This window comes from Acidovorax sp. LjRoot38, from assembly GCF_964252975.1.
Classification (GTDB): domain Bacteria; phylum Pseudomonadota; class Gammaproteobacteria; order Burkholderiales; family Burkholderiaceae_C; genus Acidovorax; species Acidovorax facilis.
Genome location: NZ_CAXUPT020000007.1, coordinates 1 through 55,055, shown reverse-complemented (window position 1 = coordinate 55,055; position 55,055 = coordinate 1). Strand labels below are relative to the sequence as shown.

Below are 55,055 nucleotides of genomic sequence, written 5' to 3'. Positions count from 1 at the left end.
TTGAAGCCTTCAACCATTCCGAACCGCTGACGCTGGGTGTTGAGCTGGAGCTGCAGCTCGTCAACACCAACGACTACGACCTGGCCCCCTATGCCGAGGACATGCTGCGCCTCATGAAGAAAACCCCGCTGCCCGGCAGCGTGGTGCCCGAGATGACGAACAGCATGATCGAGATCTCCACCGGCATCTGCCACTCGGCCAGCGAAGTGCTGGGCCAGCTCACGCCCATCCGCGATGCGCTGGTCAAAAGCGCTGACAAGCTCAACATCGCCGTGGTGGGCGGCGGCACGCACCCCTTCCAGCAGTGGCACGAGCGGCGCATCTACGACAAGCCGCGTTTTCGTGAGCTGTCCGAGCTGTATGGCTACCTGTCCAAGCAGTTCACCATCTTCGGCCAGCACGTGCACATCGGCTGCCCCGACGCGAACGCCGCGCTGCTCATGCTGCACCGCATGTCGCGCTACATCCCGCACTTCATCGCACTGTCGGCATCGAGCCCCTATGTGCAGGGCCAGGATACGGCCTTCGACTCGGCACGCCTGAATTCGGTGTTTGCGTTTCCGCTGTCAGGCCGCGCCCCCATGGCGCTGACCTGGGATGACTTCACGGTTTACTTCGACAAGATGACGCGCACCGGCGTGGTCAAGAGCATGAAGGACTTCTACTGGGACATTCGCCCCAAGCCCGAGTTCGGCACCATCGAGATCCGCGTGTTCGACACGCCACTGACCATTGAGCGCGCTGCTGCACTCGCGGGCTACGTGCAGTCGCTGGGCGCATGGTTTCTGGCCGACCAGCCCTTCATGCCCGCCGAAGACGACTACCTTGTGTACACCTACAACCGCTTCCAGGCCTGCCGTTTTGGCATGGATGCGGTGTATGTAGACCCGGCTACGGGCGACCACATGCCGCTGCGCGAGCACATCCTCAAGACCATGGACAAGATCGCCGGACACGCCGCCGTGCAAGGCGCATCAAGCGCCATGCACATGCTGCGCACTGAGGCGGAGGCGGGCCAGAACGACGCGCGCTGGCTGCGCGAGCGCCAACGCGAAGAGCAATTGCTGGCCGAGGTCAGCCGCCAGGCAGCGCAGCGCTTTCGCGGCGCACCAGCCTGAGCGCGCCTCGCACCCGCACCTTCACGCCGCCAGCGCCAGCTTGCGCGCCTGCTGCGTGCGCCCGCCATAGCCCCAGTCGCTGGCGGGCAGCTCCCGCACCACCACGTAGCTGGCCGTGGCCAGCGCGCCGTCACCGGCCAGCTGGCGCTGCAGTTCAGCAAATGCGGCCTGGATGAAGGCGGCCTTCTCTTCCCGTGTGTTCGTACCCTCTGTGATGCTGATCTCCAGCAGTGCCGTGGGCTGCTCGATGGGCGCACCGCCGATGTGCCAACGCGCGGCGGGCAGGTCGTCGATGACCACCGCCGTCACCTCGCGGCGCTTGCCCAGCAGGTCCACGGTCAGGTCGGTCAGCGCGCTGGCCAGCTGCCGGTAGCGCTCGGGGTTTTGTAGCGGGGCGAGTTTCAGGACAAGGGTTGGCATGGTGTTTTCAGCTCCGGGGTGGAAAGATTCATGGGCGCAGCTTCAGTGCGCGCGAGGTGGAAAGCCCGGCGGACCATGCGCAGGAACCCACGCGCCACCCAGGTGTGGGCTTCGCGAATCGCGTCCTGCCGCAGCTGCAGCGCGTGGCGCTTGGCCTCGTCGCGCAGTCGCTGGTAGTCATCGGGGTGCAGGTGCTGTGGGTACATGCTCATTTCCTTTCAGGGTGAAGCCACTGTAGGCAGCACCGGGCACGGCGGAAACCGCCTGCGCTGCAAGGCCGTTTTGCACAGATTGCAAGGGGCCTGTGCGCGCATCGAGCGCGACGATTCGTGCAGAGGCTCCCCAGCCCCCCGCCGTTACCATTGCCCGATGCGCGATATCCGCTTTGAAGACATGCACCTGTTCGTGCGCGTGACCGATCTGGGCTCGCTCTCGGCGGTAGCGCGCGAGCGCGATGCGCCGGTGAGCCAGGTCTCGCGCACGCTGGCGCGCATCGAGAAAGCCTGCGGCGCACGGCTGCTGCACCGCACGACCCACGGCCTCACTCCCACACCCGAGGGGCTGACCTTTCTGGACTACTGCCGCCGCATCACCGGCACGCTCGACGAGCTGGAGGGCGAGTTCGCCCAGCAAAGTGGCCAGCCCAGCGGCTGGGTGCGAGTGGCGTCCAGCTCGGTGGTGGCCGAACACCTGCTGATCCCCAGCTTCGACAGCCTGCAGCACAAGCACCCGCAACTGCGTGTGGAACTGGTAGTGGACGACCGCATGGCCGACATGGCGCGCGATGGCATCGACATCGCCATCCGCACCGGCCCGCCGCTGACCGACACCGTGGTGGCGCGCCCGCTGGGCACGCTGGCACGCGCGCTGTACGCCAGACCCGGCTACCTGCAGACACACGGCGTGCCCCAGCGCCCCGAGGATCTGCGCCAGCACCGGCTCATCACTAACAGCGCGGTGGCGTTTCTGAACCACTGGCCTTTCCAGATCAATGGCGAACCGCAGGTGCTGGTGGCCGAGGGCCACTGGCGCTCGGGCAGCACGGCCATCACCGCGCGTTTGGCGCTCCAAGGCCTGGGCATTGCGCGCCTGGCCACCGTGGTGGCTGAGCCCCTGGTGCGCCAGGGCCTGCTGGCGCCGGTGCTGGCCGACTGCGTGGACCTGCAGCCCAGCCCCATCCATGCCATCACCCTCACCCGCAGGCACCGTCTGCCCAAGATCCAGGCCTGCATCGACCATTGGGCGCAGTGGTTTTCCACCGCAGAGCCAAGCGACTGAGCGGGTTCGCGCCGTTTTCTTCCTCCGATTCTTTAGGACCGCACCGTGGGTGAATTCGACCTGATTGCACGTTACTTCACGCGCCCCGCGCGCCCGGGCGGTGCCGTGGCCCTGGGAGTGGGCGACGACTGCGCGCTGCTCGCACCCACACCCGGCATGCAGCTGGCCATCTCCAGCGACATGCTGGTAGAGGGCCGCCACTTCTTTGCGGACGTGGACCCGGAAGCCCTGGGCCACAAGGCGCTGGCCGTGAACCTGTCGGACCTGGCGGCGTGCGGCGCGCGCCCGCTGGCGTTTACCCTGGCCTTGTCACTACCCCGGGTGGATGAGGCCTGGCTGGAAGGCTTCTCGCGCGGGATGTGGACGCTGGCCGATGCCCAGGGCTGCGAGCTGGTGGGGGGCGACACCACGCAGGGCCCGCTCAATATTTGCATCACCGTGTTTGGCGAGGTGCCCCCCGGCCAGGCCCTGCTGCGCAGCGGTGCGCGGCCCGGCGACGACATCTACGTGAGCGGCACCTTGGGCGACGCCCGCCTGGCGCTGGAGGCTCTGCTGGACCACACCCCCCTGCCCGCCGACGTGCTGGCCCGCGCGCGCCAGCGGCTGGAGCGCCCCACCCCGCGTGTGGCCCTGGGCCTGGCCCTGCGCGGCGTGGCCAGCAGCGCCATGGATGTGAGCGACGGGCTGCTGGGCGACCTGTCGCACATCCTCAAGGCCTCAGGCGTAGGGGCCCGGATCGACACGCACATCACTTCAAAACTGATAGCTGCCAGCGCTTATCCATCAAGCGCTAGCAGCCTATTTGATGCTGAATTGATTCGCCAATGCACGCTGGCAGGCGGCGATGACTACGAGTTGGCCTTCACCGCCCCGCCCGCGCAGCGTGACGCGGTGGCCGCCGCGTCGCAGGCAAGCAGCACGCCCGTCACCCGCATCGGCACGGTGCTGGCCACACCCGGCCTGCAATTGGTGGATGCACAGGGCCAACTGGTAGACAAGCGCTACGCCTCGTTTGACCATTTCCGGTAACGGGCAGCCGTGACTGGCAAAAATTTTTCGCAACCCATGAATCCTTTTGCGAAACCCGTGGCTCTTGGTGGTGGAGGCGCCCTGTGTTGGCACCTCCTTCAACCGACCAAGGAGCCAATTCCCATGCTGTACCGCAAGAACATCACCCGCCCCGAAAGCCTGCTGCGCGTTGTCGGGGGCGTCGCCCTCATCGCTGCGGGCCTGTGGTGGCTGGCTGCATCGCCCCTGGGACTTGCGCTGGCCGCCTCGGGCGTTGGCAGCATCCTGAGCGGCGCATTTGGCTACTGCCCCGCCTGCGCCATGGTGGGCCGCAAGCCTGTCGAATGACATGAAACAACACCCCCTGAGTCGCTTCGCGCCCTCACCCCCTGCTCTTCTCACGCTGCGCCTGGGCGGTGGACGCAGCCAGCGCGGCGGGGCGGCCCTTGCGCGGCTGCCCACGCAGGGGTCGCGCCGGTTTCACAGGCTGCGGGTGGCGCAATGCGCTGTGGAGAACTAAAACCATGAGCAACCCCACGACCGCACCCACACTCGCCCAGCTGCTTCCCGCCGCGCGCAGCGGCGACGCCGTGGCGATGGAGCAGCTGCTGCGCCTCACCCGCCCCGACATCCGCCGCTATGCGCTGCGCCACTGCGCCGCAACCACGGCCACCGACGACGTGGTGCAGGAGGCGCTCATCATCGTGTACCGCCGAGTGGGCGCGCTGCGCGAGGTGGCGGCGTTTGGTGGCTGGGTGGTGCGCATCGTGCAGCGCCTGTGCATGCGGCCGATGCTGGCGTGGCTCAAGGCCGAGCCGCTGGCGCAGGTGGAGGACAACCTCGCCTGGTCGCACCGCCCCGACCACGAGCTGCGCCACGACCTGGCCCTGGCCATCGACTCACTGCCGCCCCTGTACCGCGAGGCCCTCCTGCTGCGCGACTTCGAGGAGCTGACCATCGAGGAGATGGCGCAGCGGCTTGGGGTGACGCGCGAGGCCGCCAAAAGCCGACTGCACCGGGCAAGGGCCCTGGTGCGCGAGTACCTGGTGCCATCGGCGCCTGCGGCTCGCTGAGCCCCGCTGTGCACGCAATCGGACGGGTTGCGCAATAGTTCACGCAGCACGCTGCAGGCTTGTGCGTGGCCCGTGCAACAAGGTGCAACATCGCGCTCCATGGCTTATACCTACCTGTTCTTTCAGCCTGCACGGTTGCCGCTGTCCACCGACGAGCTCTCACCCGACACGGTGCTGGTGCTGCGCGACATCCATCACATCAAAACATCGCTCGCGCAGATGGTGCCGGGCCTGGAGTGGGCCCTGCCCACCTGGGGCCACGCCACGGTGCTGGGCCACGGGGTGGAATTCCATCTGCCCGACAACGTGTCCGATGGTCCACTCGCCATGCATTGCTCGCTGCGCACCGACTACACCGCGTGGGTGCAGGCGCTGTGCGACGCGCTGGGCTGGCTGGCCTTCGATGAACGGCCCATGTGCCTGCAGCCCCACGGCCCATCGTTTCCCGCCTGAGAGTCCGCCCTGCGGGGCAGGTGCCGAAGACCCCGGCTACTTCGCAATGATGGTCAGCAACGCTTCACGCGTGGACTGCGCGCCCGCATCGGCAAAGGCCATGCGGTTCTGGGCCGAAAGCTTGCCCCACGGGGCGATGCAAACCAGTTGGAGGCCTACCGCAGCACGCATGTGGGCGATGTGCATGACACCTCGCCCTACCCGGCCGACAACCCACCGGACATCGAGCCCTGTGTGAAGAGAGACAAGTCCCAGTTCATCGTCACCGCAGACTGGATACGGCGCATGGGCAGGCTGATTGCGTTCGTAGCGCCGGAGGCATGAGCACCTCACGGCCGACATTACGGACACCATTTGCTACATATTCAATAGCTGCCTGCGTTTACCTGTAAAGCGCTGAGTGGCAATTAGAACCATTTTCCCTGCCCACCCATAGCGCTGGGGTGAAAACCCCGCCTCAACGCATCTGGAACAGCTCCTGGTGAAAGCGCGCAGGCGAGCGCCCCAGCTGCTGCATGCCCAGGCGCACCGCCTCGGCAAAACCCTGCGGCCCACAGAACCACACACTCGCCGCCGGGCTGGTGCCCGCCAGCAGCGCTGTGGGTGTCACGGGCCCAGCGTCGTCGCTGTAGTGGATCTCCAGCGTCACGCTGGGCAAGCGCGCGCACAGCGCGGCCATGCGCTCGGCAAACACCGCCTCGCCTGCATGGCGCACGCAGTAGTGCAGGTGCACCCGGGGCGCCAGCGCGGGCGTGGACTGCATCGACTCGAGCCAGGCCATGAACGGCGTGGCGCCAATGCCTGCGGCCACCCACACCTGCTCGGTGGCGCTGTCGCTGCGAAAGTCAAAGCAGCCATACGGCCCCTCGATGCTCACCGTCTGGCCCGGCTGCACCTGCAGGGGCAGCTGCCCCGTGTGGTCGCCCAGCGCCTTGATGGCAAACCGCAGCACGCCGTTGCCCTGGTCAGCATTGAGCAGGGTGAAGGGGTGTGCCCCTTCGGCACGGCCAAAGGTGACAAACGCAAACTGACCGGCCGCATGCTTCCAGCGACTGGCGGGGCTGACCTGGCAGGTCACTTCCAGCACCCCAGCCCCTTGGGGCGACACGCTCACAACACGGGCCGCATGGCGGCGGCTGCGCCCGATGGCCCCGGCCAGCGAGCGCACGGCGCACAGCACCCCCACCAGCGTGCACAGGCCGACCAGCACACCCGCAGGCTGCTGCCACCAGGCAGGCGGCGTGAGCACCACGGCATGGAAGGCCAGCACCAGGTACACCACGGCCAGCAGCTTGTGCAGGTAGCGCCACACGTGGTACGGAAACCGCTGCCACAGCGTGATGACCAACATGGCCGCGAGGAACCACACGGCCCATTCCCCCATCTCCTCGGCCAGGTGGCGGAAGGTGTTGAGCCACCAATCCGCGCGCGGCGTGCGCACCGGGCGGCCTACCCAGTCAGCCAGCAGGCTGCGCGACAGCTGCAGCCCGTAGTGCAGCAACGCCAGCACAATCGCGCCGATACCCGCCCACTTGTGCAGGCGGTAGCTCTTGTCCAGGCCACCGAGCGGCTTTTCCAGCCACGCGGGCCGCACGGCCAGCACCATGATCAGCGACATCAGCGCCCAGGCTGCCACCCCGGTGAGCAGGATCAGCTGGTTACGCCACCACCAGACATCGCCCCACGCGGGCGGTGCAGGCTGGGGCACGATCAAAGCCAACATCCACACGCCCATGGCCACCGCCAGAGTGCCCCCCAAAACCTTCTTCCACATCACCAGCCCCACTAATTGTTGCAATGCAGCAACTGTAGAAACCCGCGATGAACGCCACCTGAACAGTGTGTGAAGCAGCGGCAAAGCGCGCCAGCTTGTGGCCGGAGGTTGATCTGCATCAGCCCTTTGCGCAGGTCCTGCCCTCCTCCGAATCAAGCCTGCACAAAACGCGCGAGCGGCCTGCGCGGCGTGGCAGGCACCTCGCCCTGCGGGTAACCCATGCGGCAGAACATCTGCACGGTGGGCTCCTGGGGTGTACGCGGCGCGGGCCGCCCCAGCACCAGCTGGTGCACGCGCTCGAAGTGCGGGGCCATCTCGGCAAACTCCTGCACCGCCTGGCTCATGGGGTGCATGCCCACACCCAGCGCCGTGGCCTGCAACTGCTGGCGCACATACAGGCGCCCGGTGTGGATCTGGTCGCTGCGGGTGTTGGGGCCGGTGATCCACACAAAACCCATGGCCGTGCGGCTGTGGCCTTCAAAGCGGCCCATGGCATTTTTGTACGCCGCGCTGCCTTCGGCGGGTGGTGCGGAGCGGTCGAACAGGCCCAGCGCCGACACCGCGCGCACAAAGGGCGAGTTGATCGAGATGCCATCGCGGTGCTGCAGGATCTCGGCCGGGCCCACGCGGGTGAGCTGGATGCTTTCCATCATGGTGCGCGGCGTGAGCAGCTCTACCCGGGCGGACTCCCAGCACAGCGTGCGCAGCGCGGGCAACTGGTCTGCACTGACGGTACCGCCAACGCTGAGCGGGGCTTGAGCCGGCGCGCTGCCCAGCAACCGGGCCAGCAACTCGGGCGCCACGGGGCGGGTGGTGTCGAAATCGGTCTTGGGCGTGTGGCGCAGCAGCACCTGGGCAAACAGCGGGTCGGGCTGGCCACCGGGTTTCAAGGTGATGCGCGCCACGGGGCGGTCGTCCCAGTCCTTAAGGGCCGCAGGCAGCTCGCCCTGCGGCCACAGCAGCACCTCGCTGGCCACGCCTTGCTGGGCCAGCGCCATCACCAGCAGCTCCAGGAAGGCGCCGTGGCCGATGAGTATCTGGCGCCCCCCCGGGTCGGTCTGTGGCAGCACCCGCGCGGGGTCGGTGCGCAGGGTGATGACACCGCTCTCGCGCAAGTCCACCAGCCAAGGCTGCAGGTTGTGCGAATTGGGCGCGGTGATGGCGTAGGCCACCGCCCGGCGGCGCACATCGGTCTCGCCCACGGGGCCCTGCCAGGCCTCGACCGCCTCGGCGGGATAGTGCGAGCCCACGGCGCCGCAGGCGACCAGCGTGCCGGTGGTGGCGGCGGCGATGGTGCCACCCCCTGCCAAACGAATGAAGTTGCGACGGTTCATGAGAAGACTCCGGTGGTTCAAAGGTGGTGCCGTCAGGCCAGCGCAGCGCGGGTCGAACGCAAGGCTACGAGCCCCAAATCTGCCAGCGCCTGGCGCACGGCCTGATCGAAGGGGGTGTGGGGCTCGTCGCCGATGAGCGCGCGCAGGCGGGTGTTGTCCAGACGGTGGGGCGTGCGCCACAGATAGCGCATGTCCGCCAGCGCAGCGAACGTGGGGGCCACCAGCCCCATCACGCGCAGCAGCGGCCACGGCAACTGCCCCACCCGCAGCGCGCCCGCATCGGGCAACCAGCCCTGCTCTGCCGCAATGGCCGTGAAGCTGTGCAGCCACTGCTGCGCCGTGACGTGGTGCCCAGCGAAATGCAGGCACTCGAAGGGGGCCAGCCGGTCCCGCTCTTGCGCCACGCGCACGAAGGTGCGGGCGAGGTCGGGCAGATAGGCCCAGGGCGTGGCTACGTCCAGCGGGCCGGGCCAGGTGATGCGGCCCCGGGGCAGGTCTTTGGCAATGGCCTGGTCCAGCCAGCTGCCGGTGCCACTGCCAAAGAAGTCCCCGGCGCGCAGCACCACGGCGCGCATGTCGCCCCCTTGCGTGGCAGCCTGCAGGCGCAGCTCCAGTTGCACCCGCATGCGGCCCTTGAAGCCCGTGGCGGCCTGGGGTGTGTCTTCGTGCAGCACGGGCGGCATGCCTTCGCCAAAGTTGTAGACGTTGCCCGGCAGCATCAGCGTGGCACGCAGCTGGCGGGTGACGGCAATGGCAGCTTCCATCAACGCGGGCGCCTCTTCGCGCCAGGCCTTGTGCGTGTAGGCGGGGTTGAGCGCATGCACCACCACCTGCGCGCCTTGCGCCTGGGCCGCCAGCGCGGCGGTGTCCTCCACCGCCACGGGCATCCACCATACACCGGCGATAGCGGGCAGCGCAGGCCCCCGCGCACCGGGCCGCACCTGGGCCAGCACTTGCCAGCCGGCCTGGGCAAAGGCCCGGGCCGCCGCCAGTCCCAGCCGGCCCCGGGCGCCCAGGATCAACACGGTGGCAGGGTTGTCCGTGCAGGGCGGAAAACGGGGGTGGGTGGTCATGTCAGGGCTCCATTCAAAAGGGATGTATCGATTGTGGAAACGCAGAGCCCGTTACACAATTGGCTAAGCATCCATAACAGCAATGCAAATTTGAATACCTCCAACCACCCTGCTGTCACCCCGTTGCAGGCACGCTATCGCCATGAATCAAACCTTTGACTGGAGCCTGGTGCAGTCCTTTCTGGCCGCGCTGGACCAGGGCAGCCTGCTGGGCGCAGCCCGGGTGCTCAACGCCAGCCAGCCCACCATTGGTCGCCACATTGCCGAGCTGGAATCGCAGCTGGGCGTGGTGCTGTTTGAGCGCACAGGGCGCGGCTTGTTACCCACCGCGACGGCGTTGCGGCTGGCCGAATCGGCCCGCGCCATGGAGATGGGCGCCCACCAGCTGGCACGCAGCGTGTCGGGCGCTGAGGAAGGCGTGAGCGGCACCGTGCGCATCACCGCCAGCCAGCCCGTGGCCTGCGTGCTGCTGCCACCCGTGCTGGCGCGCATGCGCCAGGCACTGCCCGAAGTGCAGGTCGAGCTGGTGGCCAGCAACCAGGTCACCAACCTGCTGCGCCGCGAGGCCGACATTGCGCTGCGCATGGTGCGCCCCGACCAGGCCAGCCTGGTGGCCAAACGCATCGGCGCGGTCACGCTGGGCGCCTATGCCCACCGCGACTACCTGCGCCGCAAAGGCACACCCCGGCAGCCGCCCGACCTGCTGCAGCACGAGCTGGTGGGCAACGACCGGCACGAGGACATCCTGCAAGGCTTTGCCGCCATGGGCTACCCGGTGGAGCGCCAGCACTTCGCGTTTCGCACCGACGACCTCATGGCGTATTGGGAAGCCGTGCGCGCAGGATTGGGCATCGGCTTTGTGGGCAACTACATGGCCCGCACCGACCCGAACGTGGTGGCGGTGCTGCCCCAGCTTCCGTTGCCCGAGCTGCCTATCTGGCTCACGGTGCACCGCGAGATCCGCACCAGCCGCAGGATTCGGGCGGTGTATGACTTTTTGGCGGCGGAAGTGCCTGGGGTGTTGTAGCCCCGTGCCTGCGCTGCACGCCTACCCCCTGTCGGGGCGCAACAGCATGCCGGGTTCACCCGATGGTTTTGCAAATGACGAAAAACAGGTCTGCAAATAGTCCATGGTGGCCAGCACTTTGGGCGCACGGTGCCGGGTGCTCAGAATCACCGCAAAAATGGAATGGCTCCCGCGTTCCACGACCTGTGGCAAGACCGGCAAGAGCTTGCCCTGGTCCACCAGCGCCTGGCCAATCACGTCGTTCATGCGTGCAATGCCCGCGCCACCCAGGGCGAGGGAGATCACCGCTGCGCTGCTGTTGACCTGCACTTTGCCCTTCACCATCAGCATGGTGGGCTCGCCGTTCACCCGAAAATCCCATTGGTTGTGCGACGGGGTGGAGGCGTTGGATATGAGCCGATGCGCAGCCAAATCCTGCACGGATATCGGAGCTCCGTACGTTCGCACATACCCAGGTGATGCATAGAGTGCACGGCCATGGCTGCCCAGCGACCGCGCCACGGATGCCTGCGCCGGGTCGACGCCAGCGCGAATCGCAATATCAATCGACTCATCGGCCATGTCCACCACACGGTCTTCCACCTGAAGTTCGACCGTCAGCCCCGGATACTGGGCCCCTAGAAGGTGCAGCTTGGGAATCAAGACATATTCAGCGAGCAGCTGGCTGACACTGATGCGCACTGTGCCGCCAATGTGCAGCGAACGCCCACCAAATCCGTCTCGCAACTGGGCATATTCGCCCAAAATCCGCCGCGCGTGCTCCAGGAACATTTCGCCCTCTTCCGTGAGCGACAGGCTGTGGGTGGTGCGGTGGGCCAGACGCAAGCCGCAGGCCGCCTCGATGCGGGCCATGCCGCGCGAGACGTGGCTTGCAGCCACGTTGCGCTCGCGTGCCACGGTTGAAAACGAGTGTGCCGAGGCAATTTGCACAAACAAGGCGAAGTCATCCAGCGTGAGGTTGTCCATGGTTGTGCATTTTCTGCACAAGCGCTGTGTCCGGCCAGCTGTTTCCGAAGTCTTTGCGATTCGCGACAGTCCGGGTGTGCGGATGGTCCGCACCAAGCCATCAACTTTCTGAAGCTGCTATGCCCCTCACACTCATCATCACCGAAGGCATCCTGCCCAAAAACCGCCAGCAAAGCACCATGGCACGCCTGTCGGAGGCCTTTCTCAAGCTGCACGGCTTGGCTGGCAACAAGTTCTTCACACCCAACGTCATTGGGCATATTTCAGAGCTCCCTGAGGGCAGCACCTACGCGGGAACAAGCCCGACCAACGTCGCCATCGTGGAATGGCTCACGCCGTCATTTGCATTTGCCACGCGGGAAGTGCAAACCGCCTATGTCGCCGAGGCCACCGAGATCCTCTTTGAAGCCTGCGGCGGCAAGCAGCCCCGCGAAAACATCTGGGTCAACCTGAAATACGCGGTGGACTGCATGTGGGGCATTGGCGGCAAGGCCTACACCAACCAGGAGCTGGGCGAAGCAGCATCCCACGGGTAAATCCAGCACGCCTCAACACGGTGTGTGCGACTGTATCGCCCCACATTGCCACACCGTGTGTTCAAACCACCCCAAGGCCCACCATGACGACTTTTGACGATGAAGGACTGAGCCCCCGGCCCACCCGATTGCTGCATACCATGTTGCGGGTGGCAGATCTGGAGCGGTCCATCGAGTTCTACACCAACAAACTGGGGATGCGCCTGCACCGCCAGGAGCGCTTCCCCCAAGGCCGCTTCACCTTGGCTTTTGTCGGCTATGGCCACGAGTCCACCGACGCCAGCATTGAACTGACCTACAACTGGGACCAGTCTGCCTATCAACGTGGGACGGCCTACGGACACATCGCGTTGGCCGTTCACAGTGTGGCCAAAAGCTGCGACAGCCTGCAAGCCGCCGGGGTTTCGGTAGTTCGCGAGGCGGGACCCATGCAGTCCCTCTCTCCGGACCGGACTTCAGCAGAAAACATTGCCTTCATTGAAGACCCTGACGGCTATCAGATAGAGCTGATTGAGCGGCGGTAGCGCGATCCCCCCACGAATCACCGGAGGCACACCACGCGGGGGCACTGCATCCGCAGCTCGGGCTGCTAGCATCCTTCGCTGTCCATCCACGCCCAAGGAGTCCCGTGATTCATAGCCCCAATATCCCGCGCCTGCACCGTACCTTGGGCCTTTTGAGCACAGCACTGCTCTCCATCGCGGCCTCGTCGGCCCACGCCCAGGACACCTCCCGTATCGCCCGCGTCACCGTCTACCCCGGCAGCGCCACGGTGGAGCGTGTGGCCAAGGTGCCTGCGGGCGCGCGCAGCCTCACGCTGGCCTGCCTGCCCGCGTCGCTGGATGCACAAAGCCTGCAGATCAACGCCGACCCTGCCGTGCGTGTGGGCGAGTTCAACGTGCTCACCGAGGACCGCGATGTGGCGGCAGGCTGCGCGAGCCCGCTGGACGGCCGCATCCGCGAGCTGGAAGACCAGATCGCGGGAGTGAAGGCCGAAGCCTCCGCCCTGCAACTGGTGGATGGTTACCTGCGCAGCGTGGCACAGACCGGCAATGGCCAAGAGGCGGCAGCGCCTGCTACAAGCGCCCCCCGTGTCGCCACCCCGACGCCCGCACAGATCACCGCTACCGCCGATGTGCTGCGCAAGTCTGGCCAAGACAGCTTTGCACGCGCGCACCAACTGCAACGCAAGCAGGAGGCGCTGGAGCTGGCCCTCAAGCCCCTGGTGGCCGAGCGCGACCGTGTGGCCAGCCAGCGTGCGCGGGTGGTGTCCGTCACCATCAACCTGGCCGCCGAGCGCGAGGCCGAGCTGCGCCTGTCTTACCAGGTACGCGGCCCTGGCTGGCAACCCACCTACCGTGCCACGCTGGATGCCACCAAATCCACCGTGCTGATCGAGCGCCAGGCGCTGGTGGCGCAAAACAGTGGCGAAGACTGGAGCAACGTTCAACTGACCCTGTCCACCGGCCAACCAGGCCGCGCCACGCAGGGTCGCTTGCCGCGCGAATGGACGCTGGATGTGGCCCCGCCGCCGCGCCCCGTGGCCGCAGCCGCCCCCGTGATGGCAATGGCGGCAGCGCCTTCGCCCGTGGCACGCTCGCGCAACGCGGTCGAGGAGGCCATGCCCACCTTCGACGTCAGCACCCTCGACAAGGGCTTTGCCACCGAATTCGCCGTGCCGCAGCGCATCACCGTGCCATCGAGCGGCCAGCGCGTGACGCTGGCGCTGGGCAACCACACGGCCCCCGCCACGCTGATCACCCGCACAGCCCCCGCCGTGGAAGAAGCCGCCTACCTGGTGGCCCACATGGCCCAGCCGCCGGGCGTGTGGCCCGCAGGGCCTGCAGGCCTGTACCGCGACGGCGCGTTTGTGGGCAACGGGCGCATCGACTTCGGCACGCCCAGCGCGGGCGCCCCGGCGGGCAGCACCAGCCTGTCGTTTGGCCGCGATGAACTCGTCACCGTGCGCGCCGAGCCTGTGCAGGACCTGACGGGCAGCACCGGCTTTACCGGCTCGCGCACCGAGCGCAAGACCCGCCGCGCCTACAGCGTGGAGAACCGCCACAAGACCGGCATCACGCTGCAGGTGCTGCATGCCGCGCCGGTATCGCGCAACGAGAAGATCGAGGTTGAATCGCGCTACCAGCCCCAGCCCACCGACACGGCCTGGAACCGCACGCCCGGCACCGTGGCCTGGCAGCAGCCGCTGGCCGCAGGCGCCACGGCGCAGTTCAGCGCCGAGCACACCATCCGCTACCCCAAGGATGTGGAGCTGCAAGAACGCCAGTGAACCGGCAACTGCAGCCCGCACCCACCCACAACAGTCGTTCACAATCGACAGCAGCGCCCCACGAAAAAGCCCGAGGAGCCAGCCCCACCATGAGTTACCAACACATCCTCGTTGCCGTTGACGGCAGCCCCACCTCGGACCACGCCGTGGCCCAGGCCACCAGCCTCGCGCAATCCACGGGCGGCCGCATCCGGCTGCTGAATGTGATGGACCCGGTGGCCCACATCAGCGGCTTTGAGCAGCCCGAGGTCTACAGCCAGGAGGTACTACCCCGCCTGCGCAAGGCCGGCGAAGCCCTGCTGCACCAGGCCCAGGAGCGCGTGGCGCAACGCGGTGTACCGGTAGACACTGTGCTGATTGAAAACCTGGACGCCCGCGTGGCGCAGCTGGTGGTGGAGCATGCCCAGGCCTGGGGGGCCGACCTGATCGTGCTGGGCACGCACGGGCGCCGTGGCCTGGCCCGCGTGCTGATGGGCAGCGATGCCGAGCAGATTGCACGCACCGCGCCCGTGCCCGTGTTGCTGGTGCGCCTGCCCGCAGGGGCAGACGTGGCCGCCAGCGCCTGACAGCCCCTCCCTCGTGCCATGACCGTTTCCGAGCCCCCGCAGCCCCTGCCCTCCCGCCGCCCTACCGTGGCGTTCATGTTTTCCCACCCGGCCCACTTCATCGCACTGGGTTTTGGCGCCGGGCTGTCGCGCGTGGCGCCGGGCACCGTGGGCACGCTGTGGGCCTGGCTCAGCTACCTTGCACTGCAGCAATGGCTGTCACCCCAACACATGGGCCTGCTGATTGCCGCCAGCACCGTAGTGGGCTGGTGGGCCTGCACCACCACCGCGCGCAACATGGCCGTGGCCGACCCCGGCAGCATCGTGTGGGACGAGGTGGTGGCCTTCTGGCTGGTGCTGTGGCTGGCCATGCCCATGGGCTGGTGGGGGCAGCTGGTGGCTTTTGGGCTGTTCCGATTCTTTGACGCGGCCAAACCCGGGCCGGTGGGTTGGGCCGACAGCCTGTTCAAGGGCTTTGGCTGGCGCGGCGGCTGGGGTATCTTGTGGGACGACTTTGTGGCAGCCTTCTGTACCCTGCTGGTCATTGCAGTGTGGAGGTTTGTATGACAACCGCATCGCTATCAAATAAAGAGCTACTAGCGCTTGATACATCAGCGCTAGAGGCCAATTTGACCCAAATTTCTCTGGAATTGCTCAAACACAGCCACCTGCTGGCCACGGCCGAAAGCTGCTCGGGCGGCATGATCGCGGCGGCCTGCACCGACCTGGCGGGCTCCAGCCAGTGGTTCGAGCGCGGCTTTGTCACCTACTCCAACGCCGCCAAGGTCGAGATGCTGGGCGTGCCCGCCGCACTCATTGAGCAGGAAGGCGCCGTGAGTGAGGCCGTGGCCCGTGCGATGGCCGATGGGGCGCTGGCCCATTCCCAGGCGCATGTGAGCCTGGCCGTAACCGGCGTGGCCGGCCCTACAGGCGGCAGCGAGGCCAAGCCCGTGGGCACTGTGTGGTTTGCCTGGTGCGTGAATGGCGAAACCCACAGCGAGATGCAGCACTTTGCGGGCGACCGCGCCGCCATCCGTGCGGCCACGGTGCGCTACGCACTGCAGCGGTTGCTGGGGTTTCTGCTGGGCTGACCCCCCGGGTAGGCGCCTGAAGGGGCGCACACGCCAACTCAGCCTGTCGCCCTAATGCATTCAACCATCGCCGCATCCCGCATGACCTCACCTACCTGGTTTGAAGGCTTCACCACCCAGCGCATCTCCACCGCTGGCGCCGAGATTTTTGTCCGCATCGGCGGTACCGTGGGTGCACCGCCCCTGCTCCTGCTGCACGGCTTTCCGCAAACGCATGCGCTGTGGCACCGCGTGGCGCAGCAGCTGGCGCGCGACTACTTTCTGGTGATGCCCGATTTACGCGGCTATGGCGACTCGTCCCACGCACCCGGCCAACCCGACCACCGCAACTACAGCAAACGCGCCATGGCGCAGGACATGGCCGAGGTGATGACCGCGCTGGGTCACGGCGCGTTCTTTCTGTGCGGCCACGACCGGGGCGGCCGTGTGGCCCACCGCCTCGCGCTGGACTACGCCGCGCGCGTGAAGAAGCTGTGCGTGATCGACATCGCCCCTACGCTCGACATGTACGCGCGTACCGACATGGAGTTTGCGCGCGCCTACTACCACTGGTTCCACCTCATCCAGCCCGCCCCGCTGCCGGAGGCCATGATTGGCGGCAACCCGCTCGCCTACCTGCACGCCAAGCTGGGCGGCTGGGGCAGCGCGGGCCTGGCCCACATCGAGCCCCAGGCCCTGGCCGACTATGAGCGCTGCTTTTGCACGCCCGAAGCCATCCACACCGCGTGCGAAGACTACCGCGCCAGCGCAGGCATCGACCTGGAGCATGACCGCGAAAGCCGCGCGCGCGGCGAGAAGATCGCGTGCGACACGCTGGTGATCTGGGGCGAACACGGCGTGGTGCACCGCCTGTTCGACCCACTGGCTCTATGGCAGGCGCAATGCGCGGGCGTGGTGACGGGCCAGGCCGTGCCTGCAGGGCACTTCATCCCCGAGCAATTGCCCGAGGCCACGGCCCGCGCGCTGAGCGCCTTCATGCGCTGACGACCCGCTCCGCATCGGCACGGAAGGGCAATCGCAAGGGCCCGCCGTGCATTTATTCACGCGTTGCCCGGCCACCATGCCTTGCACAGTGCGCACAGGTGCCCTTGCGTTCCTAGAATCCGCCGCTTCGCACGCTGCGGAACCCATCGCAAACACGACGTGTTGGCGAGCCCCCCGCTTTCCGCAGCGCCCCACCGAGCCTTGCCGATTGCGTGACCATGCCCCCCTTTACCGCCACCCAGAACCAACTGCTCACCGAGCACCTGCGCAGCTTTCTGCCAGGCATCGAACCCGAAGCGCTGGAGCTGCTGCGCGCCCAGCTGGAGTGGGTGGAGGTGCCCGGCGGCAGCACGCTGATGGCGCAGGGCGAGCCCGGCGAGTCGATGTACCTCACCGTGAGCGGCCGCCTGCGTGCCTATGTGCGCAGCGATGACGGCAGCATCGGCCCGCAGCGCCGTGTGGCCGATATGGGCCGGGGCCAGGTGATTGGCGAGATCAGCCTGTTCACCGACGCACCGCGCGCCGCCACCGTGGTCGCCGTGCGCGACTCGGTGCTGGTGCGACTGACCAAGGATGTGTTCAAGACCCTGCTGGCCAGCAGCGCCCAGGTGTCGATTGCCCTCACGCGCCAGATCATCCAGCGCCTGCAAACGGGCACCGCCACCCACACGGCCGCACAAGAGCGGCCCGTGGCCATGGGCCTGCTGCCCGTGAGCAACTGCGTGGACCTGCAGGGCTTTGGCCAGAGCCTGGCGCGCCAGCTGGGCACCATCGGCCGCGTGCGTGTGGTCGACTCCGCCACCGTAGACGCAGAGCTGCACGAGCCCGGCATTGCCCAGCGCGAAGGCGCCGATGCCACTGCCAACCGCCGCATCGCCATGCTGCTCGACGAGATCGAGGCCCGCAACGACTTCGTGCTGCTTCTGGCAGACCCCGAGCCCACGCCCTGGACGCGGCGCGTGAGCCGCCACTGCGACGAGTTGCTGCTGCTGGCCGACGCTCAGGCCGAGCCCGCCATCCACCCCATCGAAGAAAACTGCCTGCTGCGCCGCGCGCCCCTGGCCGAGGCCGCCGAGATCCTGGTGCTGCTGCACCCGGAAGGCACGCAGTGCCCGCGTGGCACCCAGCAATGGCTGGACCGCCGCCCCGTGTCCGACCACGTGCATGTGCGCCCCACCCTCGACCGCGACATGGCGCGCCTGGCCCGCATCCAGAGCCGCACCGCCGTCGGCCTGGTGCTGGCGGGCGGCGGTGCGCGCGGCTTTGCGCACCTGGGCATCTACCGCGCGCTGCAGGAGGAAGGCGTGGAGATCGACTGCGTGGGCGGCACCAGCATCGGATCGGTCATGGCCGCGTATGTGGCATCCGACCGGCCGCTGGCGACGGTGATGGCCAACGCCCGAGAGGCGTTTCGCACCAACCCCACGGGAGACTTCAACCTGCTGCCGCTGATGTCGCTCATCAAGGGCCGCCGACTGCGCCACATCCTGCACGAGGCCGTGGGGAGCCTGGTGGGCTTCCCGGCCCAGGTGGAAGACCTGTGGAAGAACTACTACTGCGTGGCCACCAACTACTCGCGCGCCAGCGAACAGGTGGTGCGCCGTGGCAGCCTGGTGAAGTCGCTGCTGGCCAGCATCTCCATCCCCGGTGCATTGCCGCCCGTGGTGCACGAAGGCGACCTGCTGTGCGACGGTGGCACGTTCAACAACTTTCCGGTGGACGTGATGCGCAGCAGCATGCGCGGCGTGGGCACGGTGATCGGCGTGGACCTGAACTTCCGCAAGCCGCGCCGCATCGAGCTGGACGACATCCCCACCAGCTGGGCCCTGCTGCGCGACAAGCTGCGCCCGCGCGCCCAGCGCCGCTACAAGCTGCCCTCGCTGGCCAGCTACCTCATGCAGGTCACCATCCTGTACAGCATGTCGCGCCAGCGCCAGTCGCAGCAGCTCACCGACCTGTACTTCAACCCCCCCATGGACCGCGTCGGCATGCTGCAGTGGAACCGCTTCGAGCAGATCGTGCAGCAGGGGTATGCACATGGCATCCAGGTGCTGGACGGACTGGATGACATCAAGCGCCGGCGCATCGGCGGGCTGCGCACCCGTTGAGAACGCACCACACGGCCCGGTCGCCCAAGCGGCATGCAACAGGCAGGCACCGGTGTAGCATGGGCGCCCTTGAGGAGGAGACCCCATGCACCCCAACGCCCAGACCCTGCAGCGCTTCTACACCGCGTTTGCGCAGCTTGACCACGCCACCATGGCCGCCTGCTATGCGCCCAACGCCACGTTCGACGACGAGGCCTTTTCCCTGAAGGGCCGCGACCAGATCGGCGGCATGTGGCGCATGCTGTGCACCGCCACCAAAAAGCCCGGCGCGGCCGAGCACTGGAAGCTCACGTTCAGCGGTATCGAAGCCGACGCGGCCGGCGGCAAGGCGCACTGGGAGGCGCACTACCTCTTCAGCGCCACGGGGCGCAAGGTGCACAACATCATCGACGGCACCTTCACCTTCACGCCCGACGGGCTGATCGCCACCCACCGCGACCGCTTCAACTTCTGGCGCTGGGCACGGCAGGCGCTGGGGGCGCCAGGGCTGCTGCTGGGCTGGTCGCCATCGCTCAAGCGCAAGGTGCGGAGTACGGCGGCGGGGAATTTGAAGAAGTTTTTGGCGCAGGGGTGAGGGGTGGTGTTGCGGTGACGCAGATCGCTCATTGCATTGGGAACTGCGGCTCTCGGCAAAAAGCAGTCTCTAGCAAATGTGCCCATGGTTCACTTGGCGGGAAGTCTGCTAGAACTGGTGCCTTGCGGCTTGAAATCGTAAGTCGCCCCTACGCCTAATACATTGCAATGAAGCTCACAAAAATCAAATTGCTCCAACGCTGCTGCAAGGCGGCGCTAGCGGTTGCAACGGTGTGCTTTCTGTCGCTTGGGATTCAACCTCTTCTTTTCCCCAACTCATTGAGCAACGTGGCACTGGTAGGTGCCCTTGCGAGCTTCTTCACGGCACTTTTCTTACTCGGTGCCATTGCTTCTGTTAAATGTCCCTCCTGCACAAAGCCTTTTATTGGCTCCACGGTCGAAGATGGTGTCCCGACTGCGTCGCTATTCACTAGAGAATGCAAGTATTGTGGTTTTCCGACTCAGTGCCTGCCATCTTCGGAGAAGTGATTGAGGCTTAGCAACGCGGCCAAAACGGAGGGGTTTCAGCGACCGGTTCGACCGCAGCCGAGCTCTGCCCTCGAAAGTCTGTGCGGAGGCAGTTGGTACAACCGTACCAGCGCTTGGCAACACGCCCGCTATCGGCCAGGAGCGGTCTGTGGCCGCAGATGAAAGCAGACGCTCAACATGAAGGTGACCGGCCGCTGCTGGCGGCCGGGTTGACTGACATGTTAAGCCGTTCAGCCATTGCACAGCGTCCTATGCTGCGACACACGGCCTTGCGCAAGTTCGAGAGCGCAAACGCACCCAGAACCGACTTGTACGAAGACACTGGAGCCGACAACCTGACTTTTCCAGCTGCGTTCTTTTGCCATTCCCGTAATCTCAGTAGTGGAACTTGCCGATCCAAGCGCGGCGCAAGATGCGGCAACCTGCTGCGGTGGGCCCGGCCGGAGCGAAGGAACAATGCCTTCAACAACCGCGTACGCCAAGCCCAGAATACACAAGGCGGCTCCAATGCCCGTTGACCAAGAAAGTTGGCTTTTCATGCGCGATTTAACGATTAAGGCCAGCGGAGGCCGAAGGCCGTCCGTGCTGGGCCGATTTGTTAAGAGGCAATCGGGTGCGCATCAAGAAATGCTTTGATTCGTCCATCTTCTTTTGCCACATGCTCAGCAATGTGAAAAATCTCTGACTTCAACGGGTGCGCAAGGGCTGCCTCGCGCGTCAGGAAGTCTTTCTCAGAGTCGGGGGAAATCCACTGCGACTCTTCAGGTTCTAGCATCGAGAAGCCATTGTGGGTCGACGTTCGGAAGATGAGAAGACCGAAGAAGGCATGATTTGGTCGAGACGTTTCGTCCCCCCAGTCTCCGCCGATCTCGATGCGTGCATTGACCTGAGCTTCTGCATGCCCTTCACACCAAGATGCTTCGTACACCGCATAAGCATCGTTGTCGCGATAGATATAGCCATGAGTTGACTCTATGACCGTACCGCAGCAATCACACTCATGCGACTCTCTAGCTGGCCCCATTTCGATTTCGATGACTGACATTGCTTCTTAACGTTGGCGCTGTGCGGCGCGCAGCCCGCGCCGCGAAGCAGCAACCTGTGGCTGCGTGTCCGCGACGAGCAACCTGTTATGCGGCTTTGTACTAGGGCACATAGACCATATAAACGACGAATTCGAAGCCGCCCTGAGCCTCTGATACCTGAAGGCTCAGCACAAGATCGCTTCTCCCCTCTGAAAGCGACCAAAGATCAATAAGTGCATCCCATCGATCGCCTTGCCAGATGCATACCGAGGAAGCCCACGTTTCTTCCGGCAGCGCAACCAACTCTGCTCCGTAGTCTTGGATGTAACTTTTGATGTGCTCCGCCGTTTTAGTAGAAACCGGAGCCACCCCAGGTATACCAGCATTGAGTTGATAGTCATGGCGCACAAATGCATCAACAACTCTACAAATGACTGGGCGCCAGGCTGTCGGGATAGGAAGCTCCGATTCCGCATCCTTGATTGCCAAAACCACCGGTTCATTCTTATTCGAGTTCACTCACAACGCTTTCGGAAGAGGCATAACGTTTGACATGAGAGGCGCGCCCCGTCTTGCCGGGGCGCGTCCTCTCGATGGAAGCGTTAGGCTGCTACTGCAAGGGCCTGGATGCGGAGCATTGCATCAGAAAACTTCCCATAGATGTCCTCATCGGCGCTGTATTCAACTTGGCGTTCGGAAATGTACTGAGCGGCCGGCAAAAGGGCAGAAAGAATTGGCTTGATTGACGCTGGAGAAGTCTCCAGCCGACGCATGATTAGATTTAGAAAGCTATCGGCGGCCGTTGATGCATCTATGCCATAGTTGACTTCGAACACACGCGGCGACAAGACAAAGTCTCGGTAAGCAAGCATGTAGTACCGGAATGCGATGTCCGGCATGACGCTCAGATCTTCCACTCGGGACAGAAGATCAGTCGTCTCAAACAAGCGAATTGCTTCTCGATACGTCTGACCGCCAAATTTCCTGAATGCATAGTCCAGGTCGAAGTCTCCTGCGATATCGCCCCAGTCCGCAGTGGATGGCGGAGGAAGGTCCATAAGACGCCTAACGTAATTTAGACCGCAAAACCTGCGGGCTAAGCTGTGCCGTGCGGGATATTCTGGACACTGATTTCTCCTGGAGTTGGCTTGTAGCATAGGTTTGCAAGGCATGCCCTGTTTAACCGTCCAGGCATAAAAATTCCGCGAAACCCGACAGGCGTCAACTCGGCAAACTATAGCTTGCCTGTAGGCAGACACCGGGATTTACAACAGCAGCGTGCAACAAGTCAAAGGCAGCCTCCAGGTGGGGCTTCACAACGGCAGCTCAGGGCCCAAAGCACCCTATCACCGTGCTCGGTCAGCGACAGGCAACTACCCACCTTGAACCCCGCCCTCGCATCTGCAACATGGAGCAGTAGAAAAATCAAGCTAAATTGACATCTAGCGCTTATCCAATAATCGCCCGCAGCTATCAAATCAGTAGCCTCCCTCCCCAAACCCCGTAGCACCCTTGTACTTCTTGCCACTGCCGCAATGGCACGGAGCATTGCGGCTGGACATGTGGCGATGCTGTGCACGGCGACAAAAGGGCCGGCAGCCAAGCGCTGGGCCTGCTGGGTGTGCTGCGGGGCTGGTCGCCTTCGCTATAACGCCAGCGGCCCCTCCCCGCTCAACCGACCACCCCTCCTTTCGCACGGGCCGGTGCGACATCGCTTCCCATCCGATCAATCAGCACCGCGCTGGCCTCATTGAGCCCCAGCACCTGCACCGTGCAGCCATGGTGGCGCAAGCGCTCCACCACCTTGTCGAGCGCTGCAACGGCGGTGATGTCCCAGAAGTGGGCGTGCATCACGTCGATGACCACCGCGCGGCCCTCGGCGCCCAGCACGTCGAACGCCTCGATGAACGCATCGGCCGAGGCAAAAAACACCTGGCCGGACACGCGCCAAGTGCGCTGGCCCAAGGCCGTGGCACCAGCGCCATCTGCGTGATCGGCGCCATCCGCATCGTCGTGCACGCGCACCTCCAGCATGTGCGAGACCTTGAACGCAAAGAACACCCCGCTGAGCACCACGCCCACGGCCACGCCAGCCGCCAGGTTGTGGGTGGCGATGGTGACGGCCACGGTGGCCAGCATGGCGGCGCTGGACAGGCGCGGGTGGCGCACCAGGGCGCCGAGCGACTTCCAGTCGAACGTCTCGGCCGACACCATGACCATGATGGCCACCAGCGCAATCACCGGCACCTTGGATACCCAGTCTTTCAGCGCCACCATGAGGATGAGCAAAAACACCCCGGCGAACAACGTGGACAGGCGCCCGCGCCCGCCGTACTTCACGTTGCCCACAGCCTGGCCGATCATTCCGCAGCCCGCAATGCCGCCGAACAGGCTGGCCGCGATGTTGGCCACGCCCAGCCCCGCACATTCGCGGTTCTTGTCGCTGGGGGTGTCGGTCAGCTCATCGACCACTGCGGCGGTGAGCACTGATTCGAGCAGGCCCACCATGGCGATCGCCAGCGCGGGCACCAAGATGATGCGCAGGGTGTCGAGCGACGCGGGCACCTGCGGCAGCGCAAACACAGGCAACGCGTCGGGCAGTCTGCCCAGGTCACCCACCGTGGGCAGGTGCAGCCCCAGCGCCGATGCCAGCACCGTGAGCACCACCACGCAGATCAGCGGTGACGGAATGGCGGTGAGCGCAGGCCATGCCAGCCGCTGGCCCAGCCACGGCAGGCCGTAGATGAGCGCCAGCCCCAACGCCAGCGCCCCCCAGGTGGCCGTGCTGGCGCCGTGCAGGTGCGGCAGTTGCGCGGCAAAGATCAGGATGGCCAGCGCATTGACGAAGCCCGTGCGCACCGAGCTGGACACGAAGCGCATCAACACGCCCAGCTTCATCAGCCCAAACGCCACCTGCACCGCGCCTGCCAGCAGCCCTGCCGCCAGCAGGTAGCCCAGCCCGTGCGACTGCACCAGCGGCGCAGCCACCAGCGCCACCGAGCCTGCCGCCGCCGACACCATCGCAGGCCGCCCGCCGGTGAAGGCGATGACCAGGCTGATGACAAACGAGGCGAAGAGCCCCACCGAAGGGTCCACGCCCGCCACGAAGGAGAAGGCGATGACTTCGGGGATGAGCGCAAACGTGGCCACGGCCCCGGCCAGCAGCTCGCGCGGAATGCTGGGCGCCCATTCGGCGCGCAGACGGGTCAGGGTGGAGGGGTTCATGCGGTGTGCTCTGCAAAAAACAAAGCGCGCCCGAAGGCGCGCTGCGCGGAATTTCAGATCAAAACAGGCTCTAGCGCTTATCCATCATGCGCCAAAAGCTATCCAATCAATAGCAAATTGCCCAACAAAATCAAGCTCCGTGGCACTTCTTGTACTTCTTGCCGCTGCCGCAGTGGCACGGGTCATTGCGCCCCGGCTCGGGCGCCTTGCGCACCGTCTCCACGCGCGGGCCCATGCTCTTCCACAGCTGGCGCAGGTCGTACACGGCCCAGATGGCTTCGCCGAAGGCCTCGACGCGCGCCTGGCTGGTGCTGGGTGGGCCGTCTTCGTCGTACATGCAGACTTCGGGCTTGCCGGTGTCGTCTTCGGTCAGGGCAACGATGCGGTCGAGCGCGTCGTCCAGCCACTTGGCGGCTTCCTTGTCGCGCGGGGCGGCCCAGTCTTCGGGCCAGTTTTCCACCGCAAACATGAAGCCCAGGGCCCACACCTGGCCGAAGGACGGGATCTCCTGGTCGTCGCCCATTTCGGCGCGCTGCTCGTCGGTCAGGCTGGCCACGGCGCCGCGCATGTCCATGGCTTCGGGCTGGAAGGTGCGGTCGTCGTCCAGCGTCTTCACGTCGGTGTCGAGCTGGGTCGCGATTTCGGCCCAGCGGCGGTTCCACAGCTCTAAAAAGCGCGCCTGCTGGGCGGCGTCAGCAAAGGCCGGCAACTGGGGCAGCGGGTCGCCTTCGGCAACATCCAGCTCGGCGCCGTCGCCCAGCAGCATGGGCAGGTACTCGGCCGGGGCGATGGGGCGGCGGCTGCAGATCAGCGCGGTCATGAAACCGTCGCAGAACTCCCACTGCGGGATTTCCTCGCCGCGCGAGCGCAGGTCGTCGAGGATGTTGTCGATCTCTTCCAGCTCTTCAGGGCCCAGTGCGGCGGCCGGGGCGCCCGTGGGGTCATCAAGATCGTCGGTGGAGGGAGTGGGCGATGTGGGTTCGGTCATGGGGGGCTCCGGTCGTCAAGCGAGAAAGCGGGGGCGGTAAAACATTGTTTTACTTTTATGATGCGCAGGCCTTGTGCCGTGGCGCTGGTGTAGCGGCGGAGGTACGGCGACCCGGGGTGGTGCCGGGCCTCAAAAGCGCCTTGCGCAACATGGCAACCCGATAAAAAGGCGGTCAGTGTAGCCCCCTCTCGCACCGCCACCAGAACCAGGACCCCCATGCTCCACCAACTGAACTCCCTGTACCCGGTGCGCTACACGGCCTTTGCGCTGTGCGTTTTCGGGCTGCTGCTGTCGCTGTTTGCGCTGGTGGCTTTTCACGTGGGGTTGCCCGTGGTGCTGGTGTTTGCTGCCCTGGTAGCAGTGGGCGTGTACGACCTGCAGCAGTCGCGCCACGCCATTTTGCGCAACTACCCGGTCATCGGCCACATCCGCTTCATGCTCGAATATGTGCGGCCCGAGGTGCGCCAGTATTTCATCGAGAGCGACAGCGAGGCCGCGCCGTTTTCGCGCGCGCAGCGCTCGCTGGTTTACCAGCGCGCCAAGGGCGACCCGGACAACCGCCCCTTCGGCACGCACCTGGACGTGGGCGCACAGGGCTATGAATGGGTGAACCACTCGCTCGCACCCACACAGCTGCCGTCGCACGACTTTCGCGTGTGGATCGGTGGCAGCCCCGATGCGCCGTCGCCATCGGTATCGCCCTGCACCCAGCCCTACCATGCGAGCGTGTTCAACATCTCGGCCATGAGCTTTGGCGCACTGTCGGCCAATGCGATCCTTGCTTTGAACCAGGGTGCAAAAAAAGGCGGCTTCGCGCACGACACGGGCGAGGGCAGTATCAGCCAACACCACCGCGTGCACGGCGGCGACCTGATTTGGGAAATCGGCTCGGGCTACTTTGGCTGCCGCAACCCCGATGGCACGTTCAGCGAAGAGCGTTTTGCAGCCAGCGCCACCGACCCGCAGGTGAAGATGATCGAGCTCAAGCTCAGCCAGGGCGCCAAGCCGGGCCACGGCGGCGTGCTGCCGGGGGCCAAGGTGACTGCCGAGATCGCCGCTGCGCGCGGGGTGAAGGAGGGCGAAGCCTGCATCTCGCCCGCCAGCCACAGTGCGTTCAGCAACCCGGTGGAAATGATGCAGTTCATCGCGCGGCTGCGCACCCTGTCGGGCGGCAAGCCCACGGGCTTCAAGTTCTGCCTGGGCCACCCGTGGGAGTGGTTTGCCATCGTCAAGGCCATGCTGGTGACCGGCATCACGCCCGATTTCATCGTGGTCGATGGCGCCGAGGGCGGCACGGGCGCGGCACCGGTGGAATTCACCGACCACGTGGGTGCACCGCTGCAAGAGGGCCTGCTGCTGGTGCACAACACGCTGGTGGGCGTGAACCTGCGCGACCGCGTGCGCATTGGCTGCGCGGGCAAGGTGATCAGCGCCTTCGACATCGCTCGCATGATGGCGCTGGGCGCCGACTGGTGCAACGCGGGGCGCGGCTTCATGATGGCGCTGGGCTGCATCCAGGCGCAAAACTGCCACACCGGCCACTGCCCCACGGGCGTGACCACCCAAGACCCGCTGCGCCAGCAGGCCCTGGTGGTGCCCGACAAGGCCACGCGCGTGGCGCAGTTTCACCGCAGCACGCTGCACGCGCTGCAGGAGCTGGTGCAGGCCGCCGGGCTGCGTCACCCCAAGGACATCACGGCCCACCACATCGTGCGCCGCATCAGCGACACCGAGGTGCGCCTGCTGTCCAACCTGATCACGCGCATGCAACCGGGCGCGCTGCTGGGCCCGCTCGACGCGCAGCACAACGTGTTCCGCCTGTACTGGCCCTTGGCCAGCGCGCACAGCTTTCAGGCCAGCGAGCCTGCACTGGAACCCTCCATCCCCCACCATGTCGAGCTGGTGCACGCAGCAGCCGTCGGCACCGCTGCTGCGGTGGCAGGGGATGCCGCCGTATGAACTTGACGATGGACGCATCCGCCCCCACCCACACCACCGCCCCGGACTACGCCGCCTTTTTGCAGCAGCAACTGGCCACCCAGCCCCACAACGTGATGGCCCATGTGCTGGGCCACGAACAGATCTGGATCAAGCGCGCCGGCGCGCCCCACGGCACGGGCCGCTACCGCGCCATGGCCGTGCTGGCCGCCCTGCTGCGGCTGGACGCCCTGCGCCCCGTGCCCAACCCCGGCGGCCCTGCGGCCATTGCCACCGAAGTGCAGCGCCTGCGTGACCTGGCCGCGCGCGGCATCCGCGTGCCCGTGGTGCTGGCCGCCTTGCCCCATGGTTTTGCCATGCTCCACCTGGGCCACACGGGGGAAGAGATTCATTCGCTGGGCAACGAGATCGACCATGCCGTGCAGGCGGGCGACACGGCCACCGTGCTGGCGCTGTGGCAGCAAGGGCTGGACACGCTGGCCCAGGTGCACCGCCAAGGCACGTGCCTGAGCCAGGCCTTTGCGCGCAACATGGTGCGCTGCCCCGATGGCGAAGTGGCCTGCATCGACTTTGAGGACGACCCCGCCGCCGTGTTGCCCCTGGCGGTGTGCCATGTGCGCGATGCGCTGTGTTACGCGCACTCCACCGCGATCTACCTGCACACCAGCGGCACGCTGACCGAGGGGCGCGAGCGCTGGGCGGCGTGGGTGGCGCAGGAGAGCGCGGAGATGCGGGCGGTGCTGGCGACCAGTGTCCGGCGGATGGGGTGGATGGGGCTTTTGCCGGCAAGCCGCAGGCTGGGGCGGGATTTGCAGCGGGTGCGGGCGGCGTACGAGTTGCTCAGCAGATGAAACGCGGCCGCTCCTATCAAGCTGTGGTTGTCCGCTGACAGCGCCAAGCGCCCTCATCGCCTATCGTTCAGGTGGAGCTTCCTCCAGCCCTCCCTTCTTTCCATGCCACTACCCGCCGCTGCCAGCCCAGCCGCCCCTGAGCCCACGCCCTTGCCCACCACCTCCGACAAGACCCGCCGCAGCCGACCGCCCACCCTGTCGCGGGCTGCCTGGAAGCAGTTCATGGGCGTGGCGCGGCCCTACTGGGCAGGCGATAAGAAGCGCACCGCCTGGGGCCTGATGGCACTGTTGATCGCCCTCATGGTGTGCGAGACCCAGCTGGCCGTCATGCTGATCGACAAGACGGGGGAGATGACATCGGCCCTGGCGGCCAAGCAGGCCGACCGCTTCTGGATCGCGGTGCGCACCAGCCTTGTTGTACTGGCATTCGCGGTGCCGGTGTACGCCTTTTATTACTACATGCGCGACGCGTTCTCCAACCACTGGCGGCGCTGGCTCACCCACCGCTTCCTGGATGGCTATCTGAGCGAACGCAAGTACTACGAGATCGGCGCGGGCGGCGACATCGACAACCCCGACCAGCGCATCAGCGAAGACATCAACACCTTCACCAGCCGGTCCACGCACTTCCTGCTGATTTTCATCGGTTCGCTGATGCAGCTGGTGGCGTTCAGCGCGGTGTTGTGGTCCATCTCCAAGACGCTGGTGGCTTTTTTGGCGGTGTATGCCCTGCTGGGCACCTTCGGGGCGCTGTACCTTTTTGGCGCGCCGCTGATCCGGCTGAACTTCTGGCAGATCCGCCGCGAGGCAGACTTCCGGTTCGGGCTGATGCGGCTGCGCGAAAACGCCGAATCCATCGCCTTCTACCGGGGCGAACCCCAGGAGCGCGTGCAGATCGACCACCGGTTTGAGGCTGCGTTTACCAACTTCGCCCGGCTCATCAAAAAGCAGCTCTCGCTCAACCTGTACCAGCGTTCTTTCAGCCAGCTCACCTTGATCCTGCCCAGCATCCTCCTGGCCAATGCGGTGCTGTCGGGCGAGCTGGAGGTGGGCCGGGCCATCCAGGCGGCAGGCGCATTTGCCGCCGTGCTGGGCGCCATCTCGCTGATCGTGGACAACTTCGAGAGCCTGAGCCGGTTTGTGGCGGGCATCGACCGGCTCCATACCCTGTCGCAGGTCGTGCTCAAAACCCCTGCCGCGCCCACCCCCTGGGCCGAGCCCGCCCCAGCAGGTCAGCCTGCGGACGATGCGACGCCCGCGACCAACGCCCATGCCCCCTCCGAGCCCCCACCGCAAATCACCACCCGCATCGGCGACACACTGGCCATCGAAGGGCTCTCGCTTTACACCCCCCACTTCGGCCGCCTACTCGTGGCCGACCTCTCGCTGCAGCTACAGCCCGGCGACGCGCTGCTCATCACCGGCCCGAGCGGCTGCGGCAAAAGCTCGCTCTTGCGTGCCATTGCCGGCCTGTGGCACACGGGCAGCGGCACCGTGCAGCACCCGCCCCTGGAAGACATGTTCTTCCTGCCCCAGCGCCCCTACATGCAGATTGACACACTGCGCAGCCAGATCATCTACCCGAGCAAGCAGACGGCGCTGAGCGACGAACGCCTGCTGGAGCTGCTGCAGGAGGTGCACCTCGAATCACTGTCCGAGCGTGTGGATGGGCTCAACGCGTCCTACGACTGGGAGAAACTGCTGTCCGTTGGCGAGCAACAGCGCCTGGCCTTTGCCCGCGTGCTGGCGCGCCAGCCCAGCATCGTCATCCTGGATGAAGCCACCAGCGCGCTGGACAGCGCCAACGAAACCGCCCTCTACGAACGCCTGCGCGCCAGCGGAACCACCCTCATCAGCATCGCCCACCGCCCCGCCGTGCTCAAACACCACACGCACGTGCTGGAGTTCAAGGGCGAAGGGGCTTGGGAGCTGCACGCGGCAGCGGACTTCAGATTTGATAGCTGAGCGCGGCGGCTCAAGCGACGGCGGGGCAGCTTCGCCCGATGAGAGCAGGTCGGGTTACGCTTCACCAATCCGGCCTACATGACTTCCGCAATGACCGACTTTGAGATCTACACACCCACAGCAGAAGAAGTTCACTCCGGCGTCTTAGGCCGTCGGATGCGGCAATTCAACTACGGGTTCGTCGGTGAGTACGGCCAGTCCCAGCCGGTGTGGGTGAGCGCGCGTGACGCGCAGGGCGAATTGGTGGGCGGGCTGCGCGGATTCGTGTTTTTGGAGTGGCTGAACGTGGAACTGCTGTTTGTGGACGAAGCCGCCCGGCACCATGGAGTGGGCCGCAACCTGCTGGCCACGGCAGAACAGAAAGCCCGCAACCTGGGCGCGCACAGCGTGACGCTGAACACCTTTGAGTGGCAGGCGCGCGAGTTCTATCTTAAACAGGGCTATGAGGAGTTTGGGCACATCGACAACTACATCCAGGGATTTCAGCTGGTGTATTTGAAGAAGGTTTTGACGTCCTGATTTCCAGGGCTTGGATTGCCAACGTGGCAGGTCCGACTGCGCCCACCCATCCCACCAAACTTACGATCAACTTCCCAGCAGCATTTCGTACCTTGGCGTGTCTGACAACGGATCTGCAGACAGCACCAGCCCCTCAAAAAAATGGTGATCCTGGTCAGCCAGCAGGTGCGCGGCCTCTTGGTGCAAAAGGAACAGCACCTCTGCATAGGTTGGGTTGTGGTCCCTGCGAATCTGAACCGTAGCGCTCAATTCGGTCCAAACGCCACCGTTATCCCGAACCCAGTACGCATAGGTCACGTCCAACGTCCTGCCCGGAAACTGCCTCTGGAGCTCCTGCTCATCCAGGCTGTGTCCAATGCTCCTGCTGTACTCACGCAGGGCTGAGAGCAAAGTCTCCACATCCTGGCAAGACGGCTCAGAAAAAGACCAGGGGAGATCACGAAGGATTGACGACGGAAGACTTTGAGCCAAAGACGGCCTCGCAAAAAATGAGATAGCGCCAGCGGTATGCCAGAGGAAGTGCCGCCTTGAACTCATGGGCGGTGACAAACGATCATCGGAGGGTAACAGTCCCCACGATCTTGTCGAAGACTTGGCAGGACTATCAAACCGCAAGTGCTGCTACCCTCGCCTCCAGCACCAGCGCAGTCGCCACATCCGCCCCGAAATTCATCAAGCGCTTGCGCATACAGATCACCGCCTTGTCCTTGCTCAGCAAAATCGCCCGGTGTGCCGCCGCCAGGTCGATGAACTTCTGGTCGTCCGCGTCCTTGCAGACATAGGGCACCTTGGGCGCGATCTCCACCAGCCGCGCCTGCGCATCAAATGCAGCGAGTACCTGCGCTGCATCCACGCGGTAGTAGTCCATGCGCCCAACGATGTGCGGATAGGCCAGCACGCGCTCCAATTCGTCGCGCATGACCTGGGTCGCTATCCAGGCCAGGCGCCCTTGGGCCAGCAGTGCGCGCAGGGGGGCGGTGCGCGGGTCGCTGAAGATCAGCAGGTCGAGCGCGACGTTGGTGTCCACCACCACAGGGCGAGCGGGTTCGCCCGGTGCGGCCTCGGCGGGCAGGCGCAGTTCAACCTGCATTGCGCGGGTCGTTGTCAGGGGCGGGTTTTGCAGCACGGTCGCGCACCGCGCCCTTGATCATGTCGAAGCGGAAGAGGCGGCATTCGATGGGGCCGTTCCACATCGGCACGCGGCGCGATTCTTTCAGGCGCATCTTGCCGGGCAGCTTGAGGTCGGGTGTGAGCATCCAGGCCTGCCAACCAGCGTAGTTCTTCTTCCAGTGCGAGGCCAGCTGGCTGAAGAATTCGCCGCCATCCTCGGTCTGCGCCTCTTCGCGGCCCACGGCCATGCCCTGGGCACGGTCGGCGGCGCGCTCGCTGGCGTTGCGGCCTGCGCTGCCTGCAGCAGCAATGCGCTCGCCGTAGGGCGGGTTCAGCAGCATCACGCCAGGCTGGTCGCACGGTGGCATGCGCTGCAGGGCGTCGCCGCCGCGCAGCTGCACTGCATCGGCCACACCTGCGCGCTCTGCATTGCGCTGCGCAAAATCGACCATGCGGAAGGCCACATCACTGCCAAACAGGGGCACAGCGCTTGTCTGTATTGCGCTTTCAGCTTCGTTTTTAATAGCATCCCAGACATGGGCCTGGAACGGCAGCAGCTTCTCGAACGCAAAGCGCCGCAGCATGCCCGCCGGAATGCGGCAGGCGATCTGCGCGGCCTCAATCACGATGGTGCCGCTGCCGCAGCAGGGGTCGTACAGCGGCTGGGGGTTGTCGCCATGCGGGTCCCAGCCGCTGGCGGCGATCATGGCGGCGGCCAGGGTTTCTTTCAGTGGCGCATCGCCCTTGTCCTCGCGCCAGCCGCGTTTGAACAGCGGCTCGCCCGAGGTGTCGATGTAGATCGTGGCCTCGTCGGTGGTCAGGTGCAGGTGGATGCGCACATCGGGCCACTGGGTGTTCACGTCGGGCCGCACGCCGCTTTTGGCGCGAAAGCGGTCGGCCACTGCGTCTTTGACCTTGAGACCTGCGAAGTTGAGGCTCTGCAGCGGGCTGTGCTGGGCGGTCACCTCGACCTTGAAGGTCTGGCGCGTGGTGAACCAGATTTCCCAGGCCACGTCGCTGGCCATGGCATAGAGATCGTTCTCGGAGCGGTACGGGCGGTGCGCCAACTGCACCAGTACGCGCTGGGCCAGTCGGCTGTGCAGGTTGAGCAGCAGCGCCTCGCGCCACGAGGCGCGCAGCAGCACGCCGCCGCGGCCGACCAGCAGGTCTTGCCCCGTGAGGCCGGTGATGCCATGCACCTCATCGGCCAGAAAGCCCTCCACACCAGCGGCGCAGGGGAGAAAAAGTTGGAGTTGGTTCATGTCGATGGGGAGGATACGCGCTCAGACAATGCGTGGGAATCCGGCGTTCCCGCGCGGGCCAGCAGCAATTGGCGGATGGATTCGGGGATCGGCGCCACCTTGCGGTCGGCCTTGCCGATGAAGACGATGCCGATCTTGCCGCGCGCCACCTCGCGGCCTGAGGTCTTCTCGGTCATGCAAAAGACCAGGTCAAACCCATAGCGGTTGAAGTCCGCAGGCGCCATCTCCACGCGCATGGTTTCACCGTGGAAACCTTCGGACTTGTACTGCGCCACGATGTCGCCGACCACGATGGACAGCCCGCCCACGTCGGCCTCGGGGTAGCCCAGCGACTGGAAGAAGCGCACCCGCGCTTCAGAGACCAGGCTCAGAAGTTGCGCGTTGTCCAGGTGCCCGCCTTGGTTGACGTGGCTGATGTAGATCTGCAGCTCGGTGGCAAAGCCAAAGTGCGGGGGGAGGTCGAAGACGATGCGGGCCATGGTGGGGTGGCGGATAGAAAAACGAAAAATTCAGACAGGGCGAGCCATGCGCCCCCAACCGGGGTACCTACAGCGCCTTGCGCAGGTTGGCCGGCGCGATCTTGAGCGCCTCGCGGTACTTGGCCACGGTGCGGCGTGCGCACTCGATGCCCTGTTCCTTGAGCATCTCAGCGATCTGGCTGTCGGACAGCGGCTTGGCGGGGCTTTCTGCGGCCACAAACTGCTTGATGAGCGCGCGCACGGCGGTGCTGGATGCGTTGCCACCGGTCTCGGTGCCAAGGCCGGAGCCAAAGAAGTACTTCAGCTCATACGTGCCGATGGGCGTAGCCATGTATTTGGCGGTGGTCACGCGGCTGATGGTGGATTCGTGCAGGCCCAGTTCGTCGGCGATGTCGCGCAGCACCAGCGGGCGCATGGCCAACTCGCCGTGGGTGAAGAAGCTTTTTTGCCGCTCCACGATGGCGCGCGAGACGCGCAGGATGGTGTCAAAGCGCTGCTGGATGTTCTTGATGAACCAGCGCGCCTCCTGCAGGCGCTGCTGCATGCCCTGGTGGCCCTCGCCGCCCTTGTGGCCGCGCAGGGCGCCAGCATAAATGTCGTGCACGCGCAGGCGCGGCATCACATCGGGGTTGAGGCTGACGATGAAGTTGTGCTGGCCATCGCGTCCATTGGCACGCCCCGCTTTGCGCACGATGACATCGGGAATGATGATGTTGCGCTCCACGTCGGCAAAGCGGCGGCCGGGGCGAGGCTCCAGGCGAGCGATCAGCGCCATGGCGGCGCGGGTGCGCTCTTCGCCGTCGCCACACAGCTGCGTCAGGCGGCGGATGTCGCGGCGGGCCAGCATCTCCAGCGGCTGCTGACAAATGCGCAGCGCGGTCTGCACCGTGTCGGGGTCAGCATCGCTGTCCTCGTCGGCAGCCAGCGCCGTGAGCTGCAGCGTCAGGCATTCGGCCAGGTTGCGCGCACCCACGCCGGTGGGCTCCAGGCTCTGCAGCAGGCGCTGGGCCACGGTGAAGCGGTGCACCAGCTCTTCGATCTGCTCCAGGTCGTCCGGCCCGGCCAGGCTGATGGCCAGCTCTTCCAGCGGCTCTTCGAGGTAGCCGTCGTCGTTGAGCGATTCAATGAGAAAACGCAGCGCTGCGCGGTCAATCTCTGACAAGCGCAGCGCCAGTGCCTGACGGTGCAAAAAGGCGGTCAGCGATTCATGCGAACGGGCCAGCTCGGTGGCGTCGGCCTCGTCGCCTTCGGAGTCGTTGCGGTTGCGGGCGGGCGCATCCCCGCCCCACTCCGCGTCGTTGGGCGCCATTTCTACCGTGCCGTCACCGCTCCAGTCAGGCTCGTCAGCGCCAGCACTCGGTGTTTCAGCATCATTTTGGCCTTCAGCGCTTGTGCTGTTTGCGCTGCTAGCTCCTGAAAATATAGCATCATCCGCACTGTAGTCGTCAGCCTGAGCGGGCGTGTCGGCGGCTTCCAGGCCAAACTCCTCGCGCGGAGCTTCGTCGGCATTGCGTTCGAGGAACGGGTTTTCGTCGAGCATCTGCTCGACTTCCTGCGAGAGTTCGAGCGTGGACAACTGCAGCAGCCGAATGGACTGCTGAAGCTGGGGGGTCAATGCAAGATGCTGCGAGACGCGCAGCGAGAGTCCAGGCTTCATCACATCCTGAAGTGTTCGCCAAGGTAAACACGTCGTACCTCGGCGTTGTCCACGATCTCGGACGGCGTGCCCTGCGCGAGCACGCGGCCATCGCTAATGATGAAGGCGTGGTCGCAGATGCCCAGGGTTTCGCGCACATTGTGGTCGGTGATGAGCACACCAATGCCCCGCGCCTTCAGGAAGCCGATGATGCGCTGGATCTCGATCACGGCAATGGGGTCGATGCCGGCAAAGGGCTCGTCCAGCAGGATGAAACGCGGTTGTGTGGCCAGGGCCCGGGCAATCTCGACGCGGCGGCGCTCGCCACCGGACAGGGCCATGGCGGGCGAGGCGCGCAGGTGGTCCACGCGCAGCTCCTGCAGCAGGGCCGTCAGGCGCTCCTCGATGGCGTCGCGCGAGAGCGGCTGGCCGTCATCACCACGCTGCAGTTCCAGCACAGCGCGCACGTTCTCTTCGACCGTGAGTTTGCGAAAGATCGAGGCCTCTTGCGGCAGGTACGACAGGCCCAGGCGCGAGCGCCGGTGGATGGGCATGTGGGCCACGGATTGACCGTCGATGCGGATGTCTCCCTCGTCGCTGCGCACCAGCCCCACGATCATGTAGAACGAGGTGGTCTTGCCCGCGCCGTTGGGGCCGAGCAGCCCCACGACCTCACCTTTTTGCACGACCAGCGAAACGTCCTTGACGACCTTGCGGCTGCCATAAGATTTGGCCAGGTGCTGCACCTCCAGGCGGCTGCCCGCCTGGGAATCAGGCCCCAGGCGGCTACCCGCCTGAGTGTCAGGACCGGTACTCACAGCGGGCCCACTCACTTGGCGCCGCCGCCAAGGCTGTTGCTGGGGCGCAGCGCCGGGGACGCCGCCTCGGGGGCCGCCGCAGCGGGCGGTGGATCTTTGGGGGCCAGCACGGCGCGCACGCGGCTGCCCGGTGCGGGGGCATCGCCCGCAGCGTTGGTGGCGGTGCGCTTGCCGTCCACGGAGAACACGTCGGTCAGGTTGTTGTAGACAATCACGGCACCCGTGATCTCGTCGCTGAGCACAGCGCCCCGGTAGCGGCGCAGCTCGGCACGGGAGATGAAGCGCACGTTGTCGGCCTTGCCGTCGTACTCGATGACTTCGCTCTCGCCTTCGATGAACTCGTCGGGTGCTCCCGGCAGGGTGTCGCGCTTTTGCCGGAAGAAGGCGCGCTTGCCGGGCTCTGCCGTGACCACACCGTACTGGTAGCCATCGGCATCCTGACGCACATCCAGCCGCGCGCCACGCAGCACGATGGAGCCCTTGGTCATGACCACGCGGCCAGAGAACACGCTGGTCTGCTTGAGCTCATCGTGGCGCAAAGCGTCCGCCTCGATGTTCATGGGCTTGGCGCGGTCGGCCTTTTCGGCATGGGCCACACCGAAGGTGCAGGTCAGGGCCGCGAGCAGGAGGATCGGAAGGAGGCGATGGTTCATAGGGCACGAATCTTGCAATCATTGTAGCCACCCCATCGCGTTCCTCCATGAAAAAAGCCCGCATGTGCGGGCTTTTGCCAATGGGAACCGGCGGCCGGGCGAAAACCGTCAGCCTTTGCGGGCCACTGTCGCCAAATGTTCCACCACCTGCAGCACGTTTTGCATGCTGCCCGCCATGGTGCCATCGGTGTAGAACTTGCCCGCCACACCCATCGAGGGCACGCCCTCCACACCGTAGGCGTCCTGCAGTTGCGAAGCACGGCGAACTTGGTTGGACACGCTGAACGAGGTGTAAATTTCCTTGAACTTGGCGGCGTCCACACCCTGTTGGGCCACCCAGGCAAAAATTTCGTCGTCCTTGGCCAGCTTCTGCTTTTCCACATGGATGGCGCGGAACACCTTGGCGTGCAGGGCTTCGAGCTTGCCCATGCCTTCCAGGGCGTAGTACAACTTCTGCTGCGGCACAAAGCTCGCGTTGAAGGCCACGGGCATACGACGGACGGAGAGGTCCTTGGGGGCGGCCTTGACCCAGGCGTCGAGCGCGGGTTCAAAAGCGTTGCAGTGGGGGCAGCTGTACCAGAAGAACTCGATCACATCGACCTTGCCCGCAGGCGCGTCGGGCGCTACCGGCTTGTCCAGCCGCCGGAAGTCCTTGCCCTCCTTGAACTGGCGGGCCTGAGCCAGCGCGGGGGTGGCCACTGGCAACGTCAGGGCGGAAGCGGCAACCGCCGAGGCGGCGGACAAAGAAAACTCACGGCGTTTCATGACAAAGACTCTCCTGTTACAGGTCTGGGGGATGTGAGCCATGCCCCCGCAAAAAGTTCAGCCACCCGAAGTCTGGCGCATCAGCGCTGCACGCGCACCAGCGCCGACTCCAGACCGGCGCCATCGAGCTTCTCCTTGAGCTGCTCGGCGTCGTCGCGCTTGGTGAACGGCCCCACACGCACGCGGAACACCGCCCGGCCATTTTGCTCACGCTCGCTCACGCGGGCCTCCCAGCCCAGCATGGCCAGCTTGGCGCGCTGCGCATCGGCGTCCGCCTGGGTGCGGAAAGCCCCGGCCTGGACAAAGTAGTCGAACGGGTCCAGATTGCCCTTGGCAGCAGCCTTGGCCACGGCCAGATCGCCCAGCGGGTCGGCGCCGGGCTTGGTTTCAGCCTTGGCCTCGGGCTTGCTGGCAGCGGGCTTGGGTGCGGGCGCCGATGCCACAGCCCGCGCATCCGGCGCGGCTGGGGTGGGCGCCGAGGCAGCCACAGCGGGCGGGGCTGCCGGGCGAGCCGGATTCTTGCCATACAAAGGCGAATTGGGATCCCAGTTCTTGTTCTTCTGGGTCTCGGCGGCGTCCATGTCCACGCCCCGGCCATTGCCCTTGTTGAGGAAGGGCACCGGCACCTTGGTCACGTACACCGCCACAGCCAAGGCAGCGCCCAGGCCCACGATGACCCCAACGATAAAGCCGACGATGGTCCCGCCCGTCTGTTGTTTCTTCATAGTGACTGCTTACATTCTGGCTGGAGCCGACACGCCCAGCACGGCCAGGCCATTGTGCAATACCTGCGCGGTGGCGGCGACCAGCGCCAGGCGAGCCTTCTTCACCACCTCGTCGTCCACCAGGATGCGCTCGGCGTCGTAGTAGCTGTGGTAGCTGGCGGCAAGGTCGCGCAGGTAGAAGGTCACATCGTGCGGGGCTTCGCCGTCGGCCGCAGCCGTGAGCATTTCGGGGTACTTGGCCAGCTGCAGCATCAGCGCCTGGGCCTGTGGGCCTTCGAGAGCCGACAGATCAATATCGTGCAGCGAAGCCACGTCGCCACCGCCAGCCTCTTGCCAAGCGCGCAGCACCGACTGGATGCGGGCATGCGCGTACTGCACGTAGTACACGGGGTTGTCGTTGTTCTGCGCCACGGCCAGGTCCACGTCGAAGGTGTACTCGGTATCGGGCTTGCGGGAGAGCAAGAAGAAACGCACGGCGTCCTTGCTGGTCCATTCGATCAGGTCGCGCAGCGTGACATAGCTGCCTGCGCGCTTGCTGATCTTGACCTCTTCACCACCCTTGACCACACGCACCATCGTGTGCAGCACGTAGTCAGGGTAGCCCTGCGGAATGCCCACGTCGGCCGCTTGCAGCCCGGCACGCACGCGGGCAATGGTGCCGTGGTGATCCGTGCCCTGGATGTTGACGACCTTCGTGAAGCCACGCTCCCACTTGGCGATGTGGTACGCCACATCAGGCACGAAGTAGGTGAAGGAGCCGTCCTGCTTGCGCATGACGCGGTCCTTGTCGTCGCCGTAGTCCGTGCTTTTCAGCCACAGCGCGCCATCTTGCTCGTAGGTCTTGCCATTGGCGACGAGCTTGTTCACCGTGGCCTCGACGCGGCCGCTGGTGTACAGGCTGGACTCCAGGTAGTACTCGTCAAAGTGCAGGTTGAACGCCTGCAGGTCCTTGTCCTGCTCGTTGCGCAGGTAGGCCACGGCGAACTGGCGGATATTGTCGTAGTCCTCTACGTCGCCGTTGGCCGTGAACTCGCGGTCGTCGGCCTTCACCGTGGCCTTGGCCTTGAAGGCCTCGGCAATGTCGGCGATGTAATCGCCGTTGTAGAAGTTCTTGGCCAGCGGGTTGTCGCTGTCGGTGGGCCAGCAGTCGTCGCCGGGCTTGAAGCCCTTGGCGCGCAGCTGCGTGCTCTTGGTCAGCGTATCGATCTGCACGCCCGCGTCGTTGTAATAGAACTCGCGGTGCACCTTCCAGCCCTGGGTGCTGAACAGGTTGCAGATCGCATCGCCTAGAGCAGCTTGGCGGCCGTGGCCCACGTGCAGGGGGCCGGTGGGGTTGGCCGAGACAAACTCGACCAGCACGCGCTGGCCGTTGTCGGGTTGATAGCCGAAACGCTCGCCAGCGGCCAGCACCTCGCGCACGATTTCCTGCTTGGCGGCTGGCTTCAAGCGGATGTTCAGAAAGCCCGGTCCGGCGATTTCAATGGCATCCACCCAGCGGGTGAAGGCGGGCGTGGCCTCCAGTGCGGCCTTGAGCTGTTCACCCAAGGCGCGGGGGTTGAGCTTGAGCGGCTTGGCTAGTTGCATGGCGGCGGTGCAGGCGAAGTCTCCATGGGCCGCCACCTTGGGGGATTCAAACGCCGCCTTGGCGCCAGCGCCAGGGGACAGGACTTCCAGCTCGGCTGCAAGCGCAGCGAGCAATTCATTTTTGGCTGTGAGCATCGGCGGATTTTACGGGGCCGGGCCGGGGCGCTCACCGAGCATGCCGCCAGCACCGTCAAAGCAGCCCTGCGCAGCCAGTACGCAACAGATCGTAAAGAATCATGGCCTGGCCTGCGGCGTGTCAGCCCCGTCTCCAGGGCATACGTTGTAATCGGGCAATCCGACGCAGGTTGCGTCAGATGCCACATCTCTACTGGAGCCCCTATGAACAAGCTTCTCTCCCTGACAGCCCTGAGCCTGGTCCTTTCGTTCGGCGCAGCCCACGCTGCCGACGCCCCTGCCGCCGGAGCCAAGGCCGCCGCCCCGGCCACGGCAGCAACCCCCGCCACGCCGGCAGCGCCTGCGGCATCGGCCGCCGCGCCCACCAAGCAGCAGACCCGCATGGCCACCTGCAATGCGGAAGCGGCGGACAAGAAGGGCGACGAGCGCAAGGCTTTCATGAAGACCTGCCTGAGCAACAAGCCAGAAACCCAGCAAAACAAGATGAAGGCCTGCAACGCCGACGAAAAAGCCAAGACGCTCAAGGGCGACGAGCGCAAGGCCTTCATGAGCGAATGCTTGAAGAACAAATAAGCCCTGCCAAAACAAAGAAAGCCGCTGCCCGTGAGGGTCAGCGGCTTTTTTCTGGGCGGAACGTCTTTCTTGCGACGCCTACCAGCCCCGCGCCCAGAACACCGCGATCACCGCCACCACGGGCAACACGTGGGACTGGATCATCACGAGGCGGCGTACCTTGGCCACCTCCTGCGCCGCTGGCAGTGCCCCCGTGCTGCGCAGGGCATGGCGCCAGCGGCGAAACACCAGCGAAGGCCAGAAGGACAGGAGAATCATGACCAGAATGATGGTGATTTTGATGTGAAACAGCGGCTGCGAGAGATACCACGAAGCCCCCTTGATGCCCCAGAGGACACGGGCCACGCCGCTGGCGATCATCAGCGCCCCCGCCACACCGTAGATCACATCCAGCCGCGCCAGACGCTCGACCACAGCAGCGTTCATCCACTCCATGCGGCACAGCGCCGCCTGGCTCGATAAAAAGACCACAAAGGTCAGGATGGCCACCAGGTGCAGGGCGGCGAGGACGGCTTCGAGGGTCATGGGGGTTTCCTTTGCAAAACCCAGGACCTCAGTGCGCGCTGCTTTTCTGGAGCCCGGGTGGCCGCCATTTTGCTTGAGGAATTTCGCTGCCGCCGCGCAACGCGGCATCCCGGTATGCGTGCCACCGCATTGCGCCCCCCAAAAAAAGGCGGCGCAGACCCGAGGGCCTGCGCCGCTTTGACCGAACACCGGAGCGGACGCGATCAGGCCACCGTGCGGGCCATCGCGCCTGCGGGCACATCCGCAGGCACCACCGGGGCCATGGCAGTGGCCGGGGCGGGCAGGGGATGACCGTTCAGCGCGGCATCCAGGCGCTCATGGTCCAGCGCGTTTTCCCAACGGGATACCACCACGGTGGCCACGGCGTTACCAATAAAGTTGGTCAGCGAGCGGCATTCGCTCATGAAGCGGTCCACACCCAGAATCAGCGCCATGCCGGCCACCGGCACTTCAGGCACCACGGCCAGGGTGGCGGCCAGAGTGATGAAGCCTGCACCGGTCACGCCTGCTGCGCCTTTGGAGCTGAGCATCGCCACCAGCAGCAACGCCACCTGGTGACCCAGCGTCAGTTCGGTGTTCGTGGCCTGGGCGATGAACAGCGCGGCCAGCGTCATGTAGATGTTGGTGCCGTCCAGGTTGAAGGAATAGCCCGTGGGCACCACCAGACCCACCACCGACTTGCTGCAACCGGCCTTTTCCATCTTTTCCATCAGCGAGGGCAAGGCGGATTCAGACGACGAGGTGCCCAGCACCAGCATCAGCTCGGCCTTCAGGTAGCGGCACAGCTTGAACACCGAGAATCCACACAGCCGCGCTACAAAGCCCAGGATCACCACCACGAACAGCAACGAGGTGATGTAGAACGAGCCCACCAGCCAGGCCAGATTGACCAGCGAACCCAGGCCAAACTTGCCGATGGTGAACGCCATGGCACCGAACGCACCGATGGGCGCGGCCTTCATCACAATGCCCACCACCTTGAACACGGGGGTGGTCAGCGCTTCCAGAAAATGCTGCACAGGACGGCCCGCCTCACCCACCAGCGCCAGGCCCACACCAAACAGCACGGCCACGAGCAGCACCTGCAGGATGTTGTCGCCCACGAAGGGGCTGACCAGCGTCTTGGGGATGATGTCCATCGCAAACCCGGTCAGGCTCATCTCATGCGACTTGGCCACGTAGCTCTTCACGGCCGTCTGGTCCAGATCGGCGACGTTGATGTTCATGCCCGCGCCGGGCTGCACCACGTTGGCCACCACCAGGCCCACCACCAGGGCCAGCGTGGAGAAGAACAAAAAGTACGCCATGGCCTTGCCAAACACGCGGCCCACGCTGCTCAGCTGCGACATGCCCGCAATGCCGGTCACGATGGTCAGGAAGATCACCGGCGCGATGATCATCTTGACCAGCTTGATGAAGGCATCACCCAGCGGCTTGAGCGCCTCGCCATAGGCGGGTTCAAAATGCCCGAGCAAGACACCCAGGACGATGGCGAGCACCACCTGGAAATACAGCTGCCGGTAAAAAGGCAGCCGCACGGGGTGGGCTGTGGGGGCGGAAATGGCGTGCATGGAGGTCTCCTGAAATCACGAAAGACTGCACCACCGGGGTGCGTCGAGGGTGCCGTTTGTACCGCCGCACGCTGTTTGAGCCGATAACCTATTGGTATTAGCCAGGGGCACCGCCATAGAGCGCCGCTTGCCCCGATATAGGGAAAACACCTAGCACCCGGCCGGGATGCGGCACACTCGCTCCCCGCAACATCCCAGCCTACGGACCGCGCCAGGAACAAATTTTCCCCATGACGATGACGCCCCGCCTCCGAAAATTCTGGACCCTGCTGATCCTGCTTGGGGGCATGGTGGGCAGCATGTTCATCGCCGGCCAATGGGCCTGGCAGCGTTCACTGCAGGAAGAAAACCGCAGCGTGCAGGGCCAACTGGCGCTCTACGGCCAGGCCCTGGCCCAGCGCATCGACCGCTACCGCACCCTGCCCGAAGTGCTGGCGCTGGATGCACAGCTGCGCAACGCGCTGACCCACCCACTGAGTGCGGCCGATGGGGAGCAGCTGAACCGCAAGCTGGAGCAGGCCAACGGTGCCAGCCAATCCTCCACCCTTACCCTGCTCAACCGCGACGGCCTGGCCGTGGCCGCCAGCAACTGGCGCACGGCCACGAGCAATGTGGGGGTGGACTACAGCTTTCGCCCCTACGTGCAGCAGGCGCTGGCCCAGGGGCGCGGCAGCTTCTATGGCATTGGCGTGACCACGGGCGAACCGGGCTACTTCCTGTCTCAGGCCATCCACGACGACCAGGGCCAGACGCTGGGGCTGGTGGCCATCAAGATCGCGCTGCAGGAGCTGGAGCGTGAGTGGCTGCAGACCACCGACATCGTGCTGGCGTCGGACGCGCATGGCGTGGTTTTTTTGGCCAGCCAGGACGCCTGGCGCTACCGCCTGCTGGAGCCTCTGGACGACGAGGAGCGCCGCGAACTGAACGCCACCCGGCAGTACGCCGACCAGCCGCTGCGCCCGCTGGAAGTCCGCGTGGTGGAAGCCCTGGACACTGGCGGTCGGCTGGTCAGCGTGCAGGCCCCTGCCCTGTCCGGCCGCGTGCTGTGGCGGACCCAGCCCCTGCCCGGCACCCCGTGGCAGCTGCACCTGCTGCACGAGACACACAGCAGCTTCGCGGACAGCCGCTGGGCAGCTGCGGCAGGCGCGGGCGGCTGGCTGGCGCTGGGCCTGCTGGTGCTGTTTGTGCGCCAGCGCCAGCGCCTGGCCCGCCTGCGCCAGCGCAGCCGCCAGGAACTGGAGACCGTGCTGCAACAGCACGCGCAGGAGCTGCGCACCGCGCAGGACGGCATCGTGCAGGCGGCGCAGCAGGCCGCCCAGCAGACCGACACGGGCCTCTCGCGCAGCCTGGAACATCTGCCGCAGGGCGTGGTCATCATCGACGCCGACCTGAACCTGGTGGCCTGGAACTCGCGCTATGTGCAGCTGTTTCGCTTCCCGGCAGACCTGATGCGCGTGGGCCAGCCCATTGCCGACCTGCTGCGCCACAACGCGCGCCGGGGCCTGCTGGGGCCAGGCCCGGTGGATGAGGCCATCGCACGGCGGCTGGCCCACCTGCGCAGCGGCACTCCACACCTGCACGAAAGCGCTAAGGACGACGGCACGGTGCTGGAGATCCGGGGCAACCCGCTGCCCGAAGGCGGTTTTGTGACCAGCTACGCCGACATCACCAGCTACAAGAACGCCGCACGCGAGCTGCGATCGCTGGCCGATGCGCTGGAGCAGCGCGTGGCCGACCGCACCCGCGACCTGGACGCCGCGCGGCGCGAGGCCGAGCAGGCCAACCGCTCCAAGACCCGCTTTGTGGCCGCCGCCGTGCACGATCTGCTGCAGCCCCTGAACGCCGCGCGCATGTTCACCTCGCTGCTGCGCAGCCATCTGCCAGGCGACGCCGAACGGCACGCCGTGGACAGCATCGACGGCGCCCTGGCCGCGCAGGACGCCATCCTCAACAGCCTGCTCGACATCTCGCGCATGGAATCGGGCCAGTTCGATGTGCACATCCACGACGTGGCCCTAGGGCCACTCTTGCAGGTGCTGGGCCACAACTTTGGCGTGCTGGCCGAAAGCCAGGGCCTGCAACTGCGCTGCGTGCCCACGCGCGCCGTGGTGCGCACCGACGACAACCTGCTGCGCCGCATCCTGCAGAACTTTGTCTCCAACGCCATCCGCTACAGCCGGCGGGGGCGCATCGTGGTGGGCTGCCGCAGGGTGGGCAATGACCACCTGCGCATCGAAGTGCATGACCAGGGCCCCGGCATCCCCGAGGCTCTGCAGCGTGAAATTTTCGAAGAATTCCGCCGCCTGGACGAAGGCCGCGCCGACGACCGGGGCGCAGGCCTGGGCCTGGCCATCGTCGAACGCCTGGGCCGCCTGCTGGGGCACGACATTGGCTTGCGCTCGCAACTGGGGCGCGGCAGCGTGTTCTGGGTGTGTGTGCCGCTGGGCAACCCCGCCGCCGCGCAGCAGGCTGCGCCCCCCGCCACCACGCAGCAACCCGCCGACGACGCCCCCCTGCAAGGCAGCAGTGCCTGGGTCATTGATGACGACGGCCCTACCTGCGCCGCCACGCAGGCCCTACTGCAGCGCTGGGGGTGCACGGTGCCGCTAGCCGCTGGCGCGCCCGAGGCCCTGGCCGCAGCCCAGCCCGGCCAGGCACCGCAGCTGGTGCTGCTGGACGTGCACCTGGGCGCCGGCCTCCACGGCCCTGAAGTGTTCGCGCAGCTGTGCCAGCGCTGGGGCCAGACGCCTGCCGTGATCCTGGTCACCGCCGAGCGCGATGCCACCCTGCGCCGCCAGGCCGCCGAGCGCGGCTGGGGCTTTCTGGCCAAGCCCGTGCGCGCCCCCGCGCTGCGGGCGCTGGTGAGCCAGACGCTGCTGAGACAGGGAGCATCCCCCTGAGCCGCTGCGCGGCGGGGCGGCCCTTGCACGGCGCCTCGCGCAGGGTGCTGCGCCCGGTTGGATAGGCTGCGCTCGTCGCTACGTTTTTAGTAGCTGCCAGGGCTTTTTGGATAAGCGACAGCGGCCGTTTTGATGCAGATCTCCACCTCAGGAAGACACGCCGTCTTCCGTCTCCAGGCTTTTGACCAGCACCGCCGCCTGCGTGCGGCTGTAGCACGCGAGCTTTTTCAGGATGGCGGTGACGTGCACCTTCACCGTGTTCTCCGCCAACCCCAGCGCGGCGGCGATCTGCTTGTTGAGCAGCCCGTCGGCCAGGCACAGCAGCACGCGGAATTGCTGAGGCGTGAGCTGCGCGAGCCGCGCGGCCAACTCGGCGTCGGCCTCGGAGCGCTCGGCCGCCATGGGCGGGAACCCGCTGCCGCCGTCGAGCACGGCCTGGATGGCGTCGCCCATGGCGTCGGCAGGCGCGGACTTGGGGATGAAACCCGCCGCGCCAAACTGCTGCGCGCGGCGGATGACGCGCGGGTGGTCGTTGGACGAGATGATCACCACCGGCAGCTCGGGGTATTCGCCGCGAACATGCAGCAGGGCCGAGAAGCCGCGCGTGCCGGGCATGCTCAGGTCCAGCAGCACGAGTTTGATCTCCGGGTGCTCCTGCAACGCCTGGCCCAGCGTGGTGGCGCTGGCCGCCTCCAGCGTGCGGTACTGGGGCAGGCGCTCGCGCAGCACGTGCAGCACGGCCGCGCGGAACAGCGGGTGGTCGTCAGCGACGAGGAGTGTGGGCGCGGTGGACATGGAGTGCTGTGCAGTCTGCCACGGGGGCTATCAACCGCCGGCCTGCGGGCCTTTCCAGAACGCGGGCTGTGCGTACTGGTGCTTGAGGTGTTCGATCCATAGCCGCACCCGCAGCGGCATGTGCTTGCGCTGCGGAAACACCACATAGATGCCGTTGGGCGGCGCCGCAAAATCGTGCAGCACCTCCACCAGCCGGCCTGCCGCGATCTCGGCCTCCACCTCCCAGGTGCTGCGCCAGGCAATGCCGTAGCCCGCCAGGCACCAGTCGTGCAGCACCTGCCCGTCCGAGCAATCGAGCGGGCCGCCGGGCTTGAGGTGGATGACCTCGGTGCCACCGCCTTCGACCGGCATGCGGAACGCCCAGCCCCGTGTTTGCGATGCCTCGCTCGACAGCGTGAGGCAGTCGTGCTGCACCAACTCGCTGGGGTGGCGCGGCGTGCCGTGGCGCTGCAGGTAGGCGGGTGTGGCCACGCACAGGCGGCGGTTGTCGGCTATGCGCACGCTCACCAGCGACGAGTCGGGCAGGTCGCCCACGCGCACGGCGCAGTCATAGCCCTCGCCCGCCAGGTCCACCACGCGGTCGCTGAGGTTGAGCGAGATGGTCACGTCCGGGTGGGCGGTGCGAAAACGTGGCACCAGCGGCGCCACATGGCGGCGGCCAAAACCAGCCGGGGCGGTGATACGCAAATGGCCCGTGGCCTTGACGCCCCCTTCGGACACGCTGGCCTCGGCGTTGGCCACGTCGGACAACAGGCGCTGGCAGTCTTCCAGAAACGCACTGCCCTCGTGCGTGAGGCTGATGCGGCGCGTGGTGCGGACCAGCAGCTTCACGCCCAGGTGCTCTTCGAGCGCATCCAGCCGACGGCCCATGATGGCGGGCGCCACGCCCTCGGCCTTGGCGGCTGCAGTGAGGCTGCCGCGCGTGGCCACCGATACAAAGGATTCGAAGGCCTTGAGTTTGTCCATGGGCGGTGATTATGGAGACATCCACGCGGGGGCCTGCACACGGCCGCTGCAGCGCGGAAGCACCCGGTGGCTGAAAAACCTGAAGCAAAAACAGGCCCTTGCGCACGACCACATTGCCTTGATAGCTATTATTAATATAGCAATCAGGTCAATCGGGACTTGAGGAACCCCACGGTGCCGTAGCGCTTGACCTCCGCGTAGTGGTCGCGCGTGAGGCCTTGCACCATGGCCGCATAGGCATCCGCCAGGTCGGGCGCAATGGTGAAGTGGTCGTAGTTCACGATCACCGCCACGCGTTCGCCCCGCGTGGCGAGCGGGGCCAGCAGGTGGCGCACCTCCTGCTCGATGGCGGCTATGGTGCTGGCGGTGTTGATCTGCAGGCCCGAGAAGTCGATGTGCAGCAGTTGGCGTGCGGCGTCCAGCTCAAAGCGCTGCACCAGCGGGCGATTGAGCAGTTGCTCACGCAGGCCCAGCGGGCCGGGCTCGAACAGACGCATGTCCATGGTCTGCAGGCCGGGGCTGATGCGCGGCGTGAAGGACATGTGGGCGAGCACGTCGCGGTGCAGGTCGATGCCGGGGGCCAGTTCGATCAGCTCCAGCGCGCTGCCGCCCTCCGGCTCGCCCGAGGGCACCAGGCGGAACACGCAGCGCTCCGTCACATACAGCACGCGCTGGCCGCGCCGCAGGGCTTCGGCGCCGCTGAAGGTGCGGTGCTCCACCTCGCGAACGAACTTGCGTGCGCCCCCTTCGTGCAGGATGTGCAGGTGGCCGTCCACCGCTTCGACCTGCAGCGCGCCTGCCGTGAAGGTGCCGACAAACACCACGGTCTTAGCGTTCTGGCTGATGTTGATGAAGCCGCCCGCACCCGCCAGGCGCGGGCCAAACTTGCTCACGTTGAGGTTGCCGTGCTGGTCGGCCTGCGCGAGGCCCAGGATCGCAGTGTCCAGGCCACCGCCGTCGTAGAAGTCGAACTGGTTGGGCTGGTCGATGATGGCCTGCGGGTTCACGGCCGCGCCAAAGTTCAGGCCACCCGCGGGAATGCCGCCAATCACGCCGGGCTCGGCCGTGAGTGTGACGAGGTCGATGATGCGCTCCTCAGCCGCTACGTTGGCCACGCCCTCGGGCATGCCTATCCCTAAGTTCACTACTTGGTGCGGGCGCAGCTCCAGCGCTGCGCGGCGGGCGATGATCTTGCGCTCGGTGAGTGGCATCGCCTCCAGGGTGTCCACGGGCACACGCAGCTCACCGGCAAAGGCGGCGCTGTAGGGCTCGGCAAAGGTCTGGTGGTGGTGCGCGGGCTCGGTGGCCAGCACCACGGCGTCGACCAGCACGCCCGGCACCTTGACCTGGCGGGGGTTGAGCGACCCACGCTCGGCGATGCGCTCGACCTGCGCAATGACCACGCCGCCCGAGTTGCGCGCGGCCATGGCAATCGCCAGCGCTTCGAGCGTGAGCGCCTCGCGCTCCATGGTGAGGTTGCCGTCCGCGTCGGCCGTGGTCGCGCGGATGATGCCCACGTGGATCGGGAAGGCCTTGTAGAACAGGTAGTCCTGCCCGTCGATGGGCAGCACGCGCACCAGGTCTTCAGTGGTGCGCGCGTTGAGCTTGCCGCCGCCGTGGCGCGGGTCCACAAAGGTATCGAGACCCACGCGCGTGAGCGTGCCAGGCTTGCCCGCAGCGATGTCGCGGAACAAATGCGTGATCACGCCCTGCGGCAGGTTCCAGGCCTCGATCTGGTTGTCCACCGCCAGCTTCTGGATGCGCGGCACCAGGCCCCAGTGCCCACCGATCACGCGCTTGAGCAGCCCCGCGTGGCCCAGGTGGTTGAGGCCGCGCTGCTTGCCATCGCCCTGCCCTGCAGCGTAGACCAGCGTGAGGTCGCGCGGGGTTTGTGTGGACTCCCAGCGCTGGGCCAGTGCCACGGCGATGCTCTCGGCAAAGCCGATGCCCACAAAACCGCCGGTGGCCACGGTGTCGCCGTCGTGGATGAGCTGCACCGCGTCGGCGGCGCTGACGATCTTGTTCTTGTAGGCAGCGTTCAGCGCGCCAGCGGCCAAGGGTGCCTGCATGGATTTGTCTCCCGGTGGGGTTATTTTTATGAGCCAGATAACGGCCTCGCAATAGATTGCAGGGGCGCCCTGGCTCTTCGCGCAGCGTAGTGCTTAACCGGCCGGTGCGCCATTCCGTGCAACTACGGACTGTCGCCAGTTTTGCGTAAAAGTCACTGGTTTCGAGCTTTTCAGCGTATTTATGTGGGCAAACATTTGCAATACAGTCTGTCCATGGCCTTCTCGCCAAGGTCCGACATTTCTTTGATCCACGTTTCAACAACTCAACTCTTTAGGCACCCCCATGACCGACCGCACCGCAATCCACGGCCTGCAAGTGGCCACCTCCCTGTACCGCTTTGTCGAAGACAAGGTGCTGCCCGGCACGGGTGTCGATGCCGCCGCCTTCTGGAAGGGCTTTGACGCCATCGTGTCGGACCTGGCCCCGCGCAACATCGCCCTGCTGGCCGAGCGCGACCGCCTGCAGACCGAGCTGGACACCTGGCACAAGGCCAACCCCGGCCCCATCAAGGACATGGTGGCCTACCGCAGCTTCCTCGAAAAGATCGGCTACCTGGTGCCCCAGCCCGCCGACGTGAAGGCGACCACCGCCAACGTGGACGACGAGCTGGCCACGCAGGCCGGCCCGCAGCTGGTGGTGCCCATCCTGAACGCACGCTACGCATTGAACGCCGCCAACGCGCGCTGGGGCAGCCTGTATGACGCGCTGTATGGCACGGATGCCATCAGCGAAGAAGGCGGCGCCGAAAAGGGCAAGGGCTACAACCCGGTGCGCGGCGCCAAGGTGATCGCGTTTGCGCGCCAAGTGCTGGATGACACGGCGCCTTTGGCTGCAGGCTCCCACAAGGATTCGACGGGCTACAAGGTGGAAGGCGGCCAGCTGGTCGTGTCACTGGCCAATGGCAGCACCACGGGCCTCAAGGACGCATCGCAGTTCAAGGGCTACCAGGGGAGCGCAGCAGCGCCCTCATCGGTGCTGCTGCAGCACAACGGCCTGCACCTGGATATCCAGATCGACCGCAGCACGCCCATTGGCCAATCCGACGCTGCGGGCGTGAGCGACCTGGTGCTGGAAGCCGCGCTCTCCACCATCCTGGACCTGGAAGACTCCGTGGCCGCCGTGGATGCCGAGGACAAGGTGCTGGGCTACAGCAACTGGCTGGGCATCATCCAGGCGACGCTGACCGAGCAGGTCGCCAAGGGCGGCAAGACCTTCACGCGTGGGCTGAACCCGGACCGTGTTTACACCGGTCCGCAAGGCGGCGAAGTGCGCCTGCATGGCCGCTCGCTGATGTTTCTGCGCAATGTGGGCCACCTGATGACCAACCCGGCCATCCTGTGGACCGACGCGCAGGGCACGCAGCGCGAGATCCCCGAAGGCATCATGGATGCAGTGGTCACAACGGCTATCGCATTGCACGACCTGCAAGGCCATGGCGCCAACGGAATTCGCAACTCCCGCAAGGGCAGCGTCTATATCGTCAAGCCCAAGATGCACGGCCCCGCCGAAGTAGGCTTTGCCGCTGAACTCTTCGGCCGTGTCGAGAAGCTGCTGGGCCTGCCCGACAGCACCGTCAAGCTCGGCATCATGGACGAAGAGCGCCGCACGTCCGTCAACCTCAAGGCCTGCATCGCCGCCGCATCGAGCCGCGTCGCTTTCATCAACACCGGCTTCCTGGACCGCACGGGCGACGAAATGCACACCGCCATGCACGCCGGCCCCATGGTGCGCAAGGGCGACATGAAGACCAGCGCCTGGATCCAGTCGTACGAGAAGAACAACGTGCTCGTGGGCCTGAGCTGTGGCCTGCGCGGCAAGGCGCAGATCGGCAAGGGCATGTGGGCCATGCCCGACCTGATGGCCGAGATGCTCAAGCAGAAGATCGCCCACCCCAAGGCCGGTGCCAACACCGCCTGGGTGCCCAGCCCCACGGGCGCCACGCTGCACGCGCTGCATTACCATCAGGTGAAGGTGAGCGACATTCAGATCGAGCTGGAAAAGACCGACGCGAATGCCGAGCGCGACAACCTGCTGACCGGCCTGCTGACCATCCCCGTCACCGCCAACCCGAACTGGACAGACGCTGAAAAGCAGCAGGAGCTGGACAACAACGCACAGGGCATCCTGGGCTACGTGGTTCGCTGGGTGGATCAGGGCGTGGGCTGCTCCAAGGTGCCCGACATCCACAACGTGGGCCTGATGGAAGACCGCGCCACGCTGCGCATCAGCAGCCAGCACATGGCCAACTGGCTGCTGCACGGCGTGGTGACGCATGCCCAGGTGAAGGAGACCTTCGAGCGCATGGCCGCCGTGGTCGATGGCCAGAACGCGGGCGACCCTCTGTACCAGCCGATGGCGGGCCACTTTGACACCAGCTACGCCTACCGCGCGGCCCTTGACCTGGTGCTCAAGGGCCAGGAGCAGCCCAGCGGGTACACCGAGCCGCTGCTGCACGCCTGGCGCCTGAAGCTGAAGGCGGCGCAGGCAGCCTGAGCAGCAGGCGGTGACGCGCGCGTGGGCATCGCGCGCGCTTCAATGAGACGATTGCTCAGTTTTTTATAGCTGCTTGCGCTTGATAGTAAAGCGCTAGCAGCTATTTTTGTTTGAAGCTTTCTTTCAACCCATCCCCACCTCGCTGCGCGCAACCCAAAGTTGGTTTACGAACGTGCGACAGGTCCGAGGGAATCGGCCCATGGCAGAGGGTTCAACCAGTTCCGCTCCGCAGCGGGGTATGTGCTTGCGCCGTACACTGGCCCTCGGCACGCCCGCCCCCGTGGCGGGCCACCCGTCTGCAAGCCGAATCCGCCATGACTTCCCCTTCGCCCAGCGCTAGTAGCGCTACCGATGCGCCCGCCGCATCCGTCTGCCCCCTGTGCGGGCAGCCAAACCTCTGCGCAATTGCTGCCGGACAGCCATCCGAGAGCTGCTGGTGCATGGCCCCCGGCACCGTTGCCCCCGAGGCACTGGCCGCGCTGCGGCCCGAACAGCGGGGCAAGACCTGTATCTGCCCGGCCTGCGGATCACGCGGGAGGCCGTCCTCTCCGTCGTCGTCGCCGCTTGCACCGTCGTAGCAGCCCGCGTCGATATGATTTCGCCTTTGTTTTTTGTTTGTGCAACCACCCCTACTGCAAGGAAGCTGAAATGCCCACGTACCACGTCGAAATGATGGAAGGCCGCACGGTCGAACAAAAGAAGAAGCTGGTGGAGGAAATCACCCGCGTTTCCGTTGAAATCCTGGGCGGCTCGCCCGAGTCGGTGGACATTCTCATCACCGATATAAAGCGCGAAAACTGGGCCACGGGCGGCAAGCTCTGGTCCGAGCGCACCTGAGCGGCTCTCAGTGTTTTCGCCCTCGCGCCGTTTCAGAAATTTGACGCACGCGACGCCATGACCCAGGCAGGCTCGCTGGCCGTTTTGAGGGAGCGCTACGGAGAGCGCTACCGCTGGCTGGTATTGCTGTCGGTCATGGTGGGAACGATGGCGTCGATCATGTCATCCACCATCGTGAACGTGGCCATCCCCGACATGAGCCACTATTTCACGCTGGGCCAGGAACGCGCGCAGTGGGTCACCTCGGGCTTCATGGTGGCCACCACAGTCTCGATGCTCACCACGCCCTGGCTGCTGTCGCGCTACGGGTACCGCGCCACCTACGTGGGCGCCATGTTGCTGCTGCTGGCGGGTGGCATTGGCGGCGGACTCGCCCAGGACTTCGGTCTGGTGCTGGTCGCCCGGGTGGCGGAGGGCCTGGCGGCAGGCGTTGTTCAACCGATTCCGGCCGTCATCATTCTGTACGCCTTCAAACCCCATGAGCAGGGCCGCGCCAGCGGCATCTTCGGCATGGGCGTTGTACTGGCACCCGCCATCGGGCCTAGCATCGGCGGCTTGCTGGTGGACTGGTTTGGCTGGCGCTCGATTTTTTTCATGGTGGTGCCGCTGTGTCTGGCGTCCATCTGGTTGGCTTACAAGTTTGTGCCCGTCACCGCCCCGGGCGGGGTAGAGGCCAACCGCCAAGGTGAGGCGCTGGACTGGCGTGGGCTCCTGCTGGGCACTGTGGGTACGCTGTGCTTGCTCAATGGCCTGGTGTCGCTGCATGGCGGCTCCGTGGCCGAGGCACTCGGCCTGCTGTCGGGAGCGGTGGTGGCTGTCGCGTGTTTCATTGCCTGGCAGCGCAAGTTGCTGCGCACGGGCCGCAAGCCGCTGATGGATCTGCGCCTGTTTCAATACCGCCAGTTCGCCATGGGCAGCGTGGTGGCATTCATCTACGGTACGGCCTTGTTCGGGTCCACCTATCTGCTGCCAGTGTTCATGCAGTTGGGGCTGGACTTGTCCGCATCACATGTGGGTACGCTCATGCTGCCAGCAGGATTTGTCCTTGCCATCACCATCGCGGTGGTGGGCCGGCTTGCCGACCGCCAGCCCACCCATTTTCTGGTCAGCATCGGACTGAGCTTGCTGGCGCTTTCGTTTGGACTCATGGTGTTTGTGGGCTTAGGCTCTTCATTGTGGATGCTGGTGGCGTTTGCAATTTTGGGCCGCATTGGTCTCGGCTTCATCCTGCCCTCGTTGAACCTCGGGGCCATGCGGCCTCTGGACAAATCACTTATCTCGCAGGGCTCCAGCACCATCGGCTTCTTGCGCATGCTGGGCGGGGCAGCCGGCGTCAGCCTGTGTGGCATCGTCTTGGAGTGGCGATTGAGCGCCCATGGCGCCTCGCTGGTCGCGGGCGCCAGCGGCCCGGCCCGTATCACTGCGTTCGGCGAAACCTTTTTGATGCTGACCTTGTTGTGCCTGCTGGCCTTGGTAGCCGCCTGGCAACTGCGGGAAGCCAAGCCCCGTTGAACGGGCCACCTATCGCCATCGCCTTCGCTGGACCGCATCGGGCATGATCTGGCTGCACCGCCAAGACTTCAGAGAAACGGAATCTCCCCATGTGCCAACTGCTCGGCATGAATTGCAATGTTCCCACCGACGTGACCTTCAGCTTCACGGGATTTGCGCAACGGGGAGGAAAGACGGATCACCACAGCGATGGATGGGGCATCGCCTTTTTTGAAGACAAAGGCCTACGACATTTTGTAGATCATCAGGCAGCGGTGGAGTCGCCGGTGGCAGAGCTGATCCGCCGATACCCGATCAAAAGCAAAAACGTCATCGCCCACATCCGCAAGGCGACCCAGGGCATTGTCAGCCTTCAAAACTGCCACCCCTTCGTGCGTGAACTCTGGGGACGCTATTGGGTTTTTGCCCACAACGGCGATCTGAAGGATTTCCGCCCCCGCCTCCACTCGCATTTCCGCCCGGTGGGCGACACCGACAGCGAACATGCTTTTTGCTGGATCATGCAGGAGTTGGCAAAGTCCCATGCCAGTGTGCCGTCCGTCCCGGAACTGACTTTGACGCTGAAAGAGCTGGCCGCACGGATCAGCCCCCACGGCACCTTCAATTTCTTGCTCTCGAATGGTCAGGCGCTATGGTCCCATGCAACTACCAGCTTGTATTACTTGGAGCGCCGGTATCCGTTTGGACAGGCGCAACTGAGTGATGAAGACGTCAGCCTCGACTTTTCGCGAGAAACCAATGAAAAAGACGAAGTGGCCGTGATAGTGACGAGCCCGCTGACGACCAATGAAACCTGGACAGCGTTTGGTAAAAGCGAATTGCTGGTGTTTTGCGAAGGCAGAAGACTGGACGTCTAAGGCCTGGCGCTGTGCGCGCGATGCGGTCAAGAGGGCTTGCTCTCGGGCGGGAGCCTTTGGCCGTGTAGCTTCAGTGTCCGGAGAGTCGGCACACAACGCTCTCGAAGCCATCCTGCACTGCATTAGCGTGATGCCCAA

57 protein-coding genes (2 of these 57 only partly in view) are annotated in these 55,055 nt (G+C 65.5%); 29 read left to right on the top strand and 28 right to left on the bottom strand.

Going from position 1 to position 55,055, the window contains the following annotated elements:
• A protein-coding gene (locus ACSQ22_RS14320; protein ID WP_121421423.1) for a cation:proton antiporter crosses the window boundary here: on the top strand, positions 1-4 show its end. 1,256 nt of this gene lie to the left of the window's left edge; only the last 4 of its 1,260 coding nucleotides appear in the window; its start codon lies off the left edge, out of view; its stop codon occupies positions 2-4.
• On the top strand, positions 1-1,118 hold the 3' portion of the coding sequence (locus ACSQ22_RS14315) for a YbdK family carboxylate-amine ligase (RefSeq protein ID WP_055395579.1). It extends 7 nt beyond the left edge of the window; the window shows 1,118 of its 1,125 coding nt (coding positions 8-1,125); its start codon lies beyond the left edge, outside the window; it ends in the stop codon at positions 1,116-1,118. Before ACSQ22_RS14320 ends, ACSQ22_RS14315 begins: the two co-directional genes overlap by 11 nt.
• A 21-nt stretch (positions 1,119-1,139) precedes the next feature.
• Here ACSQ22_RS14315 and ACSQ22_RS14310 read toward each other — a convergent pair whose 3' ends face one another.
• Positions 1,140-1,538: a tautomerase family protein gene (locus tag ACSQ22_RS14310; RefSeq protein ID WP_121508331.1), complete on the bottom strand. Its 399-nt coding sequence runs from the start codon at positions 1,536-1,538 to the stop codon at positions 1,140-1,142.
• Positions 1,520-1,744, bottom strand: coding sequence for a hypothetical protein (locus ACSQ22_RS14305; protein WP_291472479.1), 225 nt, complete (start codon positions 1,742-1,744; stop codon positions 1,520-1,522). The genes ACSQ22_RS14310 and ACSQ22_RS14305 overlap by 19 nt, the downstream gene beginning before the upstream one ends.
• A gap of 163 nt (positions 1,745-1,907) precedes the next feature.
• Between ACSQ22_RS14305 and ACSQ22_RS14300 the strand changes: the two genes are divergently transcribed.
• From ACSQ22_RS14300 to ACSQ22_RS14280, 5 genes are all read left to right on the top strand, one after another.
• Positions 1,908-2,816, top strand: a complete 909-nt coding sequence (locus tag ACSQ22_RS14300) for a LysR family transcriptional regulator (protein WP_436130711.1) — start codon at positions 1,908-1,910, stop codon at positions 2,814-2,816.
• Between the two features lie 45 nt (positions 2,817-2,861).
• Positions 2,862-3,845, top strand: coding sequence for a thiamine-phosphate kinase (gene thiL, locus ACSQ22_RS14295; protein ID WP_436130710.1), 984 nt, complete (start codon positions 2,862-2,864; stop codon positions 3,843-3,845).
• A 123-nt stretch (positions 3,846-3,968) separates the two neighbouring features.
• Positions 3,969-4,172, top strand: a complete 204-nt coding sequence (locus tag ACSQ22_RS14290) for a YgaP family membrane protein (protein ID WP_010466405.1) — start codon at positions 3,969-3,971, stop codon at positions 4,170-4,172.
• Positions 4,173-4,348: 176 nt separating this feature from the next.
• A complete protein-coding gene (locus tag ACSQ22_RS14285; protein ID WP_436130709.1) occupies positions 4,349-4,897 on the top strand; it encodes an RNA polymerase sigma factor in 549 nt (182 codons plus the stop codon).
• Positions 4,898-4,996: 99 nt separating this feature from the next.
• Positions 4,997-5,350: a hypothetical protein gene (locus tag ACSQ22_RS14280; protein WP_436130708.1), complete on the top strand. Its 354-nt coding sequence runs from the start codon at positions 4,997-4,999 to the stop codon at positions 5,348-5,350.
• A gap of 36 nt (positions 5,351-5,386) precedes the next feature.
• Here the strand turns inward: ACSQ22_RS14280 and ACSQ22_RS14275 are convergent, their stop codons facing one another.
• Positions 5,387-5,536, bottom strand: coding sequence for a hypothetical protein (locus ACSQ22_RS14275; RefSeq protein ID WP_436130707.1), 150 nt, complete (start codon positions 5,534-5,536; stop codon positions 5,387-5,389).
• On the opposite strand from ACSQ22_RS14275, the gene ACSQ22_RS14270 reads away from it, so the two are divergent.
• Positions 5,531-5,674, top strand: coding sequence for a hypothetical protein (locus ACSQ22_RS14270; RefSeq protein WP_436130706.1), 144 nt, complete (start codon positions 5,531-5,533; stop codon positions 5,672-5,674). The genes ACSQ22_RS14275 and ACSQ22_RS14270 overlap by 6 nt on opposite strands.
• Before the next feature lie 133 nt (positions 5,675-5,807).
• Here ACSQ22_RS14270 and ACSQ22_RS14265 read toward each other — a convergent pair whose 3' ends face one another.
• From ACSQ22_RS14265 to ACSQ22_RS14255, 3 genes are all read right to left on the bottom strand, one after another.
• Positions 5,808-7,148 carry a ferredoxin reductase family protein gene (locus ACSQ22_RS14265; protein ID WP_436130705.1) on the bottom strand — a complete coding sequence of 447 codons (1,341 nt, stop codon included), beginning with the start codon at positions 7,146-7,148 and terminating at the stop codon, positions 5,808-5,810.
• A gap of 128 nt (positions 7,149-7,276) precedes the next feature.
• Positions 7,277-8,458, bottom strand: a complete 1,182-nt coding sequence (locus ACSQ22_RS14260) for an Acg family FMN-binding oxidoreductase (RefSeq protein ID WP_436130704.1) — start codon at positions 8,456-8,458, stop codon at positions 7,277-7,279.
• Between the two features lie 32 nt (positions 8,459-8,490).
• The gene (locus tag ACSQ22_RS14255; RefSeq protein ID WP_436130703.1) at positions 8,491-9,531 is read right to left on the bottom strand and encodes an NAD-dependent epimerase/dehydratase family protein; all 1,041 of its coding nucleotides are present in this window, start codon (positions 9,529-9,531) and stop codon (positions 8,491-8,493) included.
• Between the two features lie 142 nt (positions 9,532-9,673).
• On the opposite strand from ACSQ22_RS14255, the gene ACSQ22_RS14250 reads away from it, so the two are divergent.
• On the top strand, positions 9,674-10,558 hold the full coding sequence (locus tag ACSQ22_RS14250) for a LysR family transcriptional regulator (protein WP_436130702.1): 885 nt from the start codon (positions 9,674-9,676) through the stop codon (positions 10,556-10,558).
• Positions 10,559-10,579: 21 nt separating this feature from the next.
• On the opposite strand, the gene ACSQ22_RS14245 is transcribed toward ACSQ22_RS14250, so the two are convergent.
• The gene (locus ACSQ22_RS14245) at positions 10,580-11,524 is read right to left on the bottom strand and encodes a LysR family transcriptional regulator (protein ID WP_436130701.1); all 945 of its coding nucleotides are present in this window, start codon (positions 11,522-11,524) and stop codon (positions 10,580-10,582) included.
• Positions 11,525-11,643: 119 nt separating this feature from the next.
• Between ACSQ22_RS14245 and ACSQ22_RS14240 the strand changes: the two genes are divergently transcribed.
• The 9 genes from ACSQ22_RS14240 to ACSQ22_RS14200 all read left to right on the top strand — a co-directional run bounded on the left by ACSQ22_RS14240 (position 11,644) and on the right by ACSQ22_RS14200 (position 19,652).
• Positions 11,644-12,060, top strand: coding sequence for a 4-oxalocrotonate tautomerase (locus ACSQ22_RS14240; RefSeq protein ID WP_436130700.1), 417 nt, complete (start codon positions 11,644-11,646; stop codon positions 12,058-12,060).
• An 83-nt stretch (positions 12,061-12,143) separates the two neighbouring features.
• A complete protein-coding gene (gloA, locus tag ACSQ22_RS14235; RefSeq protein ID WP_436130699.1) occupies positions 12,144-12,584 on the top strand; it encodes a lactoylglutathione lyase in 441 nt (146 codons plus the stop codon).
• Positions 12,585-12,688: 104 nt separating this feature from the next.
• The gene (locus tag ACSQ22_RS14230) at positions 12,689-14,350 is read left to right on the top strand and encodes a DUF4139 domain-containing protein (protein WP_436130698.1); all 1,662 of its coding nucleotides are present in this window, start codon (positions 12,689-12,691) and stop codon (positions 14,348-14,350) included.
• Positions 14,351-14,439: 89 nt separating this feature from the next.
• Complete coding sequence (locus ACSQ22_RS14225) at positions 14,440-14,916, top strand: universal stress protein (protein ID WP_121421435.1); 477 nt, start codon at positions 14,440-14,442, stop codon at positions 14,914-14,916.
• A gap of 18 nt (positions 14,917-14,934) precedes the next feature.
• A complete protein-coding gene (locus ACSQ22_RS14220; RefSeq protein ID WP_218301440.1) occupies positions 14,935-15,462 on the top strand; it encodes a phosphatidylglycerophosphatase A family protein in 528 nt (175 codons plus the stop codon).
• Complete coding sequence (locus ACSQ22_RS14215; RefSeq protein WP_436130697.1) at positions 15,459-15,986, top strand: CinA family protein; 528 nt, start codon at positions 15,459-15,461, stop codon at positions 15,984-15,986. Before ACSQ22_RS14220 ends, ACSQ22_RS14215 begins: the two co-directional genes overlap by 4 nt.
• A gap of 81 nt (positions 15,987-16,067) precedes the next feature.
• Complete coding sequence (locus tag ACSQ22_RS14210) at positions 16,068-16,970, top strand: alpha/beta fold hydrolase (protein ID WP_436130696.1); 903 nt, start codon at positions 16,068-16,070, stop codon at positions 16,968-16,970.
• A gap of 218 nt (positions 16,971-17,188) precedes the next feature.
• Complete coding sequence (locus ACSQ22_RS14205; RefSeq protein WP_436130695.1) at positions 17,189-19,078, top strand: patatin-like phospholipase family protein; 1,890 nt, start codon at positions 17,189-17,191, stop codon at positions 19,076-19,078.
• 85 nt (positions 19,079-19,163) lie between these two features.
• The gene (locus ACSQ22_RS14200) at positions 19,164-19,652 is read left to right on the top strand and encodes a nuclear transport factor 2 family protein (RefSeq protein WP_218301436.1); all 489 of its coding nucleotides are present in this window, start codon (positions 19,164-19,166) and stop codon (positions 19,650-19,652) included.
• Positions 19,653-20,738: 1,086 nt separating this feature from the next.
• Here the strand turns inward: ACSQ22_RS14200 and ACSQ22_RS14195 are convergent.
• The 6 genes from ACSQ22_RS14195 to ACSQ22_RS14170 form a co-directional block, all read right to left on the bottom strand.
• Positions 20,739-21,185 carry a hypothetical protein gene (locus ACSQ22_RS14195; RefSeq protein WP_436130694.1) on the bottom strand — a complete coding sequence of 149 codons (447 nt, stop codon included), beginning with the start codon at positions 21,183-21,185 and terminating at the stop codon, positions 20,739-20,741.
• A 100-nt stretch (positions 21,186-21,285) separates the two neighbouring features.
• Positions 21,286-21,684, bottom strand: a complete 399-nt coding sequence (locus ACSQ22_RS14190; RefSeq protein WP_436130693.1) for a DUF7668 domain-containing protein — start codon at positions 21,682-21,684, stop codon at positions 21,286-21,288.
• Positions 21,685-21,767: 83 nt separating this feature from the next.
• Entirely contained in the window at positions 21,768-22,223 is a 456-nt protein-coding gene (locus ACSQ22_RS14185; RefSeq protein WP_436130692.1) for a hypothetical protein, read from the bottom strand.
• Positions 22,224-22,643: 420 nt separating this feature from the next.
• A complete protein-coding gene (locus ACSQ22_RS14180; RefSeq protein WP_121508317.1) occupies positions 22,644-22,727 on the bottom strand; it encodes an SEC-C metal-binding domain-containing protein in 84 nt (27 codons plus the stop codon).
• Between the two features lie 109 nt (positions 22,728-22,836).
• Positions 22,837-24,390, bottom strand: coding sequence for a SulP family inorganic anion transporter (locus ACSQ22_RS14175; protein WP_436130691.1), 1,554 nt, complete (start codon positions 24,388-24,390; stop codon positions 22,837-22,839).
• A gap of 130 nt (positions 24,391-24,520) precedes the next feature.
• Positions 24,521-25,378 (bottom strand): UPF0149 family protein, encoded by an 858-nt coding sequence (locus tag ACSQ22_RS14170; protein WP_436130690.1) that lies wholly within the window; start codon positions 25,376-25,378, stop codon positions 24,521-24,523.
• Between the two features lie 216 nt (positions 25,379-25,594).
• On the opposite strand from ACSQ22_RS14170, the gene ACSQ22_RS14165 reads away from it, so the two are divergent.
• The 4 genes from ACSQ22_RS14165 (at position 25,595) to ACSQ22_RS14150 (ending at position 30,651) form a co-directional block, all read left to right on the top strand.
• Positions 25,595-27,337 carry an FMN-binding glutamate synthase family protein gene (locus ACSQ22_RS14165; protein ID WP_436130689.1) on the top strand — a complete coding sequence of 581 codons (1,743 nt, stop codon included), beginning with the start codon at positions 25,595-25,597 and terminating at the stop codon, positions 27,335-27,337.
• 8 nt (positions 27,338-27,345) lie between these two features.
• A complete protein-coding gene (locus ACSQ22_RS14160) occupies positions 27,346-28,167 on the top strand; it encodes a hypothetical protein (RefSeq protein ID WP_436130688.1) in 822 nt (273 codons plus the stop codon).
• Between the two features lie 102 nt (positions 28,168-28,269).
• Entirely contained in the window at positions 28,270-30,132 is a 1,863-nt protein-coding gene (locus tag ACSQ22_RS14155) for an ABC transporter ATP-binding protein/permease (protein ID WP_436130687.1), read from the top strand.
• A 90-nt stretch (positions 30,133-30,222) separates the two neighbouring features.
• Positions 30,223-30,651, top strand: a complete 429-nt coding sequence (locus ACSQ22_RS14150; RefSeq protein ID WP_055402480.1) for a GNAT family N-acetyltransferase — start codon at positions 30,223-30,225, stop codon at positions 30,649-30,651.
• A 66-nt stretch (positions 30,652-30,717) separates the two neighbouring features.
• Here ACSQ22_RS14150 and ACSQ22_RS14145 read toward each other — a convergent pair whose 3' ends face one another.
• From ACSQ22_RS14145 to argS, 10 genes are all read right to left on the bottom strand, one after another.
• Complete coding sequence (locus tag ACSQ22_RS14145; RefSeq protein ID WP_147433794.1) at positions 30,718-30,948, bottom strand: hypothetical protein; 231 nt, start codon at positions 30,946-30,948, stop codon at positions 30,718-30,720.
• Between the two features lie 307 nt (positions 30,949-31,255).
• The gene (locus tag ACSQ22_RS14140) at positions 31,256-31,741 is read right to left on the bottom strand and encodes a putative toxin-antitoxin system toxin component, PIN family (protein ID WP_436130686.1); all 486 of its coding nucleotides are present in this window, start codon (positions 31,739-31,741) and stop codon (positions 31,256-31,258) included.
• Entirely contained in the window at positions 31,731-33,023 is a 1,293-nt protein-coding gene (locus ACSQ22_RS14135; RefSeq protein WP_055402486.1) for a THUMP domain-containing class I SAM-dependent RNA methyltransferase, read from the bottom strand. The genes ACSQ22_RS14140 and ACSQ22_RS14135 overlap by 11 nt, the downstream gene beginning before the upstream one ends.
• Entirely contained in the window at positions 33,020-33,502 is a 483-nt protein-coding gene (locus ACSQ22_RS14130) for an acyl-CoA thioesterase (RefSeq protein WP_055402488.1), read from the bottom strand. The genes ACSQ22_RS14135 and ACSQ22_RS14130 overlap by 4 nt, the downstream gene beginning before the upstream one ends.
• Positions 33,503-33,569: 67 nt before the next feature.
• The gene (locus ACSQ22_RS14125) at positions 33,570-35,159 is read right to left on the bottom strand and encodes an RNA polymerase factor sigma-54 (protein ID WP_436130685.1); all 1,590 of its coding nucleotides are present in this window, start codon (positions 35,157-35,159) and stop codon (positions 33,570-33,572) included.
• Entirely contained in the window at positions 35,159-35,956 is a 798-nt protein-coding gene (gene lptB / locus ACSQ22_RS14120) for an LPS export ABC transporter ATP-binding protein (protein WP_055402495.1), read from the bottom strand. The genes ACSQ22_RS14125 and lptB overlap by 1 nt, the downstream gene beginning before the upstream one ends.
• 11 nt (positions 35,957-35,967) lie before the next feature.
• The gene (gene lptA, locus ACSQ22_RS14115) at positions 35,968-36,609 is read right to left on the bottom strand and encodes a lipopolysaccharide transport periplasmic protein LptA (RefSeq protein ID WP_436130684.1); all 642 of its coding nucleotides are present in this window, start codon (positions 36,607-36,609) and stop codon (positions 35,968-35,970) included.
• A 108-nt stretch (positions 36,610-36,717) separates the two neighbouring features.
• On the bottom strand, positions 36,718-37,374 hold the full coding sequence (locus ACSQ22_RS14110) for a thiol:disulfide interchange protein DsbA/DsbL (protein WP_055397989.1): 657 nt from the start codon (positions 37,372-37,374) through the stop codon (positions 36,718-36,720).
• Positions 37,375-37,454: 80 nt separating this feature from the next.
• The gene (locus ACSQ22_RS14105) at positions 37,455-38,099 is read right to left on the bottom strand and encodes an SPOR domain-containing protein (protein ID WP_055397987.1); all 645 of its coding nucleotides are present in this window, start codon (positions 38,097-38,099) and stop codon (positions 37,455-37,457) included.
• A 9-nt stretch (positions 38,100-38,108) separates the two neighbouring features.
• On the bottom strand, positions 38,109-39,818 hold the full coding sequence (argS, locus tag ACSQ22_RS14100; protein ID WP_436130683.1) for an arginine--tRNA ligase: 1,710 nt from the start codon (positions 39,816-39,818) through the stop codon (positions 38,109-38,111).
• 204 nt (positions 39,819-40,022) lie between these two features.
• Between argS and ACSQ22_RS14095 the strand changes: the two genes are divergently transcribed.
• A complete protein-coding gene (locus ACSQ22_RS14095; RefSeq protein WP_055397983.1) occupies positions 40,023-40,391 on the top strand; it encodes a PsiF family protein in 369 nt (122 codons plus the stop codon).
• Between the two features lie 78 nt (positions 40,392-40,469).
• Here the strand turns inward: ACSQ22_RS14095 and ACSQ22_RS14090 are convergent, their stop codons facing one another.
• The gene (locus ACSQ22_RS14090) at positions 40,470-40,916 is read right to left on the bottom strand and encodes a DUF2214 family protein (protein ID WP_055397981.1); all 447 of its coding nucleotides are present in this window, start codon (positions 40,914-40,916) and stop codon (positions 40,470-40,472) included.
• Positions 40,917-41,119: 203 nt separating this feature from the next.
• The gene (locus ACSQ22_RS14085) at positions 41,120-42,487 is read right to left on the bottom strand and encodes a dicarboxylate/amino acid:cation symporter (protein ID WP_121421454.1); all 1,368 of its coding nucleotides are present in this window, start codon (positions 42,485-42,487) and stop codon (positions 41,120-41,122) included.
• 230 nt (positions 42,488-42,717) lie between these two features.
• On the opposite strand from ACSQ22_RS14085, the gene ACSQ22_RS14080 reads away from it, so the two are divergent.
• Complete coding sequence (locus ACSQ22_RS14080) at positions 42,718-45,387, top strand: hybrid sensor histidine kinase/response regulator (RefSeq protein ID WP_436130682.1); 2,670 nt, start codon at positions 42,718-42,720, stop codon at positions 45,385-45,387.
• A 147-nt stretch (positions 45,388-45,534) separates the two neighbouring features.
• On the opposite strand, the gene ACSQ22_RS14075 is transcribed toward ACSQ22_RS14080, so the two are convergent.
• From ACSQ22_RS14075 to ACSQ22_RS14065, 3 genes are all read right to left on the bottom strand, one after another.
• The gene (locus ACSQ22_RS14075; RefSeq protein ID WP_436130681.1) at positions 45,535-46,182 is read right to left on the bottom strand and encodes a response regulator; all 648 of its coding nucleotides are present in this window, start codon (positions 46,180-46,182) and stop codon (positions 45,535-45,537) included.
• A gap of 30 nt (positions 46,183-46,212) precedes the next feature.
• Entirely contained in the window at positions 46,213-47,148 is a 936-nt protein-coding gene (locus ACSQ22_RS14070; RefSeq protein WP_015016104.1) for a LysR family transcriptional regulator, read from the bottom strand.
• Between the two features lie 143 nt (positions 47,149-47,291).
• Positions 47,292-49,217, bottom strand: a complete 1,926-nt coding sequence (locus ACSQ22_RS14065; RefSeq protein ID WP_436130680.1) for an acyl CoA:acetate/3-ketoacid CoA transferase — start codon at positions 49,215-49,217, stop codon at positions 47,292-47,294.
• A gap of 283 nt (positions 49,218-49,500) precedes the next feature.
• Between ACSQ22_RS14065 and ACSQ22_RS14060 the strand changes: the two genes are divergently transcribed.
• From ACSQ22_RS14060 to ACSQ22_RS14040, 5 genes are all read left to right on the top strand, one after another.
• Positions 49,501-51,711: a malate synthase G gene (locus ACSQ22_RS14060; RefSeq protein ID WP_436130679.1), complete on the top strand. Its 2,211-nt coding sequence runs from the start codon at positions 49,501-49,503 to the stop codon at positions 51,709-51,711.
• A gap of 314 nt (positions 51,712-52,025) precedes the next feature.
• Positions 52,026-52,289, top strand: coding sequence for a cysteine-rich CWC family protein (locus tag ACSQ22_RS14055; RefSeq protein ID WP_431151097.1), 264 nt, complete (start codon positions 52,026-52,028; stop codon positions 52,287-52,289).
• Positions 52,290-52,359: 70 nt separating this feature from the next.
• Complete coding sequence (locus ACSQ22_RS14050) at positions 52,360-52,548, top strand: 4-oxalocrotonate tautomerase (protein WP_010466444.1); 189 nt, start codon at positions 52,360-52,362, stop codon at positions 52,546-52,548.
• Between the two features lie 57 nt (positions 52,549-52,605).
• Positions 52,606-54,060: a DHA2 family efflux MFS transporter permease subunit gene (locus ACSQ22_RS14045; RefSeq protein ID WP_436130678.1), complete on the top strand. Its 1,455-nt coding sequence runs from the start codon at positions 52,606-52,608 to the stop codon at positions 54,058-54,060.
• An 89-nt stretch (positions 54,061-54,149) separates the two neighbouring features.
• Positions 54,150-54,917, top strand: coding sequence for a class II glutamine amidotransferase (locus tag ACSQ22_RS14040; protein ID WP_431151100.1), 768 nt, complete (start codon positions 54,150-54,152; stop codon positions 54,915-54,917).
• The last annotated feature ends 138 nt before the right edge of the window (positions 54,918-55,055 follow it).

What these genes read in the sequence shown, in the direction of transcription:
- ACSQ22_RS14310 (WP_121508331.1), bottom strand. Translation starts at nt 1,538, where the DNA reads ATGCCAACCCTTGTCCTGAAACTCGCCCCGCTACAAAACCCCGAGCGC.
- ACSQ22_RS14305 (WP_291472479.1), bottom strand. Translation starts at nt 1,744, where the DNA reads ATGTACCCACAGCACCTGCACCCCGATGACTACCAGCGACTGCGCGAC.
- ACSQ22_RS14300 (WP_436130711.1), top strand. Translation starts at nt 1,908, where the DNA reads ATGCGCGATATCCGCTTTGAAGACATGCACCTGTTCGTGCGCGTGACC.
- ACSQ22_RS14290 (WP_010466405.1), top strand. Translation starts at nt 3,969, where the DNA reads ATGCTGTACCGCAAGAACATCACCCGCCCCGAAAGCCTGCTGCGCGTT.
- ACSQ22_RS14285 (WP_436130709.1), top strand. Translation starts at nt 4,349, where the DNA reads ATGAGCAACCCCACGACCGCACCCACACTCGCCCAGCTGCTTCCCGCC.
- ACSQ22_RS14280 (WP_436130708.1), top strand. Translation starts at nt 4,997, where the DNA reads ATGGCTTATACCTACCTGTTCTTTCAGCCTGCACGGTTGCCGCTGTCC.
- ACSQ22_RS14275 (WP_436130707.1), bottom strand. Translation starts at nt 5,536, where the DNA reads ATGCACATCGCCCACATGCGTGCTGCGGTAGGCCTCCAACTGGTTTGC.
- ACSQ22_RS14260 (WP_436130704.1), bottom strand. Translation starts at nt 8,458, where the DNA reads ATGAACCGTCGCAACTTCATTCGTTTGGCAGGGGGTGGCACCATCGCC.
- ACSQ22_RS14255 (WP_436130703.1), bottom strand. Translation starts at nt 9,531, where the DNA reads ATGACCACCCACCCCCGTTTTCCGCCCTGCACGGACAACCCTGCCACC.
- ACSQ22_RS14250 (WP_436130702.1), top strand. Translation starts at nt 9,674, where the DNA reads ATGAATCAAACCTTTGACTGGAGCCTGGTGCAGTCCTTTCTGGCCGCG.
- ACSQ22_RS14245 (WP_436130701.1), bottom strand. Translation starts at nt 11,524, where the DNA reads ATGGACAACCTCACGCTGGATGACTTCGCCTTGTTTGTGCAAATTGCC.
- ACSQ22_RS14240 (WP_436130700.1), top strand. Translation starts at nt 11,644, where the DNA reads ATGCCCCTCACACTCATCATCACCGAAGGCATCCTGCCCAAAAACCGC.
- gloA (WP_436130699.1), top strand. Translation starts at nt 12,144, where the DNA reads ATGACGACTTTTGACGATGAAGGACTGAGCCCCCGGCCCACCCGATTG.
- ACSQ22_RS14225 (WP_121421435.1), top strand. Translation starts at nt 14,440, where the DNA reads ATGAGTTACCAACACATCCTCGTTGCCGTTGACGGCAGCCCCACCTCG.
- ACSQ22_RS14220 (WP_218301440.1), top strand. Translation starts at nt 14,935, where the DNA reads ATGACCGTTTCCGAGCCCCCGCAGCCCCTGCCCTCCCGCCGCCCTACC.
- ACSQ22_RS14215 (WP_436130697.1), top strand. Translation starts at nt 15,459, where the DNA reads ATGACAACCGCATCGCTATCAAATAAAGAGCTACTAGCGCTTGATACA.
- ACSQ22_RS14210 (WP_436130696.1), top strand. Translation starts at nt 16,068, where the DNA reads ATGACCTCACCTACCTGGTTTGAAGGCTTCACCACCCAGCGCATCTCC.
- ACSQ22_RS14205 (WP_436130695.1), top strand. Translation starts at nt 17,189, where the DNA reads ATGCCCCCCTTTACCGCCACCCAGAACCAACTGCTCACCGAGCACCTG.
- ACSQ22_RS14200 (WP_218301436.1), top strand. Translation starts at nt 19,164, where the DNA reads ATGCACCCCAACGCCCAGACCCTGCAGCGCTTCTACACCGCGTTTGCG.
- ACSQ22_RS14195 (WP_436130694.1), bottom strand. Translation starts at nt 21,185, where the DNA reads ATGTCAGTCATCGAAATCGAAATGGGGCCAGCTAGAGAGTCGCATGAG.
- ACSQ22_RS14185 (WP_436130692.1), bottom strand. Translation starts at nt 22,223, where the DNA reads ATGGACCTTCCTCCGCCATCCACTGCGGACTGGGGCGATATCGCAGGA.
- ACSQ22_RS14180 (WP_121508317.1), bottom strand. Translation starts at nt 22,727, where the DNA reads ATGTCCAGCCGCAATGCTCCGTGCCATTGCGGCAGTGGCAAGAAGTAC.
- ACSQ22_RS14175 (WP_436130691.1), bottom strand. Translation starts at nt 24,390, where the DNA reads ATGAACCCCTCCACCCTGACCCGTCTGCGCGCCGAATGGGCGCCCAGC.
- ACSQ22_RS14170 (WP_436130690.1), bottom strand. Translation starts at nt 25,378, where the DNA reads ATGACCGAACCCACATCGCCCACTCCCTCCACCGACGATCTTGATGAC.
- ACSQ22_RS14165 (WP_436130689.1), top strand. Translation starts at nt 25,595, where the DNA reads ATGCTCCACCAACTGAACTCCCTGTACCCGGTGCGCTACACGGCCTTT.
- ACSQ22_RS14160 (WP_436130688.1), top strand. Translation starts at nt 27,346, where the DNA reads ATGGACGCATCCGCCCCCACCCACACCACCGCCCCGGACTACGCCGCC.
- ACSQ22_RS14155 (WP_436130687.1), top strand. Translation starts at nt 28,270, where the DNA reads ATGCCACTACCCGCCGCTGCCAGCCCAGCCGCCCCTGAGCCCACGCCC.
- ACSQ22_RS14150 (WP_055402480.1), top strand. Translation starts at nt 30,223, where the DNA reads ATGACCGACTTTGAGATCTACACACCCACAGCAGAAGAAGTTCACTCC.
- ACSQ22_RS14140 (WP_436130686.1), bottom strand. Translation starts at nt 31,741, where the DNA reads ATGCAGGTTGAACTGCGCCTGCCCGCCGAGGCCGCACCGGGCGAACCC.
- ACSQ22_RS14135 (WP_055402486.1), bottom strand. Translation starts at nt 33,023, where the DNA reads ATGAACCAACTCCAACTTTTTCTCCCCTGCGCCGCTGGTGTGGAGGGC.
- ACSQ22_RS14130 (WP_055402488.1), bottom strand. Translation starts at nt 33,502, where the DNA reads ATGGCCCGCATCGTCTTCGACCTCCCCCCGCACTTTGGCTTTGCCACC.
- ACSQ22_RS14125 (WP_436130685.1), bottom strand. Translation starts at nt 35,159, where the DNA reads ATGAAGCCTGGACTCTCGCTGCGCGTCTCGCAGCATCTTGCATTGACC.
- lptA (WP_436130684.1), bottom strand. Translation starts at nt 36,609, where the DNA reads ATGAACCATCGCCTCCTTCCGATCCTCCTGCTCGCGGCCCTGACCTGC.
- ACSQ22_RS14110 (WP_055397989.1), bottom strand. Translation starts at nt 37,374, where the DNA reads ATGAAACGCCGTGAGTTTTCTTTGTCCGCCGCCTCGGCGGTTGCCGCT.
- ACSQ22_RS14105 (WP_055397987.1), bottom strand. Translation starts at nt 38,099, where the DNA reads ATGAAGAAACAACAGACGGGCGGGACCATCGTCGGCTTTATCGTTGGG.
- argS (WP_436130683.1), bottom strand. Translation starts at nt 39,818, where the DNA reads ATGCTCACAGCCAAAAATGAATTGCTCGCTGCGCTTGCAGCCGAGCTG.
- ACSQ22_RS14095 (WP_055397983.1), top strand. Translation starts at nt 40,023, where the DNA reads ATGAACAAGCTTCTCTCCCTGACAGCCCTGAGCCTGGTCCTTTCGTTC.
- ACSQ22_RS14090 (WP_055397981.1), bottom strand. Translation starts at nt 40,916, where the DNA reads ATGACCCTCGAAGCCGTCCTCGCCGCCCTGCACCTGGTGGCCATCCTG.
- ACSQ22_RS14085 (WP_121421454.1), bottom strand. Translation starts at nt 42,487, where the DNA reads ATGCACGCCATTTCCGCCCCCACAGCCCACCCCGTGCGGCTGCCTTTT.
- ACSQ22_RS14080 (WP_436130682.1), top strand. Translation starts at nt 42,718, where the DNA reads ATGACGATGACGCCCCGCCTCCGAAAATTCTGGACCCTGCTGATCCTG.
- ACSQ22_RS14075 (WP_436130681.1), bottom strand. Translation starts at nt 46,182, where the DNA reads ATGTCCACCGCGCCCACACTCCTCGTCGCTGACGACCACCCGCTGTTC.
- ACSQ22_RS14070 (WP_015016104.1), bottom strand. Translation starts at nt 47,148, where the DNA reads ATGGACAAACTCAAGGCCTTCGAATCCTTTGTATCGGTGGCCACGCGC.
- ACSQ22_RS14065 (WP_436130680.1), bottom strand. Translation starts at nt 49,217, where the DNA reads ATGCAGGCACCCTTGGCCGCTGGCGCGCTGAACGCTGCCTACAAGAAC.
- ACSQ22_RS14060 (WP_436130679.1), top strand. Translation starts at nt 49,501, where the DNA reads ATGACCGACCGCACCGCAATCCACGGCCTGCAAGTGGCCACCTCCCTG.
- ACSQ22_RS14055 (WP_431151097.1), top strand. Translation starts at nt 52,026, where the DNA reads ATGACTTCCCCTTCGCCCAGCGCTAGTAGCGCTACCGATGCGCCCGCC.
- ACSQ22_RS14050 (WP_010466444.1), top strand. Translation starts at nt 52,360, where the DNA reads ATGCCCACGTACCACGTCGAAATGATGGAAGGCCGCACGGTCGAACAA.
- ACSQ22_RS14045 (WP_436130678.1), top strand. Translation starts at nt 52,606, where the DNA reads ATGACCCAGGCAGGCTCGCTGGCCGTTTTGAGGGAGCGCTACGGAGAG.
- ACSQ22_RS14040 (WP_431151100.1), top strand. Translation starts at nt 54,150, where the DNA reads ATGTGCCAACTGCTCGGCATGAATTGCAATGTTCCCACCGACGTGACC.